Source organism: Ruminiclostridium cellobioparum DSM 1351 = ATCC 15832 (genome assembly GCF_000621505.1).
GTDB lineage: Bacteria > Bacillota > Clostridia > Acetivibrionales > DSM-1351 > Ruminiclostridium > Ruminiclostridium cellobioparum.
This window is the reverse complement of the sequence record NZ_JHYD01000032.1, coordinates 1-57,671: the sequence shown is the minus strand read 5'-3', so window position 1 is coordinate 57,671 and position 57,671 is coordinate 1. Positions and strand designations below refer to the sequence as shown.

The 57,671-nt window shown below is 42.1% G+C and carries 51 protein-coding genes and 1 pseudogene (1 of these 52 running past the window's edge); 46 read left to right on the top strand and 6 right to left on the bottom strand.

Annotated elements, in window-relative coordinates; all coding sequences use genetic code 11:
- The 24 genes from T344_RS0112990 to T344_RS0112865 form a co-directional block, all read left to right on the top strand.
- Positions 1-2,384, top strand: partial view of an FtsK/SpoIIIE family DNA translocase gene (locus T344_RS0112990; protein ID WP_027629075.1) — the 3' portion only. 202 nt of this gene lie to the left of the window's left edge; 2,384 of the gene's 2,586 nt are visible here — the last part of the coding sequence; the start codon falls outside the window, past its left edge; its stop codon occupies positions 2,382-2,384.
- A 164-nt stretch (positions 2,385-2,548) separates the two neighbouring features.
- Entirely contained in the window at positions 2,549-4,333 is a 1,785-nt protein-coding gene (locus T344_RS0112985) for a tetratricopeptide repeat protein (protein ID WP_027629074.1), read from the top strand.
- Positions 4,334-4,442: 109 nt separating this feature from the next.
- Positions 4,443-5,069, top strand: coding sequence for a coiled-coil domain-containing protein (locus tag T344_RS28200; RefSeq protein ID WP_051571846.1), 627 nt, complete (start codon positions 4,443-4,445; stop codon positions 5,067-5,069).
- Between the two features lie 217 nt (positions 5,070-5,286).
- Positions 5,287-7,380, top strand: coding sequence for a YgiQ family radical SAM protein (locus tag T344_RS0112975; protein ID WP_027629073.1), 2,094 nt, complete (start codon positions 5,287-5,289; stop codon positions 7,378-7,380).
- Between the two features lie 130 nt (positions 7,381-7,510).
- The gene (folD, locus tag T344_RS0112970; RefSeq protein ID WP_027629072.1) at positions 7,511-8,368 is read left to right on the top strand and encodes a bifunctional methylenetetrahydrofolate dehydrogenase/methenyltetrahydrofolate cyclohydrolase FolD; all 858 of its coding nucleotides are present in this window, start codon (positions 7,511-7,513) and stop codon (positions 8,366-8,368) included.
- Positions 8,369-8,955: 587 nt separating this feature from the next.
- Positions 8,956-10,491 (top strand): ribonuclease Y, encoded by a 1,536-nt coding sequence (gene rny, locus T344_RS0112960; RefSeq protein ID WP_479692231.1) that lies wholly within the window; start codon positions 8,956-8,958, stop codon positions 10,489-10,491.
- A 309-nt stretch (positions 10,492-10,800) separates the two neighbouring features.
- Positions 10,801-11,595, top strand: coding sequence for a TIGR00282 family metallophosphoesterase (locus T344_RS0112955; RefSeq protein ID WP_004625838.1), 795 nt, complete (start codon positions 10,801-10,803; stop codon positions 11,593-11,595).
- 28 nt (positions 11,596-11,623) lie between these two features.
- Positions 11,624-12,460, top strand: coding sequence for a peptidoglycan editing factor PgeF (gene pgeF / locus T344_RS0112950; protein ID WP_034861396.1), 837 nt, complete (start codon positions 11,624-11,626; stop codon positions 12,458-12,460).
- Positions 12,461-12,517: 57 nt separating this feature from the next.
- Positions 12,518-14,224 (top strand): ABC transporter substrate-binding protein, encoded by a 1,707-nt coding sequence (locus tag T344_RS0112945; RefSeq protein ID WP_207641833.1) that lies wholly within the window; start codon positions 12,518-12,520, stop codon positions 14,222-14,224.
- Positions 14,225-14,268: 44 nt separating this feature from the next.
- Positions 14,269-14,775, top strand: coding sequence for a signal peptidase II (lspA, locus tag T344_RS0112940; RefSeq protein ID WP_027629068.1), 507 nt, complete (start codon positions 14,269-14,271; stop codon positions 14,773-14,775).
- Between the two features lie 85 nt (positions 14,776-14,860).
- Complete coding sequence (locus tag T344_RS0112935; RefSeq protein WP_027629067.1) at positions 14,861-15,775, top strand: RluA family pseudouridine synthase; 915 nt, start codon at positions 14,861-14,863, stop codon at positions 15,773-15,775.
- A 395-nt stretch (positions 15,776-16,170) separates the two neighbouring features.
- The gene (gene pyrR, locus T344_RS0112930; RefSeq protein ID WP_027629066.1) at positions 16,171-16,707 is read left to right on the top strand and encodes a bifunctional pyr operon transcriptional regulator/uracil phosphoribosyltransferase PyrR; all 537 of its coding nucleotides are present in this window, start codon (positions 16,171-16,173) and stop codon (positions 16,705-16,707) included.
- A gap of 21 nt (positions 16,708-16,728) precedes the next feature.
- A complete protein-coding gene (locus tag T344_RS0112925) occupies positions 16,729-17,670 on the top strand; it encodes an aspartate carbamoyltransferase catalytic subunit (protein ID WP_027629065.1) in 942 nt (313 codons plus the stop codon).
- Positions 17,654-18,940 carry a dihydroorotase gene (locus tag T344_RS0112920; RefSeq protein ID WP_027629064.1) on the top strand — a complete coding sequence of 429 codons (1,287 nt, stop codon included), beginning with the start codon at positions 17,654-17,656 and terminating at the stop codon, positions 18,938-18,940. Before T344_RS0112925 ends, T344_RS0112920 begins: the two co-directional genes overlap by 17 nt.
- An 82-nt stretch (positions 18,941-19,022) precedes the next feature.
- Complete coding sequence (pyrF, locus tag T344_RS0112915; RefSeq protein WP_027629063.1) at positions 19,023-19,967, top strand: orotidine-5'-phosphate decarboxylase; 945 nt, start codon at positions 19,023-19,025, stop codon at positions 19,965-19,967.
- A 73-nt stretch (positions 19,968-20,040) separates the two neighbouring features.
- Entirely contained in the window at positions 20,041-21,126 is a 1,086-nt protein-coding gene (locus tag T344_RS0112910; protein WP_027629062.1) for a carbamoyl phosphate synthase small subunit, read from the top strand.
- 62 nt (positions 21,127-21,188) lie between these two features.
- Positions 21,189-24,401 carry a carbamoyl-phosphate synthase large subunit gene (carB, locus tag T344_RS0112905; RefSeq protein ID WP_027629061.1) on the top strand — a complete coding sequence of 1,071 codons (3,213 nt, stop codon included), beginning with the start codon at positions 21,189-21,191 and terminating at the stop codon, positions 24,399-24,401.
- Between the two features lie 14 nt (positions 24,402-24,415).
- On the top strand, positions 24,416-25,213 hold the full coding sequence (locus tag T344_RS0112900) for a dihydroorotate dehydrogenase electron transfer subunit (protein ID WP_027629060.1): 798 nt from the start codon (positions 24,416-24,418) through the stop codon (positions 25,211-25,213).
- 132 nt (positions 25,214-25,345) lie between these two features.
- Entirely contained in the window at positions 25,346-26,266 is a 921-nt protein-coding gene (locus T344_RS0112895; protein ID WP_027629059.1) for a dihydroorotate dehydrogenase, read from the top strand.
- Between the two features lie 455 nt (positions 26,267-26,721).
- Positions 26,722-27,417: a histidine phosphatase family protein gene (locus T344_RS0112885; protein ID WP_027629058.1), complete on the top strand. Its 696-nt coding sequence runs from the start codon at positions 26,722-26,724 to the stop codon at positions 27,415-27,417.
- A gap of 92 nt (positions 27,418-27,509) precedes the next feature.
- Positions 27,510-28,367 (top strand): orotate phosphoribosyltransferase, encoded by an 858-nt coding sequence (locus T344_RS0112880; RefSeq protein ID WP_027629057.1) that lies wholly within the window; start codon positions 27,510-27,512, stop codon positions 28,365-28,367.
- 73 nt (positions 28,368-28,440) lie between these two features.
- The gene (locus T344_RS0112875) at positions 28,441-29,172 is read left to right on the top strand and encodes a DUF1287 domain-containing protein (protein WP_084331216.1); all 732 of its coding nucleotides are present in this window, start codon (positions 28,441-28,443) and stop codon (positions 29,170-29,172) included.
- A gap of 68 nt (positions 29,173-29,240) precedes the next feature.
- Positions 29,241-29,717, top strand: a complete 477-nt coding sequence (gene ybaK, locus T344_RS0112870; protein WP_027629055.1) for a Cys-tRNA(Pro) deacylase — start codon at positions 29,241-29,243, stop codon at positions 29,715-29,717.
- A gap of 57 nt (positions 29,718-29,774) precedes the next feature.
- Positions 29,775-30,068, top strand: a complete 294-nt coding sequence (locus T344_RS0112865; protein WP_051571844.1) for a hypothetical protein — start codon at positions 29,775-29,777, stop codon at positions 30,066-30,068.
- 232 nt (positions 30,069-30,300) lie between these two features.
- Here the strand turns inward: T344_RS0112865 and splB are convergent, their stop codons facing one another.
- The 5 genes from splB to T344_RS0112840 all read right to left on the bottom strand — a co-directional run bounded on the left by splB (position 30,301) and on the right by T344_RS0112840 (position 35,051).
- Positions 30,301-31,320 (bottom strand): spore photoproduct lyase, encoded by a 1,020-nt coding sequence (gene splB / locus T344_RS0112860; RefSeq protein ID WP_027629053.1) that lies wholly within the window; start codon positions 31,318-31,320, stop codon positions 30,301-30,303.
- Positions 31,321-31,402: 82 nt separating this feature from the next.
- Complete coding sequence (locus T344_RS28195; protein WP_034861391.1) at positions 31,403-32,644, bottom strand: YibE/F family protein; 1,242 nt, start codon at positions 32,642-32,644, stop codon at positions 31,403-31,405.
- Between the two features lie 89 nt (positions 32,645-32,733).
- A complete protein-coding gene (locus T344_RS0112850) occupies positions 32,734-33,828 on the bottom strand; it encodes a response regulator transcription factor (protein WP_027629052.1) in 1,095 nt (364 codons plus the stop codon).
- A gap of 33 nt (positions 33,829-33,861) precedes the next feature.
- Positions 33,862-34,641: a sensor histidine kinase gene (locus T344_RS0112845; RefSeq protein WP_027629051.1), complete on the bottom strand. Its 780-nt coding sequence runs from the start codon at positions 34,639-34,641 to the stop codon at positions 33,862-33,864.
- Positions 34,638-35,051, bottom strand: a complete 414-nt coding sequence (locus T344_RS0112840; protein WP_027629050.1) for a M67 family metallopeptidase — start codon at positions 35,049-35,051, stop codon at positions 34,638-34,640. Before T344_RS0112840 ends, T344_RS0112845 begins: the two co-directional genes overlap by 4 nt.
- Before the next feature lie 315 nt (positions 35,052-35,366).
- Between T344_RS0112840 and T344_RS0112835 the strand changes: the two genes are divergently transcribed.
- From T344_RS0112835 to T344_RS28180, 22 genes are all read left to right on the top strand, one after another.
- Entirely contained in the window at positions 35,367-35,741 is a 375-nt protein-coding gene (locus tag T344_RS0112835; protein WP_004625853.1) for a DNA-binding transcriptional response regulator, read from the top strand.
- A gap of 119 nt (positions 35,742-35,860) precedes the next feature.
- Positions 35,861-36,067: a sulfur carrier protein ThiS gene (thiS, locus tag T344_RS0112830; protein ID WP_027629049.1), complete on the top strand. Its 207-nt coding sequence runs from the start codon at positions 35,861-35,863 to the stop codon at positions 36,065-36,067.
- 246 nt (positions 36,068-36,313) lie between these two features.
- A complete protein-coding gene (metK, locus tag T344_RS0112825) occupies positions 36,314-37,492 on the top strand; it encodes a methionine adenosyltransferase (protein WP_027629048.1) in 1,179 nt (392 codons plus the stop codon).
- A 69-nt stretch (positions 37,493-37,561) separates the two neighbouring features.
- The gene (locus tag T344_RS0112820) at positions 37,562-38,821 is read left to right on the top strand and encodes a radical SAM protein (protein WP_027629047.1); all 1,260 of its coding nucleotides are present in this window, start codon (positions 37,562-37,564) and stop codon (positions 38,819-38,821) included.
- A gap of 17 nt (positions 38,822-38,838) precedes the next feature.
- A complete protein-coding gene (locus T344_RS0112815) occupies positions 38,839-39,303 on the top strand; it encodes a pyridoxamine 5'-phosphate oxidase family protein (RefSeq protein WP_027629046.1) in 465 nt (154 codons plus the stop codon).
- A 35-nt stretch (positions 39,304-39,338) separates the two neighbouring features.
- Positions 39,339-40,445: an ABC transporter substrate-binding protein gene (locus T344_RS0112810; protein WP_051571841.1), complete on the top strand. Its 1,107-nt coding sequence runs from the start codon at positions 39,339-39,341 to the stop codon at positions 40,443-40,445.
- Positions 40,446-40,569: 124 nt separating this feature from the next.
- Positions 40,570-41,364 carry an ABC transporter permease gene (locus T344_RS0112805; protein ID WP_340140760.1) on the top strand — a complete coding sequence of 265 codons (795 nt, stop codon included), beginning with the start codon at positions 40,570-40,572 and terminating at the stop codon, positions 41,362-41,364.
- Between the two features lie 54 nt (positions 41,365-41,418).
- On the top strand, positions 41,419-42,222 hold the full coding sequence (locus T344_RS0112800; protein WP_027629043.1) for an ABC transporter ATP-binding protein: 804 nt from the start codon (positions 41,419-41,421) through the stop codon (positions 42,220-42,222).
- Between the two features lie 88 nt (positions 42,223-42,310).
- Positions 42,311-43,633, top strand: a complete 1,323-nt coding sequence (locus tag T344_RS0112795) for a pyridoxal phosphate-dependent decarboxylase family protein (RefSeq protein ID WP_027629042.1) — start codon at positions 42,311-42,313, stop codon at positions 43,631-43,633.
- 103 nt (positions 43,634-43,736) lie between these two features.
- Positions 43,737-44,279, top strand: coding sequence for a GNAT family N-acetyltransferase (locus T344_RS28190; RefSeq protein WP_051571838.1), 543 nt, complete (start codon positions 43,737-43,739; stop codon positions 44,277-44,279).
- Positions 44,280-44,601: 322 nt separating this feature from the next.
- The gene (locus T344_RS0112785) at positions 44,602-45,672 is read left to right on the top strand and encodes an ABC transporter substrate-binding protein (protein WP_027629041.1); all 1,071 of its coding nucleotides are present in this window, start codon (positions 44,602-44,604) and stop codon (positions 45,670-45,672) included.
- Between the two features lie 59 nt (positions 45,673-45,731).
- Positions 45,732-46,523 carry an ABC transporter ATP-binding protein gene (locus tag T344_RS0112780; RefSeq protein WP_027629040.1) on the top strand — a complete coding sequence of 264 codons (792 nt, stop codon included), beginning with the start codon at positions 45,732-45,734 and terminating at the stop codon, positions 46,521-46,523.
- Between the two features lie 45 nt (positions 46,524-46,568).
- Positions 46,569-47,465 carry an ABC transporter permease gene (locus tag T344_RS0112775; protein ID WP_084331215.1) on the top strand — a complete coding sequence of 299 codons (897 nt, stop codon included), beginning with the start codon at positions 46,569-46,571 and terminating at the stop codon, positions 47,463-47,465.
- A 38-nt stretch (positions 47,466-47,503) separates the two neighbouring features.
- Positions 47,504-48,700, top strand: coding sequence for a radical SAM protein (locus T344_RS0112770; RefSeq protein WP_027629038.1), 1,197 nt, complete (start codon positions 47,504-47,506; stop codon positions 48,698-48,700).
- An 82-nt stretch (positions 48,701-48,782) separates the two neighbouring features.
- Entirely contained in the window at positions 48,783-49,994 is a 1,212-nt protein-coding gene (locus T344_RS0112765; RefSeq protein ID WP_027629037.1) for a radical SAM protein, read from the top strand.
- A gap of 41 nt (positions 49,995-50,035) precedes the next feature.
- Complete coding sequence (locus tag T344_RS0112760; protein ID WP_027629036.1) at positions 50,036-50,470, top strand: pyridoxamine 5'-phosphate oxidase family protein; 435 nt, start codon at positions 50,036-50,038, stop codon at positions 50,468-50,470.
- A gap of 316 nt (positions 50,471-50,786) precedes the next feature.
- A complete protein-coding gene (locus tag T344_RS0112755; RefSeq protein WP_027629035.1) occupies positions 50,787-51,548 on the top strand; it encodes an ABC transporter permease in 762 nt (253 codons plus the stop codon).
- 38 nt (positions 51,549-51,586) lie between these two features.
- Complete coding sequence (locus T344_RS0112750) at positions 51,587-52,360, top strand: ABC transporter ATP-binding protein (RefSeq protein WP_027629034.1); 774 nt, start codon at positions 51,587-51,589, stop codon at positions 52,358-52,360.
- Positions 52,361-52,404: 44 nt separating this feature from the next.
- Positions 52,405-53,520 (top strand): ABC transporter substrate-binding protein, encoded by a 1,116-nt coding sequence (locus tag T344_RS28185; RefSeq protein WP_051571836.1) that lies wholly within the window; start codon positions 52,405-52,407, stop codon positions 53,518-53,520.
- Positions 53,521-53,585: 65 nt separating this feature from the next.
- Positions 53,586-54,461: a nucleotide-binding protein gene (locus T344_RS0112740; RefSeq protein WP_027629033.1), complete on the top strand. Its 876-nt coding sequence runs from the start codon at positions 53,586-53,588 to the stop codon at positions 54,459-54,461.
- Positions 54,462-54,514: 53 nt separating this feature from the next.
- Entirely contained in the window at positions 54,515-55,930 is a 1,416-nt protein-coding gene (locus T344_RS0112735) for a nitrogenase component 1 (protein ID WP_027629032.1), read from the top strand.
- Entirely contained in the window at positions 55,930-57,204 is a 1,275-nt protein-coding gene (locus tag T344_RS28180) for a nitrogenase component 1 (RefSeq protein ID WP_034861385.1), read from the top strand. The genes T344_RS0112735 and T344_RS28180 overlap by 1 nt, the downstream gene beginning before the upstream one ends.
- A 241-nt stretch (positions 57,205-57,445) precedes the next feature.
- Here the strand turns inward: T344_RS28180 and T344_RS28175 are convergent.
- Positions 57,446-57,671, bottom strand: a pseudogene (locus tag T344_RS28175) (IS110 family RNA-guided transposase); the annotation flags it as partial.

Here is a 57,671-nt window from a genome sequence, read left to right as displayed (position 1 = left end):
TTGCAGTTCCGGTAATTCTTATCGTTTACGGAGCTGCCATGATTTTTAAGAAAGACTCCCATATCTTTAAGCTTAGGGTTATTTATCTGAGCATTTTTATTGTACTTTTGTCGTCGTATATCCAGGTGGCCGGGTTCGAATATGATGAGTATGCCGGCAGGTCTTTTTACGCCAGCCTTAAGGAGTTCTACACCCAGGGTACTAAAATAAGCGGCGGAGGACTTCTGGGAGGACTTGTCACACTGCCGTTTCTGATGACTTTTCAGATATTGGGGACCATTATCATTCTCACAACAATATCCGTAATAGATATAATCCTTCTAACAAATGTTTCAATGGCGGCATTTCTTGGAAACCTCTCGGCTTTTTTATCAAAAAGGTTCAAAGCTGCAAATGAAACAAGAAAAATAAAGAAGGCTGAGAGACAGAAGGAAAGGGAAGCCGCACTTGAAAACGGAGAAGCAGAGGCGGATGATGAGGCGTCGGAAGGCGGGAAGCGTAAAATAATCAACTTTAAAATCGAGAGAGAGAACAGGGCAAACAAAGCTCCCAAAAAGCTGGGCAGGAGCGGGGAGGATGAAGCTGCGGCAGCGGCTGATCCGGAAGATACGGCCAATGCAGCCGTTGTGCCGGAAGAGGATTTCACTGTGGGGCTTACCGGTTTCAATGACGATATTGCTGAAGATTTGGTGGTAGCTGATATAAAAGGCCTGGGGATTTCACCCGAGGGTCTGGCTGAAGCTGAACAGGACCTTGGCATAGTAAATTCAGGAGTATCGGAAAATCAATCGGCCGGACATGGCAATATGAATGGAACCCAGGGAGCAAAACGGGATGCTGCCAACTCCGGAACCGGCAGCAACCCTGATGACGGCGGGGATATAGTCATACCGCAGCAGGAGCAGACTAAACCGCTTATTTACAATTATCCGTCACTGGACCTTCTGGATGAGAGCAAGGACGACGCCACCAATGTAAAGGCATTGAAAAACACTGCCCTAGAAGGTGCGAAAAAGCTTGAGGATACCTTGAAAAGTTTCGGTGTCGAGGCAAGGGTGATCAACATCAGCCGCGGTCCGGCTGTCACCAGGTATGAAATCCAGCCAAGCCCCGGAGTCAAGGTCAGTAAAATAGTGAACTTGTCGGATGACATAGCACTGAATCTGGCGGCAGCCGGGGTCAGGATCGAGGCACCTATTCCGGGAAAGGCGGCAGTGGGGATAGAAGTTCCCAACAAGGAAATGTCTGCGGTATTGTTAAAGGACATTCTGGAATCGAAGGAGTTTGCAAACCATTCGTCAAAACTGGCCTTTTCGGTGGGTAAGGATATCTCGGGAGAAACAGTTGTGGCCGACATCGGCAAAATGCCTCACCTGCTTGTTGCAGGAGCTACCGGTTCGGGTAAGAGTGTATGTATAAACAGCCTTATAATGAGTATTTTATTTAAAGCTTCACCTGAAGAGGTAAAGCTGCTTATGGTTGACCCAAAGGTAGTTGAGCTGGGAATTTACAATGGTATCCCCCATTTGCTGATACCTGTCGTCACTGACCCCAAAAAGGCCGCTGGGGCCTTGAACTGGGCGGTACAGGAAATGGTCAACAGATATAAGCTCTTTGCCGACAAGGGTGTCAGGGATTTAAAGGGTTATAATGCCATGCTGAAAGCAAACGATGAGCCCGGCATATTGCCTCAGATAGTAATTATTGTTGATGAGCTTGCAGACCTTATGATGGTTGCTCCCAACGACGTGGAGGATGCAATATGCCGTTTGGCACAGATGGCCAGGGCAGCAGGCATGCACCTTGTTATAGCGACGCAGAGGCCGTCTGTGGATGTCATAACAGGAGTAATAAAGGCCAATATACCGTCCAGAATATCCTTTGCGGTGTCGTCGCAGGTGGATTCCAGAACCATACTGGATATGAGCGGAGCCGAGAAGCTGCTTGGCAGAGGGGATATGCTGTTTTATCCGGTTGGGGAGCCAAAACCTCTGCGTGTTAAGGGTTCCTTCGTCTCGGACAGTGAGGTTGAAAAGGTGGTTGAGTTCATAAAGACCCAGGGCTATTCAAACTATGACGAGAATATTATTGAAAAAATAAATGACCACAGCGCAGGAAATGAAGACAGTTCAGGCGACAATGACGAATTGCTGAATCAGGCCATCGATATGGTGGTTGATGCAGGACAGGCTTCTGTTTCACTGGTGCAGAGAAAGTTCAAGGTGGGTTATTCCAGAGCTGCCAGAATCGTAGACCAGATGGAAGCGAGAAACATCGTCGGCCGGTTTGAAGGCAGCAAGCCAAGGCAGGTTCTCATTTCAAAACAGCAGTGGATGGAGATGCAGATGAATGAAAAAGACAAACAGAATGCCAAGCAGCAATAATTATATTTCCCTGGGTTAATAATTGTCTGGACTATTTAATATAATACAAAAAAGGTATTAAATATTAATTTGCAAAAGATTCGGATTGGGGTACAGGTGAAAATATAGGGCTGCTTTGCCTGTTTTCAGCAATGACCCGGCCGGAAATACGCGGGGGTGCATGTATGTTTCTTTTAACTGCATTTAACATGGTTATTTTAGTTGTGCTGCTGGTTTATGTTTTTTACAGGCTTCTCAAAACAAAAAGCCTTGTTACTCTTGTTTCCTTTACACTTCAGCTTTCTGCTCTGACAATAGTTGTACTGTCCCTGATCAATCAGGTTCAAACCAGCAATAATGTTGAACTGTTTTATCTGTTTTGCGGAGTGGTTTTGCCCTGTTTATTAATTGCATCCGATTATCGTTCAATGATAAGGAAAATTAAAGAAAAGGGAAGCTTTGAGGGCTTTATCACAGTGGATCAGAACACGGCCGATAGAAATGAAGATGCTGCCGAGATTATGAGTGTGATCAGTGACGAAACCTTTGTAAACGACACAATTTCCGAACTGGGGTTCATTAAGGAAGAACTTTTCAAGGGCATCAGGAAAAAGCTTGTACAGGCCGAGCACTTGTACAGCGACGGCAATTTTGACGATGCCTGTGAGCTTTACGGCAATTTGATAGCTTTAGTGGGTTCTTCATCAAATCTCTACTTCAGTTATGCCAATGCAACTTTTAAAAAAGGTATGTACAGTGAGGCACAGGGCTACTACAGAAAAGTGCTTGAACTTAACGGACAGCTTATCGAACAGTTGAAAAAGGCAGCGCATAATTCTTCCAATTCCGAAGTTATCAGTAAAATTCAATCAAAACAATATCTGGTTTATTACAATATCGGTGTAACTTATCTGAACATGGGAAAGCTTGATTTTGCCCTTGAAAATTTCCAAAAGGCTCTTGAAATAAACCCGGGCTTCAATATAGCAAAAGAGGGTATAGGAAGGATATTCTCAGAGAGGGGCAACAAAATCGAGGCCGTTAAGTATTATGAAGATATTCTTGAAAAAGACGGCAATAACTACGTTATTTCTCTGCTGTTGGGAAAATTGTTCATGGAGTTGGAGGATATGGGTCAGGCAGAGACCTGCTTCAGAAAATGCATTAAGCTTTCCCCCGAAAAATCCGAGGGATATGCCGAACTCGGCAAACTCTTGATGGCCCGGAAGAACTATGAGCAGGCTGCTAAGGTATATAAAAGCTATATAGCCATTAATGAAACGGATTATTCGGGACATTACAATCTGGCCGGCTGCTATTTCAGGTTAAAGGAGCCTGACAGGGCTGTTCTTGAGTATAAAAGAGCGCTGGAGCTGAATCCTGACAGCCATAACTGCCTTTTTAACCTGGCTTTGGTGTATGAGGATATGGGAGAGTATGATAAGGCCATTGATCTATATAAAAGTGCAATTCTTATTAAAATAGACTTTGTTGATGCATATAATAATCTGGGAATATTGTTTTCAAAAATCCAGAGTCCAATGGAAGCTCTGGCCACCTATACAAATGGTATCAAAGCCTGTTCCGACAACGGCGGGTTATATTACAACATGGGTGTGGTACTGTTTGATCTGAGGAGATACCAGGATGCTGCAGATGTGTTCAGGCGTGCCATAGAAAAGAATCCGGGAGATACGGATGTTTATTATTATCTGGGTGCATCGCTTACCGAAGCAAAGAAATATGACGAAGCCATAAAAGCGTATGGCAGGGCTCTGGATCAGAATATGAGCGAAGCCGAGATTTATTATAATATAGCTGCAGTATACGCACTGATGAAAAAACAGGACATTGCCATGGATAATCTGAAAAAGGCAATAAGCATAAACCCTGACATCAAACAGCAGGTATATGTAAACAATGTTTTTGACTTCTTGCAGGGGCAGCTGCTGATGCTGGAAGAAAACTAGCGGATACCTGAAAAAATAGTCTGATTTTTACCATTTTCAAACAATAACTTTTATGTTATAATGAACCTGTTATATTTGTGTTGCTGCATCAGCGGGATGGGAGAGTTACATGGGTAATGACGAAATGTTACTGGCAATAAAAGATATGTTTGATCAAAGTATTGACAAGGTTGAAAAGAAATTTGATCAGAAAATTAATGAAGTAAAAGTTATTCTGGAAGATCTTGATAGTAAGATAAAGGTTGTTGCAGAAGGCCATGATGTTTTAAATAACAAGATGGACTCACTTGAAAAAAGGTTTGACAAACTTGAACAAAAGGTTGACACACTTGAAATCAAGTTTAGCATACTTGACAAGAAAGTTAGCTCAATGGATAAAAGGCTCGATGCCATGGACGGAAGATTTGACTCAATGGATAAAAGGCTCGATGCCATGGACGGAAGATTTGACTCAATGGATAAAAGGCTCGATGCCATGGACGGAAGATTTGACTCAATGGATAAAAGGCTCGATGCCATGGACGGAAGATTTGACTCAATGGATAAAAGGCTCGATGCCATGGACGGAAGATTTGACTCAATGGATAAAAGATTTGATGCCATGGATTACAAACTGGATTCCATTGACAGGAGGGTTGTAAACCTGGAAAAAGATATGGTTATTGTCAAAGGCTATGTAATTGGGGTTGATGCCAAGCTAAATGAGCATGATACAATACTTAAACGAGTAAAGTAATATAGTATAAATTGCAGTATTGAATAAAATTAAAAAAACTATAACGCCGGTTTCCCGAGCTCAGGTTATTAAGTCGGAAGCCGGTTTTTTGATGTTGTGAATCAACTTTGCGTTTAATGTAGTTTACTGCTTTCTTTTTTGTGCTAGAATAATACTGATTCATATTTGCTTTGTTCAGTATTTACTTCGGTTAAATTTTTTGAAAAGGACGATATAGATGGCTTTTTTACCTGTAAGCTTTGAGGATATGAATGAGAGAGGCTGGGAACAGCTGGATTTTTTATATATAAGCGGAGATGCATATGTTGATCATCCCAGCTTTGGTCATGCAATAATAATGAGAGTATTGGAAAGTGAGGGCTTTAAAGTTGGAATTATAGCACAGCCCGACTGGAAAAAGAGTGAGGACTTCAAGAGGTTAGGACGTCCTAAATACGGAGTTCTTATCTCATCAGGTGTTATAGATTCAATGGTCAATCACTATACCGCCGGTAAAAAGAAAAGATCCGGCGATCTGTACTCGCCGGGCGGGAAGGCCGGTTTCAGGCCGGATAGGGCTGTTATAGTTTATGCCAATAAAATCAAGGAAATCTTTAAGGATACGCCGGTTATAATAGGGGGAATTGAGGCCAGTCTCAGAAGATTTGCACATTATGACTACTGGGATGATAAGGTCAGAAGATCTATTCTGGTTGATTCCAAGGCAGACATTTTATCATATGGAATGGGCGAAAAACCAATTGTTGAAATTGCGAAACTTTTAAGGAAAGATGTTCCTGTCGCCAGTATAAAGCATACAAGGGGATGCTGCTACCTGGCCTCTTATGATGAACTGCCTGCCGAAATAAAAAATGCCCTGGATTCGAATGGTTCGAAGACAGTGGCAGTACTGCCTTCTTTTGAAGAGGCGGCAGAAGACAAGAAAACCTATGCCGAAGCATTCAAAATACAGTACAATGAGCAGGATGCCGTCAGCGGCAGGATTCTGGTTCAAATGCACGGAGACAGATACCTTGTGCAAAATCCTCCTTCTTTACCCATGTCTGTTTCAGAGCTGGACAGGGTATATGCGCTGCCCTACGAAAGAACCTATCATCCTGAATATAAAAAATTTGGGGGGATACCTGCCATATCCGAAGTTGAATTCAGCATAACCAGCCATAGGGGCTGTTATGGGGGCTGTTCCTTCTGTGCTCTTAATTTTCATCAGGGCAGAGTTATTCAAAAGCGCAGTCAGGCGTCGGTTATGAATGAGGCAAAAAAACTTATCTGGACCGAAGGCTTTAAGGGCTACATTCATGATGTGGGCGGACCGACGGCAAATTTCAGGAGCATAGCCTGTGAGAAGCAGGTTAAGCATGGAGTTTGCAAAGACAGGCAGTGTCTGCACCCGACTCCATGTAAAAATCTGATAGTGGATCATTCGGAGTATCTGGACCTGCTGAGAAAGCTGAGAGCACTTCCCGAAGTGAAAAAGGTATTTATTCGCTCAGGAATCAGGTATGATTATCTGATGCTGGATAAAAACGATGACTTTTTTACCGAGCTTTGCGAGCATCATGTCAGCGGGCAGCTGAAAGTTGCTCCGGAACACGTGGTTGACAGAGTCCTTGAAAAGATGGGCAAGCCTGACCGTCAGCTTTATGACAGGTTTGTAAAGAAATTTTACAATATCAACAGAAAAATAAATAAAGAGCAATACCTGGTCCCATACCTGATTTCAAGCCATCCCGGCAGTGATTTGAATGCTGCGGTTGAACTGGCGGAATATTTGAAGGAACATGGAATTAATCCCGAACAGGTGCAGGATTTTTATCCGACGCCGGGAACATTGTCCACCTGCATGTTCCATACAGGTTATGACCCAAGAAATATGAAAAAGGTATACGTTCCGAGAGCTCCAAAGGAAAAGGCCATGCAGAGGGCTTTGTTGCAGTACAGGAGAAAAGAAAATTATCACCTTGTTATTGAAGCTCTCAAAGAAGCCCATAGAGAGGATTTGATAGGCTTTGGGCCAAACTGTCTGGTTAAACCGCTGAAAGGTATGAAATTTGAAGCAGCAGATGGGAAACCTGCCGGTAAAAAGCCGTCATACAAGAGTTCATCGGGCAAAAAGTCATTTGAAAAAAAGCCATCCGGCAGAAGACCGGCAGCTGACACTCCCAAGTCGGGAGGCAATAAAGCGGCTTCCGGAAGTAAAAAGTTGTCGGCCGGCAATGAGAAGTCAATAAAAAACCGAAACCGGAATACTGACAGAAATCCCTCATCGCCCGGCCGAAAGACTGCTGACAAAAAGAGGAAGGGCCGATAATACAATTTTAAATAAATTGACAACTAAAAATCCTTAAAATAAAATATATAGAGGATCTGTTTGGATTATTCTGGCACTTTCCATTCAGATTGCATTCAGATTGTAAATTACAAAAGAGAGGAATATTTTTATGTCGGCAAAGGTATTAAATGGAACGGAACTCGCCGGAAAGGTTAAAGCTGAGCTTAAGGAAAAAGTTGAAGAGCTTAAGCAAAAGGGCATAAATACCGGACTTGCAGTAATAATAGTGGGGGATGATCCCGCCTCAAGAGTATATGTAAATCATAAAAAAAACGACTGTGCTGAGATCGGGATTAAATCCTTCGAATATGCACTTCCTGCATCGACTTCAGAGGATGAACTGCTGGAATTGATCGAAACCTTGAACAATGACTATAGTGTTAACGGTATACTGGTTCAGCTGCCCATACCCAAACATATTAACGAGGATAGAGTTATTGCGGCAATTAATCCTCTTAAGGATGCAGATTGCTTTCACCCTGTAAATGTGGGCAATCTGATGATTGGCAGGCCGCAGTTCCTGCCGTGTACTCCTGCCGGAGTTGTGGAACTGCTGGAGGCGAATGGTATTCAAATCGCCGGAAAGAATTGTGTTGTGGTGGGAAGAAGTAATATTGTCGGAAAGCCGCAGGCTATTTTACTTCTTGCAAAAAATGCCACGGTGACCATATGCCATTCAAAAACTGCCAATATTTCCGATGTTTGCAAGAGTGCGGACATTCTGGTTGTTGCTGTCGGAAGGGCCGAATTTGTAAAGCCCGAATATGTCAAACCGGGTGCGGTTGTAATTGACGTAGGAGTATCAAGAGGGGCAGACGGCAAGCTGGTAGGGGATGTGCAGTTTCAGACGGTTTCCGAAATTGCATCTGCAATAACAAAAGTTACCGGAGGAGTAGGTCCCATGACCAGGGCTATGCTGATGAAAAATACGGTAAAAGCTACTTTGCTTCAAAACAATTTATATTAAGGTTTTGTTAAGTGCTTTGTTAAGTGTTTGGTTGTGCATTGGTTTTGCTTAAGTTTTACGTATTATTTTGGATTTTTAATTTATAATTTTAGTGAAATGTCACAAAAAAACACGGCAATAATCCATGAAATTTTTAATTCTTGACATAAAAATTAAAAAAGATTAAAATTAACTTGATTATGGCAAGTAAGTTGGTTGTATTGTAGAAGGTAATTAATATCAGAAAACACATTTGTCAGATTAATGACTTATTGAATATAAGCTTGTTTTAGGCTAATTTATATATGCAGGTTTGTTTTACATCTCATATCGAATTTGTGTACATTTTTTAATGTACAAATATAGCCATAGGCATAAATGCTTGTTTTTTGATCATACTGTCTGCAATGCAGTAAGGATTTTCCAGTTTCCTATCCGACTTGTTTCCAGTCATATAAGTCAATTTCCTATGATACTTTGAACATCAAAGTTTATAATTGACTAACTATTTTGAATATGAATTTTGAAATTTGAGCATTGAAAACTGAATAAGGAGGAGGTGTGTAACAATCGAACTTACAAGCATTTTAATTGGAGTCGGTGGTGGATTGGTTATCGCAGTAATTGCTTCATTTATATCTTACAAAGTCTCTTTTAACAAAGGATTTGAGGCCAGAAAGAAAGAAGCTGAGGCCGCAATCGGAAGTGCCGAGCAGGAAGCTCAAAGAATAGTCGGAGAAGCTTTAAAGCAAGGTGAAGGTAAGAAGAGAGAAGCACTTCTTGAAGCTAAGGAAGAAATTCACAAGAGCAGAATTGAACTCGACAGAGATATCAAGGAAAGACGTAATGAATTTCAGAGGCAGGAAAGAAGATTGGTTCAGAAAGAAGAAACCCTTGACAAAAAGGTTGAAGCCCTTGAACATAAGGACGAGGCTTTAAACAAAAAAATCAAGGATATAGAGGTTTTACAGGAGCGTTCAGAAGAGCTTGTTAAAAAGCAGACTGAGGAACTTGAAAGAATCTCCGGTTTATCTGTAGAAGATGCAAAAGAGTACCTTCTCAGAAATATTGAAAATGAAGTTAAACATGAGGCGGCAGCTCTTATTAAGGAAATTGAGGCCAACGCGAAGCAGGAAGCAGACAGAAAGGCCAAGGACATTCTGGCCACTGCTATTCAGAAGTGCGCTGCCGATCACGTATCTGAAGCTACAGTTTCTGTAGTACCTTTACCGAATGATGAGATGAAGGGAAGAATAATTGGCCGTGAGGGAAGAAATATCAGAACTCTCGAGACATTAACAGGAATTGACCTGATTATTGATGATACACCGGAAGCGGTAATATTGTCCGGGTTTGACCCGATACGCAGAGAGGTTGCAAGATTGACACTGGAAAAGCTTATACTTGACGGTAGAATTCATCCTGCAAGGATTGAAGAAATGGTTGAAAAGGCCAAAAAGGAAGTTGACAACACTATTCGTCAGGAGGGTGACAACGCCGCATTTGAAACTGGTGTTCACGGTTTGCATCCTGAGCTTATAAGATTACTGGGTAAATTGAAATTCAGAACTAGTTATGGACAAAACGTACTTAACCATTCAATAGAGGTATCTCACTTGGCCGGAATAATGGCGGCTGAACTGGGAGTTGATGTTCCTCTTGCAAAGAGAGCCGGTTTGCTTCATGACATTGGTAAGGCTATCGACCATGAGGTTGAAGGCTCACACGTTACAATCGGTGCCGATGTAGCCAAGAAATATAAAGAGGGCGCTGATGTTGTAAATGCTATCCTTTCCCATCACGGCGATGTTGAGGCTACAAGTATAGTTTCGGTGCTGGTGCAGGCTGCGGATTCAATTTCTGCTGCAAGACCCGGTGCCAGAAGAGAAACTCTTGAATCCTACATCAAACGTCTTGAGAAGCTTGAAGAAATTGCAAATTCTTTTGAAGGAGTTGAAAAGTGTTTTGCAATTCAGGCGGGTAGAGAGATAAGAATCATGGTAAAACCTGAAGTTGTAAATGATGCAGATATCGTACTCAAAGCCAGAGAAATAGTTAAAAAGATAGAAGACGAACTTGAATATCCCGGACAGATAAAGGTTACTCTGCTCAGGGAAACAAGAGCTATTGAATATGCTAAGTAATTTATACGGACCTTTAGGTTGGTTATAACAGAAAAAGCGTGGGGGGAAACCTCCACGCTTTTTGTGCGACAGGCTATAGCGTATTAAACTGGCTTTTGAAAGTTTTCCATCAACTTCCAATATCAATATCAGCATCTTCAGGCATACTGTACAGTGAGAAAATATGAAACCCAAAGAGGCGAGGGACATCTATTGCCTCGTTATAAATGTTAATGGTATAATAATATATTGGCGGACCAGTTAAAGTGTCCGGTTCTATTTGTGATTACTGTACGGAATAACCTATCTAATAGTTTTGGAGGAAATGCTTTGAAGATACTTTTTATTGGGGATATTTATGGAAACCCGGGAAGAAAGGCTGTAAAGGAATGTGTACCGCAACTGAGAAAGGAACTTGACATAGATTTTTGTATTGCGAACGGTGAGAACTGTGCCGCTGGCAGTGGAATAACATATATTATAGCACAGGAGCTGTATAAGGCCGGAGTGGACTGCATTACAATGGGCAATCACACCTGGTCCAAAAAAGAGATTCTGAATTTTATTGATTCGGATGATAAAATAATCAGACCTGCAAATTTCCCGGATAATGTACCGGGAAGGGGACATACAATACTGAAATCAAATGGCAGGGAACTGGCGGTACTGAATCTGATGGGAAGAGTGTATATGGATAGCATTGACTGTCCTTTCCTCACAGCCGACAGAGAATTGCAGATAATAAAATCAAAAACAAAGGTTGTCTTTGTTGACATGCATGCCGAAGCAACTTCGGAGAAATGCGCGCTGGCCTGGTATCTGGACGGAAAGGTCTGTTGTGTGGCCGGTACCCACACGCATGTCCAGACGGCAGATGAAAGGATTCTGCCCTTTGGAACGGCAATCATATCCGATGTGGGAATGACCGGTCCATACGACGGAGTTATCGGAGTTGATAAGGAATTGATAATTGAAAGATTCATTACCAGAATGCCGCAAAAATTTGAGGTCGCCAAGGGACGGGTACAATTTTGCGCCATTTATCTGGAAGTTGATGATAAAACCGGTAAGGCCGTTAAAATAGAGCGGATCAGCAGGCTTTTTGACGATCAGCAGCTGGCTTAGTTAAAATTGCACGCATATGGAGGCGTATATGGTAGAAAGTAATGACAGAATTATCGTGCAAAAGAAATCCGATTTGAAATTTTTAGAGTTCAGAAATCTGAAAACCTACCAGGACATATTGGCCCATTGTTTTACAACAAGGCTTGGAGGGGTCAGTTCAGGTGAATGTACCTCACTTAATCTCAGTTTTAACAGAAATGACAGCAGGGAAAATGTATTGGCAAATTACCGTATAATTGCCGGGGCAATGGGAGTAGATTTTGATAGAATGGTGCTTTCCCATCAGGTGCATGGCAATAAAATAAGATATGTGGGTCCGGAGGATGCCGGAAAGGGTCTGGCAAGAGAAAGTGATATCATAGGCTGCGATGGGCTTACCACCGATGTGCCGGGTATACCTCTGGTAACATTTTATGCCGACTGTGTACCTGTACTGATGCTGGATCCTGTAAAAAAAGCCATCACGGCAGTACATTCAGGATGGAAGGGCACTTTGGCAAATATATCCCTGGAAGCACTGAGGCTTATGGAGGAAAGATATAAAAGCAATATTGAGGACCTGCAGGTTGCTGTCGGGCCCTCAATATGTAAAAACTGCTTTGAAGTCGGAGCAGAAGTGTATGAGCTTTTTATAAACAAATATCCCTGGTGTGATATATACATAGACAGGTGTAATGAAAAGTATCATATGGATCTGCAGCAGATAATCAAACGGGTGCTGACGGATTATGGGGTACAGGAAAAAAACATACTGTTAAGCAATACCTGTACGAAATGCAACAGTGATGTGTTTTTTTCCTACAGGGGAGATCTGGGAAAGACCGGAAGCCTTGCTGCCATAATGATGCTCAGGGAAACAATTTGAGAAACTGGAAGCTATGGGGAAATGCTTGCAGGAAAAGACTAAAGTACGGAGAAGATTATGAAAACAATCAGTAAATTATCAATATTATTTATCATAAGCATACTCCTGGGTGCCTGTACGGTAAATCTGGAGAGGAACAAGCCTGTAGAGGACGATGTATATGAAGATAAATACGATGTTATAGATAGAGGACCTGTTAAAGGGGGCTCAATCAGACTTTTTACAACTCCGGTGGACACCCTTAACCCTGTTCTTACAAATAACGTACATGTCCAGGATTTCCTGGGACTGGTATTTGAAGGGCTTTATGCTCTGGACAGCAGTCAGCGGCCTGTTCCGGTACTGGCCAAAAGTTCCTCGCTGTCAGCCGATGGCCTGACCCTGACAATTAACCTGAGGGAAAATATAAAGTGGCACGACAAAATGCCGTTTAAAGCAGAGGATGTTGTATTTACCATCAATACATTACTGGACACAAAGATTAACAGTGTGTATTCAGTCAATGTAAAACACATTGAATCGGCAGCGGCAAGCGGGAACAGTGTTATTATAAAGCTGAAACAGCCATATTCTTTAATTAGAAATGAACTGACTTTTCCTGTTATTCCGGCACATCACTTTGTAAATGAAAAGCTGACCGATAAAAATTCAAAGGCAAATCTCACACCTGTGGGAACAGGCCCATATAGCTTCAATTCCTATAATGCCAAGACGGGAGTTAAATTGAGGCTCAATGAAAACTGGTGGAATGCTGAAGCCTCAACAAGTGAGGCCTCAAACAATTCATCGGCCAAAGGTGCTGAAAATTTAAATTCCGATGTAAAAAAAGCTCCGTTGAAGCTGCCCTATCTGTCCAATATCGAGATAAAGGTTTTTAACAACATCAACAGTGCAAACGCAGGCTTTCAGGCCAGGGATATTGATGTACTTCCGGCTCAGTACGGCGAGTATAGAAAGTATATTGGCCGTACCGATATGAATTTGAAACGGTTTGAGAGTAGAAATTATGAATTCTTGACCTTAAATATCAAGAAAGGACTCTTAACAGATAAGCGCCTCAGAAATGCTCTTAATTATTTAATAAATAAAAAGAAACTGGTAGATGAGGCGGCGACAGGAATAGCCGTACCGGCAGAATTACCTGTGGTTCCTAATTCCTGGGTTTATCAGCTTGTGGACTTTAATGAGAAGGACGCCTTGGGCAAGGCTAAGGAATTTTTGAATCAGAGCGGATATGTGCTGGATTCTAAAAATAAGTATGTCAATAAGACAAGCAGAAAGGCACTGACATTAAAGCTGATAGTAAACCAGGAAAATTCCTTAAGATTTAACACCGCTTCGGAAATAGCTTCACAGCTTGGAAAAAGCGGTATAACGGTTCAGGTGGTTAAACTTTCCTGGGATGCCTATAAAAATGCATTAAAAACCGGTGCATATGATCTGGCATTATCGGGATATAGAATTACATCAGTACCGGATTTGTCTTTTGCGTATTCCACCCAAGAAATTCAATCGGGCCTTAATGTGGCGGGATACAGCAATCCGGAAGTTGACGGGTACCTGCAGCAGATATTGACCGAGAACAATCCGGATGTACAAAAAAATATATTTACGAAATTATTGAATACCGTACTTGATGACAGGCCATATATAGGTTTGTACTTCCTCAATGACGGTATGATGTACAGCAAGAACATCAAGGGTACGGTCAATCCTTATGTATGGAACAAGTATAATGACATTACAAAATGGTATTTACCATAATTTAACTATTTATGTGGCTGCAAGGCAGCGGGACAGGAGACTATATGATTTGGGCATTAATAATCATTGCAGGATTTGTGCTGGACAGGCTGACAAAGATTTGGGTTGTGGATTCAATTGTAGGCAATCCCATAACAGTAATCAATAATTTCTTTTATATCAGGCATTTGGAAAACGAAGGTGCAGCCTTCAGCATTTTAGAGGGAAAAACCGTATTGCTGGCCGTTATGGTATCTGTTGTGGCTCTTGTGATTTTTGGGGTAATCATAAAAAATAAGAACAAGTTCCTTCGGACAACCCTTTCAATAATACTTGCAGGTGCACTGGGAAACCTGTATGATAGAATCTTCAATGATGGAAAGGTAGTTGATTTCCTGGAGTTCCATTTCGGAAGCTATACATTTCCAACCTTTAATCTGGCAGACTGCCTTGTTGTGGTAGGAACCATATTGCTGGCAATCTATATACTGTTTATATATAAGGAGGCCAAGCCTGAAGCCGGGTCGGTGGAAAAATCCGAAGCCCCGGGTACAGACGAGGATAAAAAATAATAATTATTATGAGTCTTGTTTAAAACATCTGTTAAAAAATTATGATTAATAAAAATGTAAGTAATATTTTATAGCGGAGGCAAATTTGAAAGAAATCATACTGGAATGCGATGAAAACTCAGCGCGTATAGATGCATGGCTGGCAGGGAAACTGGAGGAATACTCCAGATCATATATCCAGAAGCTATGCCAGGACGGACATATTACAGTCGATGGTGTGGGGGTAAAATCCAACTACAAGCTTAAGACGGGTGAAAGGATAACTGCCCTGATTCCTGAGGCGGAAGTACTGCAGGTAACAGCAGAAGAAATTCCGCTGGATATAGTCTATGAGGATGAACATATTATTGTCATAAACAAACCCAAGGGGATGGTAGTGCATCCCGCGGCCGGAAACTATACGGGAACCCTTGTCAATGCATTAATGAAACACTGCGGTGAAAGCCTGTCCGATATTAACGGAATTATCAGACCGGGAATTGTGCACAGGATTGACAAGGATACTTCAGGTCTGCTGGTTGTAGCAAAGAATAATCATGCCCATGAATTCCTTTCAAAAAAGTTAAAGACTCACGATATCAAAAGAGAGTATATTGCTTTGGTTGAAGGTATTATATATGAAAGCACAGGCAAAATAGATGCGCCTATAGGCAGACATCCTGTTGAAAGAAAGAAAATGAGCGTTAACGTGAAGTCGGGGCGGAATGCTGTAACCCACTTCAAGGTGCTGGAGAGGTTTCCTGCTGCAACCTATCTGGAGCTAAAGCTGGAAACCGGCAGGACTCACCAGATAAGAGTACACATGGCATATATAAATCACCCTGTCATCGGAGATGAAGTATACGGCAGGAAAAAGCAGAGATTTGATACCCGGGGACAGGTGCTGCACGCCAGGAGACTCACCCTTGAGCATCCTGCAACCGGAGAGCTGATGGAATTTGAAGCACCTGTGCCGGATTATTTCACCCGGCTTATACAGGAGTTGAAGGAAGTAAGGTAATAGTGCATTAAACTCCCGTTAGTCAGGCAGGATTTTTGTTAAAAAAGTTATGGACAACATTAACTTGTTATGTTATGATTTTAAGAAATAAATGGTTTGCCTTTAAATTAGTCCAGAGAGGCTATAAGGTGAGAGATATTAAACTTAACATGAATTTTTTATAGTCAATGCTGATTCGGATAAGGTATACCTGTTCAGCATCCGGATTATATTTGATATGTTTAAGCTTCTTGCCTATGGCGGGAAGCTTTTTTGGTTTATGTTAAATTAAATCAACCGGCTGGATTTTAGCAGAAAATAATGCAATGAAAGAAATAAGACTTTTAAGAAATTGAAAATAGCTAATATTAAATAATTAAGATGGATTTTTAGCATAAAAAGAGAGGATGATCAGGATGCAAAAAACAGAAATAATGGATGAAAGCGCAGTAAGCAGGGCTATTACAAGGATTTCCCATGAGATCATTGAAAAAAACAAGGGAATTGAAAATCTTGTGCTGATTGGAATTCAGAGAAGAGGAGTACCGCTGGCCAAGAGAATAGCAGACAAGATCAAAAGTGTTGAGAACAGTGAAATTCCGGTAGGTATACTGGACATAACACTCTACCGTGATGACCTGAGTTTGTTGAATGAGCATCCTGTAATTAACGGAACTGAAATTAATTTTGATATTGCCAGCAAGAAGGTGGTTCTGGTAGATGATGTCATATATACCGGGAGAACAGTCAGAGCCGCAATTGATGCCATAATGGACATAAACAGGCCGCAGATGATCCAGCTTGCGGTACTCATCGACAGGGGCCACCGTGAATTGCCCATAAGAGCCGATTATGTGGGCAAAAATGTGCCTACCTCAAGAAGTGAGATAGTTCATGTAAATGTGCTTGAGATTGACGGGGAGAACAGTGTAACCATATCAAACAAGGAATAAGAAAGGCTTATGGAGGTTACTATGAATCTTAAATCCAAAGATTTGCTTGGACTTAGAGATATTACGGCAGAAGAGATAGAATATATCCTTAATACTGCAAAAACAATGAAATACATCATTACCACAAACAATAAGAAAACTGCTCATCTCCAGGGGAAATCGGTAATTACGCTGTTCTATGAAAACAGTACCAGAACCAGGCTTTCCTTTGAACTGGCATCGAAATACATGGGGGCCAACGCTGCCAATATTTCAGCTTCCGGCAGCAGTGTCCAAAAGGGTGAAAGTCTCATAGACACAGGAAAAACCATAGACAGCATGGGCTCGGATGTCATAATAATAAGACACCCCATGTCAGGGGCACCCCATCTGTTGGCCCAAAACGTAAAATCCTCGGTAATAAATGCCGGGGATGGTATGAATGAACATCCTACACAGGCATTGCTGGACATGTTCACAATGGTTGAAAAAAAAGGAAGCCTGAAGGGCTTAAAGGTTGCTATCGTCGGGGACATTCTTCACAGCAGAGTGGCGAGAAGCAATATCTGGGGACTCACCAAAATGGGTGCCGAAGTAAATGTAGCCGGACCGGCAACACTGATACCGCCCGGCATAGAAAAACTCGGAGTCAACGTTTTCAGCACAGTCCAGGAGGCATTACTGGATGCCGATGTGGTAATGGGTTTAAGGATACAGCTGGAACGTCAAAAAAAAGGCTTATTCCCATCAATCAGAGAATATTCAAGATTCTTTGGTCTGGATGACAAGCGTCTGAAACTGGCCAGGGAGGATGCCATAGTTATGCACCCCGGCCCTGTTAACAGGGGAGTGGAGCTTTCATCAATGGTTATGGACGGAGATCAGTCCACCATAAATGAGCAGGTCACAAACGGTGTTGCAATAAGGATGGCTTTACTATATCTATTGACCAGGAGGGGAACAGCAAATGAAGTTATTGATTAAAAATGGACATGTTATTGATGCTAAAAGCGGCTTGGACAAGGTTACCGATATACTGGCGGACGAGGGCCTTATAGCGGAAATCGGGGAAGATATAGATCCGACAGGCTGTGAAATCATTGAAGCAGACGGAATGTACGTTATACCCGGGCTTGTTGATGCTCACTGCCATCTGAGGGATCCGGGCTTTGAATACAAGGAAGACATAGAGTCGGGAACCAGAAGTGCCGCAAAGGGCGGTTTTACTTCGGTAGCCTGCATGCCCAACACAAATCCCGTACTTGATAATGAAGCAATGATCAAATACGTCATAAATAAGGCAAAAGCGGAAGGGCTGGTAAATGTATACCCTATCGGCGCCGTATCGAAAGGACTTAAAGGAGAGGAATTAAGTGAAATAGGCGAACTGAAATTTGCGGGGGCGGTTGCTCTTTCCGATGACGGGAAACCTGTAAACAACTCTTCATTAATGAAAAAAGCAATGCAGTACGCATCTATGTTTGATATAACCATAATATCACACTGTGAGGATCTGGATCTGGTGGATGAAGGACTTATGAATGAAGGCTATTACTCATCGGTACTGGGGTTGAAGGGAAATCCCGCACCCGCCGAGGAAGTAATGATTGCAAGAGACCTTATACTTGCGGAATACACCAGGGCAGCAGTCCATATAGCCCATGTAAGCACCGGACTTGGAGTCGATCTCATCAGAAATGCAAAAAGACGCGGTGTCAATGTAACCGCAGAGACCTGTCCCCACTATTTTTCACTGACAGATCAGGCCTGTGAAGGCTTCAATACAAATGCAAAAGTAAATCCCCCCTTAAGGACTCAAAAGGATGTTGATGCAATTATTGAGGGCTTGAAGGACGGAACATTGGATATAATTTCAACCGATCACGCTCCTCATCACAGGGATGAAAAAAATGTTGAATTCAAACAGGCCGCAAACGGTCTGGTAGGCTTTGAAACGGCATTTCCTCTCGCAATAACCTGTCTTGTCAAACCGGGACATCTCACTTTAAAGCAATTGGTTCAAAAAATGTGTGCAAACCCCTCCAAAATGCTGGGCCTGAACAAGGGAACAATTGAAGTCGGATTCAGTGCAGACCTTATGATATTCAATATAAATGAACAATATACGGTTGACATCAACAAGCTGGAATCAAAGGGCAAAAATTCACCCTATAACGGCTATAAGCTCTTCGGACAGCCTCAATATACAATTGTTGGCGGCAATCCTGTAGTAAGGTCAGGACAGATAGTCTAGTACAATATTCTGCATATTGCCGGCATTTTTGCAAACTATTTATGCCGCTGACTGAAGCGGCGGAATGGAGAGAACGATTAATATGTTTATTGACAAACTCATTGAAAGTATCAAGGAAAAGAACAATCCAACGGTAGTGGGACTTGATCCCAAAATTGAATATGTACCTTCCTTCATTAAGGAAAAAGCTTTTAAAGAATTCGGGGTGACCTTAAAAGGTGCGGCACAGGCCATCATACAATTTAACAAACAGCTTGTGGATGCGGTTTATGACCAGGTACCTGCCGTAAAGCCGCAGCTTGCCTATTATGAAATGTATGGCATTGAGGGTATGATAGCCTTTGATGAGACCTGCAGGTATGCCGGGAGCAAAGGCCTTCTGGTCATAGCAGACGGGAAGAGGAATGATATCGGTACAACAGCCGAAGCCTATTCAAGGGCATTTCTGGGCGAAACGGTTCTGGCGGATGAGATAAAACAAAAGGCCTTTGATACGGATGCGCTCACTGTCAGCCCATATCTCGGCATAGACGGTATCAAACCCTTTATAGACGACTGTGATAAACATGAAAAGGGTATATTTGTACTGGTCAAAACCTCCAACAAATCCTCGGGGCAGCTTCAGGACCTGGTTACACAGGATTGCAGAAGCATTTATGAAATAATGGCTTCATATGTAAATGAATGGGGCAAAAATGTCAGGGGACAGTATGGCTACAGCAGCGTGGGAGCAGTTGTTGGGGCCACCTATCCAAACCAGGCAAAGCTGCTGCGTTCAATTATGAAACACGCATATATTCTTGTACCGGGCTACGGCGCACAGGGCGGAACTGCAAGGGACTGTGTCAACAACTTTAACAGCGACGGTCTGGGGGCCATAGTCAATGCCTCAAGGAGTATAATGTGCGCATATATGTCTGATAACTGGAAGAACCTGTACAGTGAAGATAAGTTTGCAGAAGCTGCGAGAGCTGAAGTAATCAGGATGAAGGAAGATTTAAACAGTGCTCTTGCCGGAGATAGATAAAAAGAAATAAAATTATTTTGTCCCGTATGACCGGTGGGACAGCCACCGGCACATGGGTGTCATGGAGGTTACAATGAAGGCATTTTTACTGCTTGAAGATGGAACGGTTTTTGAGGGGAACAGTTTTGGAAAGGAAGGAAAGGTAGTAGGTGAAGTAGTATTCAACACCGGCATGACAGGATATCAGGAAGTTCTGACCGATCCCTCCTACTGCGGACAGATTGTCTGCATGACTTACCCGCTGATAGGCAATTACGGAGTTAACCTTGATGATATTGAATCCGTAAAGCCCCAGGTAAAGGGGTTTATAGTAAGAGAACTTTGTAAGACGCCCAGCAACTGGAGATCCATAGAATCCCTCAATGAATATTTGAAGAGACATGGGATAATCGGGCTGGAAGGTATAGATACAAGAGCACTTACCATAATATTGAGAAACAGGGGAACAATGAAGGGGACCATAGTCACCTGTGAGACTCTTGAGGAAATTGAAGAAAAAATAGCTGAAGTTAAAGCCTATACCGTAAGCAATCCGGTTTTGCAGGTTACAACTCCCGAAATAAAACATTACAGCGGAGAAGGCTATAAAATTGCACTGCTGGATTACGGTCTCAAGAAAAACATCGTTAGATCACTGCAAAAAAGGAACTGTGAGGTATATGTATTCCCATGTACGGCCACTGCAGAGGAGGTTCTCACTGTTGAACCAGACGGAATAATGCTGTCAAACGGACCGGGAGATCCAAAGGATTGCAGGTTCCAGATAGATAATATTAAAAAGCTGATAGGTAAAAAACCTATTTTCGGAATATGCCTGGGACATCAGCTCACTGCACTTGCCAACGGAGCCGATACCGAAAAGCTCAAATACGGCCACAGAGGCTGCAACCATCCTGTCAAAGATATTGAAAAGGATATGACTTACATCACTTCTCAAAACCATGGGTATACCATCATAAAAGAATCACTTGATCCGGAAATAATGAAAATAAGCCATATAAATATGAATGACGGAACCATAGAAGGTCTTAAATATAAAAATGCCCCCATGTTTACGGTGCAATTCCATCCTGAAGCATCGCCGGGACCGGGGGATACGGCTTATCTCTTTGACGAGTTTATTAAAATGATTGATGAAGCCGGCAGCTCGAACAAATAGACAAAACACAAATGCTTTTCATTAGTTAATAACAGCCGCACAGCGGCAGATTGGAGAATAGAATGCCAAGACGTAATGATATTCACAAGGTATTGGTTATCGGGTCAGGCCCTATCATAATAGGCCAGGCAGCCGAGTTTGACTATGCAGGAACCCAGGCATGCCAGGCACTTAAGGAAGAAGGAATCGAAGTTGTACTTGTAAACAGCAATCCTGCTACAATTATGACTGATACAAATATAGCGGATAAGGTATATATTGAACCACTGAAAGCCGAGGTTGTAAAGAATATAATCATAAAGGAAAAGCCTGACAGCATACTGCCCACTCTGGGAGGCCAGACCGGACTTAATCTTGCAATGGAACTGGCTGAATCGGGTTTTCTGGAAGCAAAGGGCGTAAAGCTGCTTGGAACTGCAACCGAAGCAATTAAAATGGCTGAGGACAGGCAGGATTTCAAGGATACCATGGAACGCATAGGTGAACCCTGTATTGCCAGCAAGGTTGTCACTACCATAGAGGATGCCGTAGCTTTTGCAAAAGAAATTGAATACCCCGTCATTGTAAGACCGGCGTACACACTTGGCGGCACCGGCGGCGGAATTGTCAACAACGAAGAGGAACTGAGGGAAACTGGCGGTCACGGACTACGGCTCAGCCGCGTTCATCAGGTTTTGATTGAAAAATGTATTGCCGGCTGGAAGGAAATAGAGTATGAAGTAATGCGTGACAGCAAGGGAAATGTAATCACCGTATGCAATATGGAAAACATTGATCCCGTCGGTGTACATACGGGTGACAGCATAGTCGTGGCACCTTCGCAGACCCTGGCAGACAAGGAATATCAGATGCTGAGAACCTCTGCCCTGAAAATAATATCGGCGCTTGGAATACAGGGCGGCTGTAATGTTCAGTACGCACTGCACCCTACAAGCTTTGAGTACGCGGTTATCGAGGTTAACCCAAGAGTAAGCCGGTCTTCGGCTTTGGCTTCCAAGGCAACGGGTTACCCAATCGCAAAGGTTGCCTCAAAAATAGCCATCGGATACGGCCTGGATGAGATAAAAAATGCGGTTACCGGCAAGACCTATGCCTGCTTTGAGCCTACCCTGGACTATGTGGTGGTAAAGATACCCAAGTGGCCTTTTGACAAGTTTGTCAGGGCAAAAAGAACACTTGGGACACAGATGAAGGCAACCGGAGAGGTAATGTCCATCAGCAGCTCCTTTGAAGCGGCACTGATGAAAGCCATACGGTCACTGGAACTGGGTATATTCACACTTGAACAGGATATTTATAAAAAACTTGAAGGAAATGAGCTGGTAAGGAAGCTCTCAGATATAAATGACGAAAGAATTTTTGTAATAGCGGAGGCTATACGCCGCTCGGTCACCCTGGAAGAAATTCATGAAATAACAAAAATAGATTACTTCTTCCTATGCAAGATAAAGGAACTGGTGTTGATGGAAGAAAAGCTGAAGTCCTATACACCCGGCCAGCTGACAGGGGATATTTTAAGAAAAGCCAAGAAAATGGGCTTTACAGACAGAGTAATCGCCAAACTGACGGGGACAACAAAGGAGAATATAACAAACCTGAGAAAACAGCAGGGAATTGCGGCAGCCTACAAAATGGTCGACACCTGTGCGGCTGAATTTGAGGCGGCAACTCCGTATTACTATTCCACCTATGACAATAACTCCGAAGTCAAGCAGTCCTCCAGGGAAAAGGTTCTTGTGCTGGGATCGGGCCCTATCAGGATCGGGCAGGGAATAGAATTTGACTACTGTTCGGTTCACTCTGTCTGGGCACTCAAGGAAATGGGTTACGAAACCATAATAGCAAACAACAACCCCGAGACAGTAAGCACCGACTTTGATACTGCCGATAAGCTGTATTTTGAACCGCTTACACCCGAGGATGTGGAAAATATAGTTGAAGCAGAAAATCCCAAAGGAGCCATAGTACAGTTCGGAGGACAGACAGCCATAAAGCTGACAAAAGCGCTGGATGAGATGGGTGTAAGGATATTCGGAACAGAGCCTGAAAATGTAGACGCTGCCGAAGATAGGGAAAAGTTTGACGAAATACTGGAAAAGACAGGTATTCCGAGACCCCAGGGCAAGACAATATTTACACTTGAGGAGGCACTTGCCGCCGCAAACGAGCTGGGTTATCCCGTACTTGTAAGACCTTCCTACGTACTGGGCGGGCAGGGTATGGAAATTGCCTTTAACGACAGGGATGTAGCTGAATTTATGGAGATAATAAACAGAACCGTACAGGAGCACCCCATCCTCATTGATAAATACATGATGGGCAAGGAAATAGAAGTAGATGCCATCTGCGACGGAGAAAACATATTGATACCAGGTATAATGGAGCACCTTGAAAGAGCAGGGGTACACTCTGGTGACAGCATTTCGGTATATCCCACCCAGACGGTCAGTGACAAAATTAAAAAAGTCATTGTGGATTATACCGAAAGGCTTGCAAAGGCTCTCAATGTAATAGGACTTGTAAATATACAGTATGTTGTCTACAACAATGAAGTATACGTAATAGAAGTCAATCCAAGGTCAAGCCGTACAGTACCCTATATAAGCAAGGTTACGGGAATACCAATGGTAAATCTGGCAACCAGGTGCATGATGGGAATGAAGCTGGGGGATTTCAGATTTGGAACAGGACTTTATAAAGAACCTGAATATGTATCTGTTAAAGTACCGGTGTTCTCCTTTGAAAAGCTTCATGACGTGGATATCAGTCTGGGGCCTGAAATGAAATCCACCGGTGAGGTTCTGGGTATTGCCGATAATTTCCCCGAAGCGCTTTATAAGGGTATCATAGCATCGGGGATCAGGCTGCCTCAAAAAGGCGACGGAATATTGATGACGGTAAGGGATACCGACAAGCCCGAGCTTGTGGGAATAGCGGAAGAATTTGAAAAGCTGGGTTTTACCCTATATGCAACAGGCAAGACAGCTCACATGCTGAACCACAACGGTATTGCCACAAATGCGGTCAAGAAGCTGGATGAAGGTTCACCCAACATACTTGACCTGATACAGTCAGGCAAGCTGGGAATGATCATAAATACTCCTACAAAAGGCAGAAAGCCGGACAGGGATGGCTTCAAAATAAGAAGAAAAGCCGTTGAAATGTCAATTCCATGTCTGACATCACTTGATACGGCTTCTGCAATAATCAGATGTCTCAAGCTGGGCAAGACCGAAGGCCAGCTTGAAGTGCTGAACCTGAGTATATTTGAATAGAAATGGAGATAACCATGAAGAAAGTTCTTACTGAACAGATTGCGGACCTGGAAAAGCTCTGTGACGATGTGTACAAAATGACCATCAAGTCGGAGTATGTGGCCCAGAATGCTGCACCGGGCCAGTTTGTCAATGTGAAGTGCGGAGGCATAGAGGCTTTTCTCAGAAGACCTATAAGCATTTGCGACGTGGACAGGGCAAACAGCACCTTTGATATTGTTTTTCAGGTAAAGGGCAACGGGACCGAAAGGCTGAGCTGCAAATGCACAGGCGAGGTTGATATTATGGCTCCGTTGGGAAAGCCCTTTGAAATAGATGACAGGTATAAAAGCATTGTTGTTGTTGGAGGCGGAATAGGTACCTTTCCTCTGCTGTATCTTTTAAACAGCAGTAAAGCGGAAAAAAAGACAGCTTTGCTGGGTTTCAGGACAAAAACCTCCGTGGTGCTGGAAAACCGGTTCAGGGCCGCGGCACATCATGTGGAAATAGCGACCGATGACGGTACTTACGGAAAGCAGGCTTTTGTCACAGAACTGCTGGAGCAGCATATACTCGGGCAAAAGCCCGATATAGTGTATACCTGCGGCCCCGGCATCATGATGCGCAAGGCGGCGGCTATAGCAGAAAAAAACGGTATTCCCTGCCAGGTCTCAATGGAGCAGAGAATGGGCTGCGGAATAGGTGCCTGTCTGGTCTGTGCCTGCAAAACCAAAAAGGGAGAGGATGACTGGGGCTTCGCTCATGTTTGCAAGGACGGCCCGGTATTCTGGAGCACGGACATCTGCTGGGACCAATGCGAAGATAGCAGATAGTGCGTACATCACTTGCCTTCGCATATGAAAAACGCAGGCGTTTTTCCCCGGTGTAGTGCATAGAGGCATACGCCGGGGAGCTTGGCGCATTAAAAAGCCACTGACATTTAGATGTACAGATTGGAGAGTAATATGTCAAATAGCATTGATCTTAGTGTAAATATAGCAGGAATCAGTTTTAAAAATCCGGTCATCATGGCATCAGGCACCTACGGCTTTGGACATGAATACAGCGAATATATTGATTTGAATACTCTTGGAGGAATATCAGTGAAGGGACTTACCCTGAAAGAACGGAAAGGCAATCCTCCGCCCAGAATAGCCGAAACTCCGGCGGGCATACTCAACAGTGTGGGGCTTCAGAACCCGGGAGTTGAGGTGTTTAAAAAGCATGACCTGCCCTTTCTGAAACAATTCGATACAAGGGTAATCGCCAATATAGCCGGAAATACCATAGAAGAGTACTGTGAAATGGCCGAGATACTTGGAGATTCGGAAATTGACGCCATTGAGCTCAATGTTTCCTGCCCCAATGTAAAGGCCGGAGGACTGGCCTTCGGCACCGATCCGCTGCTTATTGAGGAAATAACGTCGGCTGTAAAGAGATACTGTAAGCAGCCTTTAATTGTAAAGCTCTCGCCAAATGTGGGAGACATAAAATCCATGGCCAGAGCGGCCGAAGCGGCCGGGGCGGATTGTGTATCACTTATAAATACAATACTGGGAATGGCAATTGATATCCATAGAAAAAAACCGGTGCTTGCAAATAATTTCGGAGGGCTTTCAGGGCCTGCCGTAAAGCCTGTAGCCGTAAGAATGGTGTATGAGGCCGCCCATGCGGTCAAAATACCTGTGATCGGCATGGGTGGCATAGCCTGCGGTGATGATGCGGTGGAGTTCCTGCTTGCGGGTGCGGCTGCGGTCATGGTCGGCACAGCCAACTTTATTAATCCTGCCATACCTTTGGACATTATTTCTGGACTGAAAGAATACATGAAGAAATACCGATACAGTAATTTAAAGGATATCACAGGCAAGCTGGAATTAAATTAACCTGTTGTGCTAATTGAAATTTTGTTTTTGCTTTACAGATAGATTTAATCAGAATCAACTGGTACGCGAGTACAACTTCATGAAATAAAATGCACAGTTAAAAACAATTGCGGTAAATTGTCGACGAAGGTAAAGTGGTTTTGCCGGCAAAGCAACAGGACGTTGCTTTGAGCTTCAAATCGAGACAGGAGGTCGAGTTTGAGCGACGGCAAAACCGCTTTAGATGAGGCGGTACAATTTTCGCAATTGTTTTGGGTGCGTTTTTATTTTATGAAGTTAGTACGGAAGGTACCAGTTGATATACAAAAATTACACAGGTAAAGTATAAATTAATTAGCACAACGCGTTAAATTAATGCGTTGTGTCAGTTAAATTTACTTTCAAGCCGGTTAATAATATTTGAAAAGTTTGGTATAATTAAACCGAAGGTAACAATTTTTGCGTTGGAGGATGAGATGATAACCAGACTTATTTTTGTAAGACACGCAGAGGCGGAGGGTAATATTAACAGACGTTTTCATGGATGGTTTGACAGCAGGATAACCGAAAAGGGCCACAAGCAGGCCTTGAAAGTTGCCGAAAGGCTGGCCTCCATGCCTATTGATATAATATATTCAAGCAGTTTGACCCGTACCTTGCAGACGGCACAGTATATTGCCGATGTAAAGCAGCTTCCCATAATCCGTACCGATAAGCTGAGGGAGATAAACGGAGGGGATTGGGAGGATATGCCTTTCGATCAGCTTCCGGTACTGTACCCCAAGGAAAATAAAACCTGGGAGGAAGAGCCGCATCTTCATCAAATGCCTAACGGGGAATGTGTTTCCGAGTTTTATGACAGGCTTATGGGGGAAGTAAAGCATATTATCGGCAACAACCCGGGAAAAAATATCTGCATTGTGACCCACGGGGCAGCAATACGCACCATGCTTTGCAGATTTTACGGACAGAAGCTTGAGTACATTAAAAATATATTCTGGCATGATAATACTTCGGTTACCGTAGTAGATTACGATGATAAAAAGGATGAATTTGAAGTGCTGATGGAAGGCGATACAGAACATCTTGGTTTTGAATTGAGCACAATAGAAAATCAGGAATGGTGGCAGGAATTTATGGAAGAAAAGCGCAAGCAAAATAAACTGAAATGAGAAATATAAACGGCAAGTGCTGTAAAGATGGATTTGTGCAATTTGCACATTGGCAGACTCATCTTTATTGTGCCAGCGGAAATGGAGCTTAAATGGAAAAAAATAAACTTATATCCTGGCTTTTCAAAACAAATGCAGTCAGAGTATGCCCTGAAAACAAGCCATTCTGGTATACATCATCCAAGATCGGCCCTTATTATATAAATACCCACTTCCTTTACGGCAGTGAGGAAAAGGCCAACAGCCTGCTGAAAGTGATTGATGTCTGCAAGGAAAACAAGCTTGGATGTTCTGAGATAGTTTTGCAGCTTGCCCGCAAAAATTTTGAAACCGATGAGATTTTCAGGGGTCTAATTTCTTCAATGTGTGAGTATATTAAAAGTAATTTCAATATGAAAAATATCGGTTACATATCAGGGGGAGAAAGAAGAGACTGGTTTTTTTCACTGATAATAGCGGATATGCTTAAAATTCCGCATATAACAATATTTAAGGACCTGACGGCTGTTTTGTTTCAGAAGGGTGTATCCTCTGAGGTTAAGGATATAAAAAACGAAAATGTCCTTCATATAGCTGATATAATAACCGAGGCTTCCAGCTACACCAGAGCCTGGATACCGGCTGTCCAGTCCCTGAACGGAAATTTGAAATACAGTCTGGTGGTTGTCGACAGACTCCAGGGCGGTGCAGAAAAGCTCAATGGTGCCGGAGTGGAATCACACGCTTTGATGAATGTTGACAAAGCCCTGTTCAACGGGGCCCTGGATGAAAATTACATTACCGGGCAACAGCATAAAATGCTTATGGATTATCTTGAAAGACCCACTGAAACTATGAGGGCTTTCCTTGCGGAACATCCGGAATTCATTCAAAATTCTCTGCAGGCTGATCCAAAGACTGCCGAAAGAGCAAGGATATGTATAGAACAGAATATATACGGATTGTCCTGATCGGCAGGTTAGGCTCAAGGAAGATTCCAATGACGGATAATCCGGTTATTTATAGCTGGAAACGGGGATCGGTATGAAAAATGGCTTTTTACGAAACATGAAAAACAGCGGCAGAAAAAATATTATTACAGCGTCCATAGTATTGGCATTGGGATTTGCAGCTCTATTGGGCTACAACAAAATTGTTTATCTGGATGCTTTTTTCTTTTTAAAAGGTAAGGTTACTGTTGAAAAGATAGTTTGTGAAGGGGATATGGATGGGGATGGTATCTCCGACATGGATGACATAGTCCAGGGTGCCAGGAAGGAGGTACTTAACCGGACAAAATACCAGAGTACCTATTATGAAGGAGGATACCCTCCCGAGTGGGAAGGAGTCTGCACCGATGTTATCTGGCGGGCGTTGAAAAATGCAGGGTATGATTTAAAAAGCAATATGGACAGGGATATTCTTGATAATACTGAAGATTATAAAAATGGTGTAAAGATACCCGATCCCAATATCGATTTCAGGCGTGTAAAAAACCAGATAGTATTCTTTGAAAAGTATGCCGAAAGCCTGACCTGGGAAGTTAAACCCTATGACAAAAAGAACCTTTACCAATGGCAGCCCGGCGATATAGTGGTATTGAACAGGTCCGACCATGTGGCCATAGTGTCTGATAAAAGGCGCAAGGACGGAGTGCCGTACATCATACACAATGCCAGTACCGTAGCGGTTGAGGAAGAAAATATATTGCTGAAGTGGAGCAAGAGCGGCCGGATTATCGGTCATTTCAGGTTTCCAGAGGAGCGGTTGGAATAAAAGTAAAAATGATATGGGTAAAGGGATTTTTTTGATATAATGATGCAATAACAGGAGGAAACATCAATATGGGAATTCAAAAGACGAATGTTATGAGAGTACTGGATAGTGCGCATATTCCGTATAATACATATACCTATGAAAACAGGGATGGGGCTATAGATGGGATTTCTGTGGCCAATAAGATCGGACAGCCTGCGGAAAAGGTATATAAAACTCTTGTTACAAGAGGTGCCAGCAAGAATTTCTTCATTTTTGTCATTCCTGTGGGTAAGGAACTGAATCTTAAGGCCGCGGCAAAATCGGTGGGCGAAAAGTCCGTCGAGATGATCAGAATGGATGAAATAAACAGGGTAACCGGCTATATCAGAGGAGGCTGCTCGCCCATAGGAATGAAAAAGGATTACACGACGGTTGTGGACAGCTCCTGTGGAAATATTGACTCAATAATATTCAGTGCAGGAAAAATCGGCTTTCAGGTAGAGATAAAGCCCCAGGAGCTGGTTGATTTTATAAAAGCCGGCGTTGCACCTGTAATAGACTGATTATCCCTGACTTTATTTGGTAATGTATTATTATAAAGATATTAGAGGAGAATACTTATGCACATAGACCAGAATACGCTTATTGCCATAGCTGTTGTTGTAGTTGGATTTTTTACTTTTACATACGTCTCGATGCAGGAGATATTTAAGTTCAAGCTGAAAAAGGAGCAGATTAAGGTGGATGCCATGGTTAAAGCAGAAGAGATAAAGGCAAAAAACCAACTTGACATTGAAGCCTTAATACATAAGGATAGTGTTAATCAAAGCAAACAGGTAAAAGATAACCGGAGTCCGGTAAATGAGGAAGATTATCTTAGCGAGAGAAGGAATAAACTGGACGAACGGGCGTAGTAGTTATTGATTTTAATTACTATGGTCTAAACCCGGCCGAATAATTTGTAGCAAGTTAAATTAATTCGCTGTGCCAATTGATATTTTGTTTTGCTTTTTAGATAGGTTTAGTTAGAATCAACGGGGTAATTGTTTTGAGGGTGTCCTTATTTTATGAAGTTAGTACGGAAGTTACCAGTTGATTTAAAGAATTACACAGGTAAAGCAAAATTTAAATAATTAGCGCAACGCGTTAAATAATATACTTTATCTTCCCATTCTCAAAAAGCTCGGATATCTCCTTCTGAAAAAACTCTTTAATCTGAGACATGGTTTCCCTGGGATAGACATATTTGCCATAACCGAATTGTCCGTATTTAAACTGTCTGTTTCCGTTGTCCATGTCCAGGGTGGTTTCAGGAAAGATTTCAGTTATTTTATTTCTGGCTTTTGTGGTATACCTGTGGGAAATAACCTCAAAGGTCACAGGATTTGAGGCTGAGGCCGGAAATTCCTGCCGCAGTGCGGACAGAAGCTCTCTGTATTCCTTTTCCCAGCCCTCATAGATAAACACAGGTGCAATTATAAAGCCAACAGGATAGCCGGCTGAATATAATTTGGCACTTGCCTCAATACGTTTTTTTGCCGAAGCGGTTTTATGTTCGTACTTTTTTATTATGGACTCGGTATTCAAACTGAAGCGTATTTCTGTACGGTTTTTGTGTTCCAGGGTCAAGAGATCATCAATATCGGTATATTTGGTGACAAACCTGAAGCGGGCCTTTTCCTGGGCGGCAAAGTAGCGTATGGCCATTTTCAACGCCCCGGTATACGGTTCCACGGGAACAGGGTCGGAGGTTGCAGAACCTTCAAAGATAGTCTCCTCCGGTAATCTTTCACCAATATATTTATCGGCTTGCCGGAATATGTCTTCAAGATTTACATGAATTCTTATAAAAGGTTTGTCGCCCAATTGGGTATTGAGATAGCAGTATTCACACTGACCGATGCAGCCGCTTACCAGAGGCAGCTGGTAATGGGCCGAGGGCTTGCAGCTCTGAAAGCTCAAGCTCTTTTTTACACCCACAACAAGGGTGTTTTTTCCGCTTTGATACAAAGCAGCTGTTGTTTCTCCGGGAATATGACTTTTTACTTTATTCAATGAGCTTTCGATTATCTGAAGGTTGCCGGCTTTGAAGCTTTCATACAGCTGTCGTCCCAGGGGATAGTCCAGAGAGCCTGTTTCGAAAATTACTCTTTGCGGTACAAACATATATAACCTCTTCTACTGTTATTTTAATTTAGTTTGCACCAATCAGGCAAAATTCATAATAAAAATTTGGGAAAACCAGTTATTACTTCCAGCCGTCGGTGTAATCATCCTGAAATTCATCAGAAGAGGGAAGTTTATGGGCTTTGAATCCGGTTTTGACTCTTTCGGAAAACAAATAGGCGCATATGAGGGAGGTAACGGGAATGGTTACCAAAATACCGAAGCTGCCTATCAGTGCCTGAAGAATCTCAACCACGATCATCTCCTTGTTCATAAGCTCCAAAACAGAGCTGTTATAGGATACCAGCAGCAGAACCACAGAAAGTGAGCTTCCGATATAAGCCAGAATCAAGGTATTGGCCATAGTACCCATTATATCTCTTCCGATAGCCATTCCGGATTTAATAATAAGGCTGAAGGGGGTGTATTCGAGTTTTTCCTTGAATTCGGCAAGGGCGGCCGCTATGGACATTGATACGTCCATTATGGCTCCGATGGCTCCGATAAGTATAGCTGCAAATATTATTGCCCTGAGATCTATAGGATGATTGGGATTGACTCGGATTACATAAAGGGATTCCTCACTGACCAGACCGGTAAGCTTTAATACGTTGTCCATTATAAGGGTAAGAAAACCTGACACCAAAATACCGGCAAAGCAGCCTATTCCAGCCGAAAGGCTTTTCTTGTTGGCACCATAAATGATAAGGAAGGACATTGTTATTATAAAAATGCAGGTTATTATGGACCAGAAATATATATTGAAGCCCTGGAGTACGGCCGGAATAAATACAGCAAAAATTGCTGCACAGGTAAAGATAAGAGAAATAATTGTATTGAAGCCTTTAAAACGTCCGAAAATCACAAGAAATACAAAAAAAGCAATTCCCATTATCAAAAGCGAATCGGATCTCAGGTACTCGCCCAACACCCAGTCATTATCGGAACCTTCGTTATCCAGCCTGTAAAGTATTACCTTGTCCCCTGCCTGAACCTCTTTCAGAGAAGCTCCGGTAAAAGGGTCTATGGTTTGCAATGCCATAATCTCAGTACCCTTGTCATCACCGGATAAAACCCTGGCCTGAAATATGATTTCCTTGCCTGTATCGGGATTTTCGCCCCCCAGATCATATTCTGTCTTCTTTGTACTGACAACTTTTATGACCTGTGCCTTTTCAGCGGTAACTCCTTCTGCTCCGCTCAGCATGTTCAGGTTTTTTGTGGTCATTTTGTTGCCGGCTACCAGAATGACTACTGAAAAGATTATTGCTAGAAGATATACCAGGGTTTCTCTATTTAAAAATGATTTAACTTTTATTGACATGTTTCCTCCGGATACTGAAATAATCAATTGCATTATTTAATGATAGCACAGTAAATTTTTCAGTACAATAGGAGCAGCGGAGGAGAAAATCAAATTTGATAATCGGTATAGTCGGTATTCCGGAATTCCGAAGGACTTAATCCGTATATCTTTTTAAACTGCTTCATAAAATAGTTCAAGTCACGGTAGCCTATCTGAAAGCCTATTTCATAGGTTTTCAAGTTTGTACTTTTAAAAAGATACTCTGCACGGGTCATCTTGACCATGGTGACATAATCGTTGAAATGAATACCTGTTTTGGCCGGAAAGGAATTACTCAAATACGTATTGTTAATGAAGAATTTTTCGGCTATTACTTTCAGTTTCAGATCATCTTCAGGATTATTCAATATGTATTCGCAGATATGCCGGATATTATCATCCTGAGTATCGGGCTGAAACTTTACAATAAACCTGATTAAATAATTTAATTTTCTCATATAAAACTCTTTAAAGGTATCAGTATCGCCGTCGTGTAAAAAATCCACTTCTTCAAAATAATTGATCCCGATAAAATTTCCAAGCCACTTAAATTCTTCATAAACTGCTTTTATAAGATTGTGATACAGCTTTTTGATAATGATATCTGCTTTAATAATGTTGTCGGATAAGGCCAGATATAAATTTTCTGCAGTTGAACCAAACAATTGAACGGCCGAGAAGTCCCTGTTTTTAATATAATTAAAAATATTTTTCTCCTCAGCTGCCGGATATATCCAGTCATTGTTTTCGGAAACATAGCCTGAGGTCAGTTTCTGGTTTTGGGTTTCCTTTAAAAAGTTCCCTGCTCTTTGCAGAACCTGCAGCAAACTTTCCTCGGCAGCAGGTTTTACGAGATAGTCAAATGCTCCTAAAACTATACCCTGCCTGGCATAGTTAAATTCACTGTATTCACTGATAATAACAACACAGGAACATAGATTATCCTTTTTAATTTCCCTTAAAAGCTGAAGCCCATCAATTATGGGCATTCTAATATCTGTCAATACCAGATCGTATTCGTTATTTTTGAGTAAATCAATAGCCTGACTGCCGTTACTGGCTTTTCCGGCAACTTCAAAACCTGATATTTCGCCCCATACCTTAAGGCGCTCCAATTCAATAAGAAAAATATCCCTGTCGTCAACAATTAATGTTTTGTACATTTTTGATTCACCTCGGTTCTATAATGCCTGCAGTTATTTCAATATATTTTCCTGGCTGATAGTAAAGTAAACACAGGCGCCTATTCCAACCTCACCTGTTATCCAGACTCTGCCTCCGGATTTTTCTATTATTTTTTTCACAATTGCAAGGCCGACTCCGCTGCCTTCAAAATCATTTATTGAATGCATACGCTGAAACATACCGAAAAGATTCTCTGAAAACTTCATATCGAAACCGACACCGTTATCCCTTATGTAAAAACGGTTTTCATTATTGACAAACAGGTATCCTACTGTAATGATCCCAATATCCACATTCCTGGTAAACTTCAAGGAATTTGAAATTATATTTGTAATTACCTGTTTCATCAGCACTTTGTCTGCCAAAATAAAAGGCATATCATCTTCAAACCTTAAAATTATTTTCTGATTTTTTGAAAAACCTATTACAAGCTCATCGAAAACAGCCGTAACCATTTCCTTCAGATCCAATGCCTCCAGGATGGGGTCAAAATCCGTAAACCTGGTATACTCCAAAAGCTTGTTTATCAAAATCAAGGTATCACTGCATATGCCTCTGATGTTCTGAATAAGCTCGATACCTTCTGGGGCAACGGTATTTTTGTAATCCTCAATGAAAATTCTGGCATAACCGTCTATAGCCCGGACCGGAGCTTTAATTTCATGAGATATGGTATAATTAAAGGCTTGCAGCTCATTATTAGAAATCTGAAGCCTGCTTGCTATTTCCTGAAAGTCTAAATTATTTGAATTTTTTATATCAGCATCATCTTTGTTATTTATAGAAATCACTCCAAAACGATTAATTCTTCAAGGTTCACGTTTTTATCAGCTATTATAAAACTTTTTAAAACAGGACTTCTACAGTTTTCAAGAGATAAAATCAAATAACTGATACCAGGGTCAAAAGCCAGTCGTATATCCTCTTCGGAAGGTCTTGCAGGAGAAGCGGGATGACTGTGAAAATTTGCTAAAAGCTGCCAACGGTTTTTGCGTATATCAGATATTACTTTAAATTGTTCCTGAGTATCCATGGAAAAATGTTCGGGACTCTGATCAATATTTTTTAAGGGATAAACCTTTTGAACAATTTTTTTATCTCCGTCAATAATTCCGCCCAAAAGACCACAGCTTTCATTTGGCAAGCCCTTAATCGAATGATTGAGTATATCATTGAAATGCCGTCTTTCCAATATAAACATAGCTAACCTCCTAAAAACTTATTTATCTATATCTTAAAAAAAACATACTATAAATATATGTATAATATATAATTTTAAGTATTATTTGTCAATTGTAATACATACTAAAAATATTTGTTTAATAAGTATACTAGCACATTACTTTTCAAAGTCAATTTCAAAAAAGAATACCTAAATATAAACCACTTAAATTCTAAATTTAGTCTTGTTGCCAGTCAAAACCAGAAAAACTATAATTTATAAATGAAGAATTATCTGCAATGCGGCTTTTCATAATATTTCTGTCGCTGCATGGCAGCGGGATGAGGGGTTTATATGCAGAAAATAAAAGTTTTAATAATTGAAGAGTTTAAATATATTGCCGATTTAAATGTCCTTGAGCTCAAAAGAGGCGGATTTGAGGTGGAAAGTCTGTATGTGTGCAGTGAGGATGCCATGAGACAGGCTTTAAGCTTTAGCAGTTATGATATTATTTTATCCGATAATTCAACACCCCACTTTAATGCAATCCAGGCCCTGTTTACCAGGAATGAACTGGCGCCGAAAACGCCATTCATAATAGTTTCTGAGGATGTATCGCCTGAAAGCATAAAATTTGCCATGAAAAACAGCTGTTGTGCGTATCTGCTGAAGGAAAATCTTCATCAGCTTGCCATTCTTGTTAAAAATATAGTGAACCGTACTATATAATGTCGGCCTGGTGATGCAGCTCATACATGATAATAGGAGATGAGTTAATGGGATTTATCGGAAAAATTATATCATGTTTAAACGTATGCGGTTAAAATTTTAAAAAGGAGAGTTGTATTATGCGGATTACTGTAAATGGAAAGGAAACGGAGCTTGAAAGGGAAGTAAACATTGCCGGACTGCTTGAGCAGGGATATGTTGAAATGCAGGAATATGTGACAGTTCAGGTCAATGATATCATAGTTCAGAAAAATGAATACGATGGATTCATTATAAAAGAAGGAGATATAATTGAATTCCTATACTATATGGGTGGGGGGAACTGACTATAAAAGCTGCCGAAATAGAAGGAATAAATCTAAATTTAGTCTACTATTTATCAAAATTTACTCCATTGTAATGAAAAATACATAATATTAAAATAAACATATCGGAATGGTATATATTTAATTGCGGCATGAGAGCAAGGTGATCGGCAGAGCATTTGGAATGGAGCTGCAGCAAAGACGGAATTGATCAGAAAAATTGATTCTGCCTTATTAATAAAAATTAATATAAAAGGAGAAGTATTTATGGCTAGATTATTTACATCAGAATCAGTAACGGAAGGACATCCGGATAAAATATGCGATCAAATATCAGATGCAATACTCGATGCATTAATCGAACAGGATCCTTATTCAAGAGTTGCCGCTGAAACAACAGTAGCAACCGGTCTGGCTTTAGTGGTAGGTGAGATATCCACCAAGGCGTATATTGACATCCCCAAAATCATAAGAAATACAATCAGAGAAATCGGTTATACAAAAAATGCCGATGGCTTTGAGGCCGATTCCATCGCTGTTCTTACCTCAATAGATGAACAGTCTGCGGATATCGCACTGGGTGTAGACAGGGCATATGAATCAAAGACAGGTGATTCAAAGGAGGACTTTGGAACAGGTGCCGGAGATCAGGGAATGATGTTCGGTTATGCAACAAATGAAACCCCGGAATATCTCCCCATTACAATTTCATTTGCACACCGCCTGACCAGAAGGCTTACAGAAGTAAGAAAGAACGGAACTCTCACATATCTGAGACCTGACGGAAAATCCCAGGTGACTGTGGAATTTGATGATGCCGGCAATGCTAAAAGAATAGATACAGTTGTCATCTCTACACAGCATAGTGAAGAGGCGGCATTGCAGCAAATTAGAGAAGATATTATAAAGCATGTAATCAAAGAAGTAATTCCTGCTGATTTGCTTGATGAAAACACCAAATATTTCGTTAATCCTACCGGCAGATTTGTGATAGGAGGTCCTCAGGGAGACGCCGGCCTTACAGGCAGGAAAATAATTGTTGATACATATGGCGGAGTCGGAAGACACGGGGGCGGAGCTTTTTCCGGCAAGGATCCTACAAAGGTTGACAGGTCGGCGGCCTATGCGGTCAGATGGGTTGCAAAAAATCTTGTAGCTGCCGGGGTTGCAGACAAGCTGGAAATTGAAGTTGCATATGCAATAGGTGTTGCCAAACCTGTTTCCATATCGGTTGATACCTTTGGCACAGGGAAGATCCCGGATGAAAAAATTGTTGATATCATCAGCAGGGAATTTGATTTGAGACCGGCCGCAATAATTGACTCGCTGGACTTAAGAAAACCCATATACAAACAAACCGCAGCATATGGCCACTTTGGAAGAACCGATATTGATCTGCCCTGGGAAAGGCTTGACAGAGTTGATGCAATTAAAAAACACCTCTAAAACAAGATTAAAATTTATTAAGTAGCTGTATAGTTTTTTTAAATCGGACTAAAAGGAGATCGGTATCTAATGGCAGTTGAATTATTGAATAAAAAGCAAACTGAACTGACTCTGAAGGAGGTAATTGAAAAATACAGCGATATATCTCCATACGCAATAATTAAAGCAGATGTTCAGCGAAGGACGGTGGTATATAGTGAAAGGGCATTGGAAGCTGCCGATAAGAACATTCATCAGGTCCAGGCCAGAGGGATTTTTGCTTCTGTGGGTGAAAAGCATGACTATATGCCGGTATCCTTGATACTGAGGGACGGTCTTTCCATACTTACGGGACCTGTTACTACCTTGAGAAATGCTCCCTATGTAGTGGATAAAATTGATGGAAAATTGTATCTCACCGATAGCGGAGAGCTTGTTGAAGAGGTTGAATATTGGTATAAGCCTGATTTTCAGGATAAACTCACCTCTTCGGGAAAGCCAATGTGGCAGATAGCCACCGCAAGGCCTCAGAGGCTGGATATTGACCCCTACAGCTACTGCCATTTCTGGGATAAGGGCGATGGCTGCAGATTCTGTAACATGGGGGCTAATTTCAACAGGAGCAAACGTGAATTTAACAAGCCGGCCAGGCTGGATGCGGAGGATGTTTATGAAACAGTCCGTGAAGCATTAAAACAGCCTGGAAGGTTCACAAACATAAAAATGACGGCGGGCTCGATTTTGAGCGGTGAGGAGATTTTTGACGATGAGGTGGAAATGTATATTGAAATTCTCCAGGCCGTGGGCCGGAATTTCAAAACAAAGAGGTTTCCCAGCCAGATAATAGCTTCAGCGTTTTCTGAAAAGCAGCTGGCAAGGATATATGAAAATACGGGGGTAATGTCCTTCACTTCCGATATGGAAGTATTGAATGAAAAGCTTTTTGCCTCGGTCTGTCCCGGTAAAAGCAAGCTTGTCGGCTATAAGGAATGGAAGCGGCGCATATTTGCAGCGGTGGATATATTCGGAAGAGGCTTTGTAAATACCGGAATCGTAGGCGGGGTTGAAACGGCGCAGCCCGGAGGCTTCACCACAGAAGAGGATGCTCTGAAGGCTACGCTGGAAGAGGCTGAAGACTTCGCTCAGCATGGTGTAAGTACGGTGCATTGTGTATGGGTTCCATACCCCGGGTCGGTGTTCCAGAATCAGAACAATCCTTCCCTTGAGTATTATGTCAGGTTAAGCAAGGGGCTTTATGAACTCCGAAAAAAGTATGACCTTTCAATCGATATGGATAATTACAGACGCTGCGGAAACCATCCCGACTCGGATCTGGACCGGGTACTGTAGAGAGGAGAAAAAATAATATGGCTATACGACTTGAAAAAGATATCATTGAGCTGGTGGAAGAGGACAAAGCCGTCAAGGTGCTTGCAACCACTGATAAAGACGGTGTGCCCCACGTAGTTTTTAAAGGCTCCCTCAATATTGACCGGGATGGAAATCTTATTTATCTTGAGCTCCTGGAATCCTCCAGAACCAACAGCAACCTTGTAAACAGTATCTGGTTTAATAAAAAGGTTGCGGTATCTGTAAAATCAGAAGATGGCAGAAGTGTACAAATAAAGGGTATTCCGGTCAAGTGCCATATAACCGGCCCTGTTTTTGAACACTATTACAAAATAATCAGCCGGAGGATTCAGGATGCCGATCTGGCTGCGGTATGGGTAATAGAACCCGAGGAAATACGGGAAGAAACCTATAAAATAAGAAAAGCGGAAGAGGAAAAAAACCATCCTCTTTTACTGCACCTGGATAGATTGGCAAAATAAAATTTAAAACCCAAAAATGAAGAGGAGGCATTTCCATGCTAAAAAATAAAATTATAAAAAGAATATTATCAACATCTTTATCTTTATTACTCATTACAGCAACAGCGGGATGCGGTAATACCTCCGGTGATACAAAGTCGGCAGCAACGACACAAAGCTCTGCCGTTTCAACGACTCAGGCAGGTGCATCACAGTCTCCGGCTGCCGGTGCCTCTGCACAGAGCAGTGAACAGGGAACCTCTGCAGATAAAAATATAGTTGTTAAATACGGTTATCAGCCGGGACATTCACAGGTTGTAATAGCAGATAAAAAAGGTTTCTTCAAGGAAGAATTTGAAAAGGACAATATTACTTTTCAATTCAGCAAATTTCAGTCAGGTCCTGCGCTGATCACCTCTCTGACGGCAGGGGAGCTGGATTTCGGCCAAACAGGCGACATACCTGCGCTTTCGGCAAGGGCAAATAATGTAGATATTAAAATAGTGGGAAAATATATCAGTTCCGATCAGGTTAACAGCCTGCTTGTAACCAAAGATTCAGGAATAAAAACCATAGCGGAGCTAAAAGGCAAAAAGATTGGTGTTACTATAGGTTCAACCTGCCATCAGTTGCTGTACATATATCTGGAATCAGCAGGTCTTAAGCCGGCAGACATTCAGCAGGTAAATCTGATGCCCGGTGACATAGTCTCAAGTCTGGTGTCGGGAAATGTTGACGCGGCGGTTACCTGGGAACCCTATGCCAGCATGACTCTTGCAAAGGGAGTTACAGATAAATTGGCCGACGGCGTGGGTTATAAAAAGGAAGTTGATGTTATTATTGCAAATAACCCGTTTTTGCAGCAGCATCCTGATGTAACTGCCAGAATTCTGAAGGTGCTTGACAAGGCCGGAAAATGGGTTGCGCAAAATCAGGAGGAGGCACTTAAGATAGTCGGTACCGATGCCGGTGTTGACCCGAGTGTTTTAGCACCCATGTTTTCAAAAGTGGTTGTGGATGATATAGGCTTAAATGCCGAAGATATTGATTCAATAAAGAAATCCCAGGAATTCTTGAGAAAATATCAGATTATCAAGAAAGATGTGGACGTGGATGCACTTATTGATACCCAATATTTAAAATTGGCAGGCATTCAGAAGTAGGCTCTATATTAATTCTGAAAAAATCACTACATGGTTTCAGCCGTAATTAAATCTATAGAAATACCGCCTGAGCAGGGTGAATATGTATTCATCCTGCCTGCGCTATTTAAGGGGTGAAATGTATATGAGTTTCAAAATGAACACTAAAATAAGCCACTTTGATAAACGCCTGAATATTTTATTGATGTTTCTGACACCTGTGGTGATAGTGGCAGCCTGGCAAATAGCCAGTGAAAACGGCAAAATTAATGCGTCTGTATTGCCTTCACCTTTTACCATAGGCGGAACACTGGCTTCTATGGCACAGAGCGGAGAATTGTTTCAGCATTTGAGCGTAAGTCTGCTTCGGGTAATAAAAGGATATCTGGTGGGATGCTTACTGGGTATAACTGCAGGAACACTTATGGGTCTCATAAGAAAATTTGAAAGTGCCATGACTCTGGTTTTTGGAATAATCAGACCCATTCCAATAATTGCATGGGTTCCCATATTAATTCTCTGGATGGGGATTGACGAATCATCCAAAGTAACGGTGATAGCTTTCGGTACGTTTTTTCCTGTAATGCTTAATACTGTTTACGGTATCCAAAGCACCGACAAAAAATATCTCGAGGTGGCATATTCTTTAGAAAAAAGTCCTGCCAGGATCCTGCTTAGAGTTATTTTTCCATCTGCTCTTCCTGCCATATTTACAGGAATACGTATAGGTCTGGGAATAGCCTGGATGAGTGTTGTTGGCGCCGAGTTGATAGCTGCTTCCTCAGGCATAGGTTATCTTATTTCGTATGCGGGACAGTTATCCCAGCCTGATGTAATGCTGGCAGGAGTTATTTCAATAGGAATTGTGGGACTGCTGCTTGATATACTGCTCAGGGCGGTTGAAAGGCTGGTTTTGAAATGGAATATAACAAGCAAATAAATATTCACCGTCTGTGTGTTATAAATATCAATCGGTAAAACGGAGGTTAACCTGATGACTGATGCAAATAAAGAAATTCTTGAAATAAAAAATTTGAATATCAATTTTACAATTGATTCGGGTATGCTTCAGGTTTTGAACAATATAAACCTTACCATTTCAAAAGGCGAATTCATATGTATTGTCGGAGCCAGCGGCTGCGGGAAAAGTACTCTGCTTCGGATAATCGGAGGCCTGGAGCAGGACTATACGGGCAGTTGCCTGTTTAAGGGACAGGAAGTAAGAAAGCCGTCGGTAGACCGCGGCTTCGTATTTCAGGAATCGAGGCTCTTTCCATGGCTGACAGTTGAGAAAAATGTGGAATTTGGCCTTAGAGATGCTTCGGAAGAAAAACAAAATAATAATTTAAAAAGCAAAAGAAAAACGGTGCGGCAGCATCTGGAATTAGTCGGGCTTGAGAACTTCGGCAAGGCATATCCCAATCAGCTTTCGGGCGGAATGCAGCAGCGTGCCAGCATAGCCAGAGCATTGGTGAACAATCCCGACATGCTTCTGCTGGATGAACCCTTCGGTGCATTGGATGCTTTTACCAGGATAAATATGCAGCAGGAAATACTTAAAATCTGGCATAAGGAAAAGACCACAATGATCCTGGTCACCCACGACATTGACGAGGCTGTTTATCTGGCCGACAGGGTTGTTCTGATGTCCCAGAGGCCCGGAACCATAAAGAGGATTGTCAAGAATGATGTTCCCAGGCCCAGAAACCGGAAAAATCCCGAGTATACAAAAATAAGGAATGAGATATTTGAAGAGTTTTTTTCAGAATTTGAGACTGATATTGAGTATTTTATTTAACGGGAGTAACAGGACTTTGTTAAAATTTTATTATTTGATAGCCGCTATACCGGCTCAAAGCCATAACACGGCTCATGGAGGTTAACTTATGCTTAAATTTCCCAATGAGGGTTCGGATTTGAAGACAATTTATTCAAATATGGATGAACTCAAAATAAAAGATGGAAACTGGAAGGAAGGAAAGACCTGGAGTCTTGTATATTATGCAGGCGAAGAAATAACCAAAGTCGCCGAAGAGGCCTACTTGAAATTTTTCCATGCCAATGCCTTAAATCCTACGGTCTTCAACAGTCTGCGCCAGTTTGAAAATCATATTCTGTCCATGGCTGCCGACCTGTTTCACGGCGGTGAGGAGACTGCCGGAAGTCTGACCAGCGGAGGCAGCGAAAGTATTCTTATGGCTGTTAAGACATATAGGGATGAGGCCCGGGCTCTTCATCCGGAAATCAGGGAGCCCGAAATGATTTTACCTGTGTCGGCCCATGCTTCCTTTGAAAAAGCAGCTCATTATTTTGGTGTCAAGGCGGTGCATATACCGCTGACTGATGAGTATAAAGCTGATCTAAAGGCAATTGAGCAGGCAATCACACCCAATACAATACTTATAGTGGGGTCAGCTCCGGCGTATCCACAGGGGATTGTCGACCCAATAGCTCAAATGGGTCAGCTTGCACTTAAATATGGACTGAGGTTTCATGTGGACGCCTGCCTGGGAGGATTTATCCTGCCCTTTATAAAGGATATCGGTTACCGGGTTCCGGACTTTGATTTTTCTGTTCCGGGTGTAAGTTCTATTTCGGCAGATCTGCATAAATATGGTTTTGCAGCAAAGGGAGTGTCTGTCATACTTTACCGGAACAGCACCTTGAGGAGATACCAGTATTTTGCCTATGCCGACTGGCCGGGCGGCCTGTTCGTATCACCGTCGGCCACGGGTACCAGGCCGGGCGGTGCAATAGCATCCGCCTATGCGGTTCTGAACTATTTGGGCCGGCAGGGCTATCAGAAGCTGGCCCGCACAGTTATGGACATAACCGGACAGCTGCAGAAGGGTATAACGGAAATTCCCGGACTGTTTATACTCGGGAAACCTGAAGCCGGCGTCTTTGCTTTTGGTTCAGACAGTATAAATATTCATGCCCTGGCAGATAAGCTGGAGGAGAAGGGCTGGGTAATAGATCAGCAGACAAATCCGGACTGTCTCCATTTTATGGTGACGCCGGCTCACGAGAATGCTGCCGAAAGTTTTCTGAAAGATTTAAAAACTGCTGCAGCAGAAGTAAAAAGCAATCCCGAAGCTTCGACGGGAAACAGTGCGGCGCTTTACGGCATGAAAGCGGCGCTGCCCCCGGGAAAGACCGAAGAATATCTGCTGGACAGCCTGAATAAGCTGATGGGCAGGAATGAGTAACAGTTTGCTAAAACGAAAAAATGAATGAATAGAATGAACTAATAGGACGAACGAACAGGATATTTTGATATGAATTATGTAAACTGGTTAGGGAGCTGCAAATATGAAATTTGAAAATGGAGACTTTTTAATAAAGGCAGCTGAGGAAAAGGACATTCCCGTAGTCTTGAATATGAGAAAGAAACTTTTCAGTGATACGGGTGTCCCGCGGGATGCGTTCAGGGACGATCTGGATTCCACTTTGCTGCAGGATTATACTGATGCATATAAAAGAAAGGATATGCTTCATTTCCTTGCCTGTGACAGGGAAAAGGACGGACAGCCTGCAGCAATTGCAGGATTGCTGCTGAAAAGGGATTTTCCCTACTATTTGTTTAAACCGGGTTATTACGGCTGGGTTATTGATGTTTACACCGAACCCGAATACCGCGGCAGGGGTCTGGCCACAAGGCTTCTGGAAAAGGTAAGGCTCTGGGGACAGGAAAAAGGGGTTGCCGAGCTGAAGCTTATTTCAGCAAGTCAAAATGCTCGTAAAATTTATGAAAAATTCGGATTCCGGCCTACTTCTGAGATGAGCATGAATATAGGAGGACAAAAAACCTATAACGAGCTTATCGATCTTGCAAATGAAAGCAATAAACCTTAGGAGTATATAGTAAACAGGCAGGACTACAGGTCTTAATCCAAATATAGTCAGTTAAATATCTAAATTTAATCTATTGTTGTATAACCTGATTGTAAATATAATAATAAATATAAACATACATAGAGGAATTATATGACATAATTCATTTATAACACTGGCGGCAAAAAGAATTGAATATTTTCAAAATCCAATATATCTGATTAGAAAACTAAAGGGTAATTGTAGTTAAATGCTGTGATTATTCTTTAGTTTTTTTAATTCCATAAAATAAAAAATAAATTTTTAAATTCAATACTAAAAGTAAAGAAAGCGAGGGTGTAACATGAAAAACAAAAAATTCAAGCTTCTAGTTGCAGCTTTAATGATTATCAGCCTTTTGTCGGGTGGAATTACAGGCTGCGGCAGCAACTCAAACAGTGATTCGAAGGCTGCGGCACAAAATACGGAATCAAATTCTACAACAAAAGCAGTATCAGGTTCGGAAGATAAAGATACCTTCAAAATCAATATTGCAGTAGATTCAGGTACTTTTGCATATCCATTCTGGGTTGCCAAAAACAAAGGCATCCTGAAAAAATACAATATCGAAGCAAACTATCAGACTTATGCATATGGAATTGATACTATAAATGCTGTTCAGCTTGACCAGGCAGATATTGGCGAAGCTATGGATTTTGCGGCGGTAAGCCGGCTGGGCGGAGCAAGCGAGCTGCAATTTATTTCTTTTATCGCCGGTAATAAATTAAGTGCAGCAAAATTATATGTTCTCAAAGACAATATTCAAAAAGTTGAAGAGCTGTCAGGTAAATCGGTAGTTGTACAAAAAGGAACCGTAAATGAATATGTCTGGGCACAGACTTATGCCAAATTCGGTATTGATCCCAAATCGGTAAATCCTCTTTATATCAGCAGCACTGCAGAGGGGCTTGCACTCGTGAAATCAGGGGATGCCGATGCAATCTGGGCAGGAGCGGATATCAGCAGCCAGGTTGAAGAACTGGGAGGCAGAAATCTTGGTGATTACAGTCTAATAGGATTTGCTCCGCAGGGATTTCTGATGCTCAAAAAAGGATATCTTGAAAAAAATAATGAAGGCGTACAGCGTCTTTTGAAAGCTTTAAAGGAAGCAGTTGATATAATCAACGCTGATCCGGAGGAAGCTGCCAATATTGTAAAAGATAACTTTAAAATACCTGTAGAGAATATAGCAAGAGTATTGGGAGATACAATTTTTGATATCAGACTGAGTCAACAGGATGTGGACCAGCTGGACAGTGTTACAAAATGGTCAATCCGGAATAAATTGATCAAATATGATTTCAGTGTCAGGGATTATATATATTTAGAGCCTCTTCAAGCGGTATTCCCGGATACAATTACCTATAAAAAATAGACAATCTCAAAAAATCAATCTGTCAAGTACCGATAATAAAAAGAAAGTATGGTGAGCAAATGAGTATCAGCAGTGGCACATGCATTAAAATAGATAATCTCTCAAAGGATTATACAAATGATTTCAGCATAAAAAAATCCGGCCGTAATGTAATCAAAGGTATCAATCTTGAAATAAAAAGCGGAGAATTTCATATTATACTTGGTCCGAGCGGATGCGGAAAATCGACACTGTTGAATATTATTGCCGGGTTTATTTCCAAATCTGAAGGCAGTGTCACACTGGACGGTGTTGAAATTAAAAAACCCGGACGGGATAGGGGTGTGGTATTTCAAAATGCGGATTCGGCAATATTTCCATGGCTGACTGTCAGGGGAAATGTGGAATACGGCTTAAAAATGAAGGGAATCAAGTCCAGGGAGCGCAGACAGATATCGTCCGAATATATTAAGCTGGTCGGCCTTGAAAACCACGAGGACAAATATCCGGGGGAGCTGTCGGGAGGAATGAAGCAGAGAGTTCAAATGGCAAGAAGCCTCTCCAATGATTCTGAAATCTTAATTATGGATGAACCCTTCGGAGCATTGGATGCGCATACAAGAAGGATCATGCAGATTGAACTTGTAAAGATCTGGCAGAAAACCGGTAAAACTATTATTTTTGTAACGCACGATATAACCGAAGCCATACTTTTAGGACAGAGAATAAGCATTATGTCCAAATCACCCGATGCAACCATTTATAAAATATATGATAATGATTTGTCCTATCACAGAAACATAACGTCTCCCGAATTCGTAAAGTTGTTCAAACAGATACAGGGACACTTTGATTTTGGGGAAAATATTTAAAATTTGTGTCTGACTTGTACAGTACACAGGAAAGGAGAATCGAAGGTGGAGAGAGCAATAGAAATAACTGAGCCGGATATTATATCAAATGAAGTGAAGCACCCGGAAGATGCCTATACATTAGTAAATAAAGAACCAGAAGCTCTTTACAGTACAGGGAATAACGTTAAAAGAACCGTCTGGTTTTTAGCGGAGAAAGGCATTTTGACCTGGTTGCTGTTATTCAGTATCTGGGGTATCGCCTCACTGGCGTATACAGTCGACTTTTTACCCAGTCCTTTTGAAACAATAGCAGGAGCAAAGGAAATAATACTTGACGGAACCTTGATAAAGTTTATTTTAATAAGCTCCCAAAGAGTATTGTCAGGATGGGGACTGGGCATTTTATTTGCCATACCCGTGGGTCTGATAATTGGTCGAATTGAGCTGTTGCGCAGGATATTCGAACCCTTTATTGATTTTCTCAGATTTATTCCCGCAATAGGTTTTTTGACATTATTCCTGATGTGGTTCGGAGCGGGTGAAAAATCCAAGATCATACTTATTTTTTATGCTACCGTATTTGTAATTCTGATAAATACAATCGTTGGTGTTCTCAGTATTGACAAGAACAGGCTGCAGGCTGCCAGGTCGCTTGGTGCCTCGGAATTCCAGATTATTTATTCTGTTTTGATCCCGTCTGCACTTCCTCATATATTTACCGGGATCAGGCTTGGGCTTGGAGGGGCATTTACCTCCATCGTTGCAGCTGAGATGCTTGCAGCCAAGGAAGGCATCGGGTTTCTGATATATACCTCAAGGCTGTATTTCAGGACCGACTGGATATTTGTCGGTCTGCTGACACTTGGCTTGATGGGGTACATATCGGACCGGCTCATAAGATTATTCGGAAAGATAGTTCTGGGCCGCTATGGAATTAATGATACCAAGAAATTTGACTAAAAGACTGATATTTTTTTAATGTAAAGGAGCTGCTGAAAATGAGTTTAAAATGCAAACTGTATGAGGAAGTAAGACTGAAAAATGAAGTTACCGTAGAGGGAATAAATATAACTGACGAAGTTGATTTACTGCTGAGAAATCTGGATCTGGGAGGAAAATATCAGGAAGAGGTTCACGGCATGTTTGAATATGACAGAGAGCCTCATGCAGGTATTGCCCATCCGGTAGGCTTCCGGTCTCCAAACGGGTTTTTGTTCCCTTTCAATTCGTACAGGAAATCCAGATTTTCCATTGGCTATGACAAGGGCTCATATATTCTCACAGAAAACGGGAATAAGGTTTTTGATATTGACTTTCTGGAGAGGCCGGAATATTACCGTCATACTACCAGTGACGGAGTTCAGATGAAGAATATAGCGGTATATAATCACGAGGGGGTTGTATTTGTTACATACAGCAATGAATGCCATTTGAAGGAAAAAGGTCTGGACTGCCTTTACTGCAATATTAATGCCACAAAGAATACATATGCCGATGTGGAGGGTATCAAGTGGAAATATCCGAAGCAGATAGCCGAAACAGTAAAGCTGGCATATGAAGAACCCGGCAGACATCATGTTACTTTGACTGGAGGTTTTGTTCCGGAGCATCGTGAAATGGATTACTATTTTGATGTTGCCGAGGCTATTCAGAATGAAACCGGTTTGAATGATTTCAATGGAACGGCAGTAATCGGTGCGCCGGAGGACCATGGCATCATAGACAGGTACAAAGAGGCAGGCTACCGCACACTGGCCATAAATATCGAATTGTGGGATAAAAACATTTTCAAAGCTATCTGCCCCGGAAAGGAACAGCTGAGCGGAGGCTGGGAAAACTGGAAATCCTCTCTTGAACATGCCGCAAAAGTATTTGGCCACGGAAGAGTACGTTCCAATATTGTGGCAGGTTTGGAGCCAAAGCGTTCAACACTGGAGGGAGTGGAATATCTGGCCTCAAAAGGTATAGTTTGTTTCGCAGGGGCCTGGTGCCCGAATCCGGGTTCCGAACTGGAGAACCATAGAAGTCCTGAACCTGAATGGCATTGGGATCTGATTATGAAAATGTCCGAAATATTCCGCAGAAACGGATTTACATATGATCAGCTGTATGATTGCAGTGCTTCTGCCAATTCGTGCATACATGACATTTATAGAATTGAGCATGGACACTCTATTGTTTGCAAAAACGTATGATACTACAATTAATGTAACAGAAATGACAGTTGAAACCTAGTAAATATATATGTGAAATATAATAACTTGCAGGAGGGGTTGTATGGGAAGTCTTAAGGAAAAATTATACGAAGAGCTAAAGCTGAAATTAACGTTGTTTATTGAAGGGGTAAGCTATGAAGAGGGAATTTTCGACAAACTCATAAATAATGACAGAACTTTGAAGAAACAGGAATATTGTACCTGGGATAAGGAGCTTGTTACAAAGAAGAACTTTAACCTGCCATATACATTTACTCTGGAAAATGGATCAGGCGTACCAATTGTAGTTGATAGAAATTCCCCGTATAAAATCGAGGAAAACGAAGGAGTATTCGGTCTTTCATACAAAAATAAAAAGATATCGGATATAGCTTTTCCAAAGGCGCCGGAGTTTTACTCAAAGTTCACAAAAGATGGAGCCAGTATGAGAAACATTGCCAGTGAAAGCTCATTCGGAAGTGAAGACAAAAGTATTATTGTTTCTTACAGCACCGAATGTTCGGTAAAGGATAAAGGTCAGACCTGTCTCTTTTGTACCATGAACGGGACAAAAGGACTGGAAAAGGGAGAGGAAAGGCCTCCATGGAAATATCCCAATCAGATAGGAGAGACAGTAAAAGCCGCCTACGATGAAGGCTTCAGTCATTTGACAATTACCGGGGGCTTTGTGCCTGAACGGCGTGAAATGGAATACTATCTGGATGTGGCCGACAGCATCAAGGAGGCACTGGGCAGAGAGGAGTTCAACGGTACTGCATGCATCGGAGCCCCTCTTGATTTTTCGGTGATTGATAAATACAAGGAGGCAGGCTTCAGTACTATCGCGTTTAATACCGAAGTCTGGGGCAAAAACTACTTTGATATTATTTGTCCGGGAAAAGTGGAAGAATGCGGAGGCTTTGACAATTGGATAAAAGCAATAGAATATGCCGTACAGGTATTTGGCAGGGGAAAGGTAAGAAGTAACTTTGTATGTGGTTTGCAGCCCAAGGAAGTATTGTTCGAGGGACTTGAATATCTTGCTTCAATCGGAGTAGTTACTGTGGCATCCAGCTGGATTCCCGGCATAGGTTCTCCGCTTGAGGGTCACAGGTCACCTACAGTGGACTGGCATTGGGATGTACAGCTGAAGCATGCGGATATACTCAGAAAATATGGACGTACATATGAAGAAATTTTCAATGCCACACCCAATAGAAATTTTGCACATGAAATTTATCAGATAGAGGATGAGACCCTGCCAATATTTAAAAAGCAGGGATACACTCAGTAAAACAGCTATTCAAACAAAGTTAAGAAAGAGGAGATAATATTATGTCAATTAATAACGAGGAAATAACAGCTTATTTAAAAAATAGCAAGAGTCTGGTGCTGGCAACTGTGAATGAGGCGGGAGAGCCCGATATAAGAACTCTTGGCGGATACGGGGTATCGGAACTGGAAATTTATTTTGCCACAGCCAAAGAAAGCAGCAAAGCCAAGCAGTTGAAGGATAAAAATGACGTTGCTGTTTTATTCCAGCACGAAAATCAGGTAATACCTGATTTTGTGAATATTACATTATACGGTAAAGCTGTCCTTACCGGTGGTGAAGAGTTCAATACGGGAAAGCAGCTTATATTAAACCGGAGGCCCCAGCTGTCGGCAGGAATTGATAATCTGAATATTTACCGGGTAAAGGCTGAAAGGATAAAGGTTTTGGATTTCAAGGCTTCCAATCCCGCTGAGAGAGTACGTACCCTCTATTGACAATGTACAACACGCCTCACACCGGCTATTTTGCCACTTTTCTTTGTTGTCGTCCTTGCCTTGCGACAGCAAGGCTGCGTCCATCCTCCTCGAAAATTGCCAAAATATTTCGGCGTGAGGTCGGTGATTTTTGAACGAGAGAATTTGGCTTGCGACAAGGCAAAGACGCGCAGAAAGGCTTTGTGCCTTGCAAGCGGCTTCAACGCCGCCGCAGGGCAAATTCACCGTTCAAAAACGTATTGTACCATTGTTAATAGAGGGTACCATTACTTTATAGCACACAGCCCGGCAAAATTAGTTAGGGGGACTTCAGATAATGAAAAAAATAAAAGTTATTCTACTCAGCCTCATCATACCTGTAACCGTGATTATAGTCTGGAGTATTGCAACAGCCAGGGGAGTTGCGCCCGAAGCCATATTGCCCAGCATAAAAAGTGTCTTGAATGCATTCAGGGAAAATCTGGCTTCGGGACAGCTTGCGCAGGACCTGGGAATAAGCCTCTCAAGAGTGGTAAAGGGGTATTTTGCAGCAGTACTGCTGGGAGTGACACTTGGAACGGTAATGGGTATGTCAAATAACGTCAACCACATACTTTCCCTTACACTTAATGCAATACGCCAGATTCCGATGATGGCATGGATTCCGTTAATCATTCTATGGTTCGGTATAGATGAACTTTCAAAGATAGTTGTAATTATTCTGGGAGCCTTCTTCCCGATAATGGTCAATACTTTCAGCGGCATCAGAGGAACCCCTCCCGGTTACATAGAAGTTGCAAGGCTGTATAAATTGAGCCGTTGGAATACCTTTAGAAAAGTATATCTTCCATCTGCAATACCACAAATATTTGTGGGTTTGAAACTTGGACTGGGAATTTCATGGATGGCGGTGGTCGCGGCGGAATTAATAGCATCCACCGAAGGAATTGGTTTCAGGATCAGTGATGCCAGGAGCATGATGAAGCCTGATATAGTGATTATGGGAATGGTTGTTATCGGCATGGTGGGAATAGTGATGGATAAATTATTGACTTTTGTTTCGAAGAAATCCACTCCCTGGATAGGAAACAAGGGATAGGGCACATGGAGGTTAAAAAAATGAACGGGGGCGGATGTATGCCGGAACACGTTTTAAGAATTAAAGACCTATATAAATCCTTTAAGGTTGGCAGGGAAGATATCCCGGTTTTGCAAAATATCAATCTGGAGTTCCGCAAAGGTGAATTTATTACAATCGTAGGGCATAGCGGATGCGGAAAGAGTACTTTGCTGAAAATCATAGCGGGGCTGGTGGAATATGAGACAGGAGAGGTATCCTACTCGGGTAAAAGGATAGTTGAACCTGGAACCGACAGGGGAATGGTATTTCAGGAGCATAGACTGCTGCCCTGGCTGACTATTTCAGAAAATATAGGCTTTGGACTATTTAATTTGCCTAAGGAAGAAAAAGAAGAATCAATTTCGAAGCATATTGAATTAGTTCAGCTCAATGGCTTTGAAAAAGCATATCCCAATCAGCTTTCAGGGGGAATGGCTCAGAGAGCGGCAATAGCAAGAGGGCTGGCAAGCAATCCGGAAATACTGCTGCTGGATGAACCCTTCGGAGCCCTTGATGCACTTACCAGAATTCAGATGCAGAAAGAAATCCTCAGGATATGGAAAGAGGAAAAAACAACTATGATTATGGTTACCCACGATATTGATGAGGCAATCTATCTGGGACAGAAAGTGGTGGTAATGTCTGCCAGACCGGGTGAAATTAAAGAAATAATCAATGTTGACACCTCCTCTCTAAAAGACAGAGGCAGTACTGAATTTGCACATATAAAGAAAAAAATATACAACCACTTCTTTCAGGATGAAAATATTGAAATCGAATATACCATCTGACTTAAAATCCAATTATTCAAACAGTTGCATAGGAGGTAATTTTCATGAAAAAACTTACATTGAGGTTATTGTCATTAATTATAATAGTAGTATTTATAGCCGGGGGCTGCGGAGTAAATTCACAATCCGGAAGTGCTTCAAATTCGGCTGCAAGTCAGAGCCAGGCAGCACAAAGTACAGCGCAGCAAAGTACTTCACAGCAAAATACACCTGCCGGTTCAGGTTCAAAGACTGAAAAGAAAACCGTAACGCTGGCAGTTGCACAGGAATCCAATGAACTGTCAGGAATATGGGGTGTAGCCGATAAACAGAAATATATAGAGGAAGAGCTTGATAAAGTGGGCTATCAGCTCAAGGTTCTGGGCTTTGCTGCGGCAGGGCCGGCAGTAAACGAAGCTTTTGTATCAGGAAAGATCGATCTGGCATACTACGGCAATCTTCCTCCTGTGGTTTTAAAGTCAAAAGGTATTGATGTATCCATCGTTTCTATTGTTGATTCCCAATATAATTTTTCGGTAATTGTGCCGGCCGGTTCGGCAGTTAAGACGCCGAAGGATCTGGAGGGCAAGAGGGTTATAGTCGGGAAAGGTACGATTATTGATGAATATTGGGGCAATCTTGTAAAAGCCTATGGGATCGATGCAGGGAAGGTCAAAGTGATAAACGACGTGGCAAATGCGAACTCCACCTTTATCAGCGGTAACGCCGACGCTTTGATTTCAGCTGACTTTGCCGCCCATCTTATCAATAAGCAGTTCCCCATAAAGGTAATTGAAACAACCTCCGCAAGTCACCCTGAATTTGCAAGCCAGCTGGTTGTAGCTGCTTCGGGGAAATTCTCAAAGGAGCATCCCGAGGTTGTTACCGCATTGCTGAAGGCATATATCCGCGGCTATGACTATTCCCTGCAGCACAGGGATGAGGCATTGAAGGCTTTTGCCACAAACAGTATCCCTCTGGATGTAGTTGAAAAAGTATATTCCAACGGAGACAAAACCTTTGTAAATCTGGACGGAGGAATTGAACAGGCAGATAAGGAACGGTTAAAGAAATTGAATGATTTTCTGCTTGAGTATAAATACATAGAAAAAAGCGCAGAGGTAAACAGTCTTGTGGACACCGGATTTTTTGAAAAGGCACAAAAGGAATTGGGGAAATAGCATCGGTCTGACCGGACAGGTTTGATGAATCAAGCATAATATATAAAACAAAAAGGATGATGTAAATGAGTAAAAAAATCAAACATATTGCCATATACGGAAAAGGCGGCATAGGAAAATCCACAACCACCTCCAATATCAGCGCGGCGCTTGCAGAAGCGGGTTACAGGGTTATACAGATCGGCTGCGATCCCAAAAGTGATTCCACAAATACACTGAGGGGCGGAAATTATCTGCCGACTGTTCTTGACAGCCTGCGGGACAGCAGCAATGTAAAAATAGAGGATATATCGGTTGTAGGGTTCAAAGGGGTTTTATGTATTGAAGCCGGAGGTCCTGTTCCGGGAGTGGGTTGTGCGGGGAGAGGAATAAATGCCGCAATCACTCTGCTGCAGGAATTGGACCTGTTTGAAAAGTTCAAGCCGGATGTGGTGCTGTATGACGTATTGGGGGATGTTGTGTGCGGCGGTTTTGCAGTTCCCATAAGAGAAGGGATAACCGACAAGGTATATGTTGTGAGCTCCTCTGATTTTATGGCCGTATATGCAGCCAATAACCTGTTCAAGGCAATCAGTAAATATGCACCTACGGGAGGAGCTCAACTGGGAGGCATTATTGCCAACAGCGTGCTCACTCCATATGCAAAACCGCTGATAAACGATTTTGCTTCCAGGACAGGAACAAAAGTAGTCCAGTATGTCCCCAGGTCATCAATTGTTGCACAGAGTGAACTGCACGGAAAAACAGTCATAGAGGCAAATCCCGATTCGGAGCAGGCCGACGTGTACAGAGCTCTTGCAAAATATATAATTGAGGACCAGGAGGCAGCGGTACCCAATCCTTTAAGTGTCACCGAGCTCAGAGACTGGGCAAAGGATTGGGGAGACAGGATTTTAAAGATCGAGGCCGATACGGCAAGTGATCTTAATGCCAATATTTAATCAATATACGACTAATATTCCAGTTATGGCCGCAGGCGGAGAATGGAGGCAATATGGATGTTTTGAAAGGAAAGGCACCGGTAATCAGGGAAAAAAGACTATCTGCCATCGGAGCTTATTATGGAACAGTAGAGGCTATATTAAGAGAATTTTATGACGGTAATCTGAAGCAGCGTGTCAGAACCTTTTCTCAGGATACAAATTCGGATATCCTCTATGCTTTACAGGTAATAAATACCATTGAGGATGCAGGAATAATCATACATGGGCCAAGGGGCTGCGGAATAATTCAAAACCATTTCAATAACATAAACTCGCTGGATACCATGTGGGCAGTGACCAATATCGATGAGGAAGACTCTATCTTGGGCAGTGATATCAAGTTGAGAAGAACCGTAAAAAGTATTTATGAGGAAAATCATCCCGGGGTAATTTTTGTACTGACAACGTCGGTAGTTGCTATCAACAATGACGATGTGGCCTCTGTTATCCGGGATTTGACCGAAGAGCTGGGTGTTCCTGTTGTTCCGGTATATACTGACGGGTTTAAATCAAAAATGGGTGTAACAGGCTATGATGTGGCCATTCATTCAATAGTGAAGTACTTACTTCCCAATAAAGCTGAAAAACAAAATTTTATAAATGTTATTTCTCTGAATGAAAACAGGGAGAGTCTTGAGGAAATTGGCCGGCTTTTGGAGGCTCTGGAGGTTGAAACCAATATGTTCCCTGGATTTTCAAGGCTTGAGAATCTGACAAGGGCGGGCAGTGCATTGTTCAACCTGGTAATCAAGAAAGGTGAGGGAGCTTACTTTTCAAAGGTATTAAAGGATATATATGATATTCCTGAAATTGAGGTAAATACACCTATAGGAATCAAAGCCACCAATAAATGGCTTGCCGGGATAGGTGAGCAGCTGGGAAAGGAACGGCAGGCAAGGGAACTGATTGAAAAAGAAAGTCTGTACACCGCAAATATCCTTGAAAAGTATAAATTGGACCGGACGAGGGTTTTTTTAAGCTGTGAGCCTGAATATGCCAATTCCGTAATCAGCCTGCTGGAGGATCTGAATGCCGAGATAACCGGTATAAAGGTACCCTATCTTGATATTACACATCTCAAGCATATGGAGAAGCTTTACAGAAAAAATCCGGAATTATCTTTGCTGATTGGAGAGGGACAGCCTTATGAGCAAATAAATATTTTGAAGAAAACCGGAGCCGAAATATTTGTAGGAAACGATCTGGCTGCCGACGCAATAGCTGTTGAAGGTATTCCGGTTTTAAATATTGAGAATATCAATATTCTGGGCTACAGGGGCAGTATAGTTTTTGCGGAAAAATTGTATAAGCTGGTAAAATACCATGGTTTTGCAGATAATTTCAAATATTCTTCAAACCGTCCCATTTATCAAGCCGGGTGGCTGAAGAAAAATACAAACTGGTATATCAAGCAGGAGGTGAAGTAATGGCAGATTACATTGAATTTAACAGGAATGGCTGCCTGCTGCAGGGAGCCGTGAGTGTTTTAAAGGCAATCGGCGGCGTTGTACCCATTATTCATTCGACGGCAGGCTGTGCAGTTCAGGAAAAATATATATCAAACGCTGCAAATGGATATGCTGCCGACAACTACACTCTGGCTTGTACAAATGTTATGGAAAAGCAAATAATTTTCGGTGGAAGTGCCAGACTGAGGGAACAGATCAAAAATACCGTAAAGGTACTGGAAGGTGAACTTTATGTGGTAGTCAGCGGCTGTGCCTCGGAAATTGTGGGAGACGACATGGGGGCAATGACGAAGGAAGCGGCGGAGCAGGGGTATCCAGTTATAAATATCAGCACTCCCGGATTTAAAGGCCACAGCTTTGATGCCTACGTAAAAGTAACCAGAGGGATAATAGAAGGTCTTTCCAAAAGCTATAACTCTGAATCGGCCGTAGACAGGGAGTTAATCAATATATTCGGCATTGCTCCCAATCTTGATCCCTATTGGGAGGGCAATCTGGAGGAGTTGTATACCTTGCTTGAAGAGGCGGGGTTCAGGGCAAATCCGCTGTTTGGTTACAGAAGCACCGTGGAAAACTGGAAGCAGATAAGAAATGCAGGCTTGAATGTGGTGTTTACGGGCTGGGGACTTGAAATAGCCCGTTATCTGGAAGAAAGGTTCGGCACTCCCTATATTTATATAGATGAAGTTCCTTTCGGAATTGAAGGTATTGAAGAAATACTGGAAAGACTGGCCGGTGTATACGTAGGCAAAAAGGAGCTGCTTGACGGGATAAGGCGGCAGGTAAGGGATAAGTATCTTTATTTTCTGTCAAAATTAGCTTCCGGCTACTACAGACATCATATTCAAAAAGAGGCTGTACTGGTTGGGCCTTCTTACATAGCCGCCCCGCTGGCAAAATTCCTTGAGAACGGCTTTGGACAAATCATCAGGTCGGTAATCATCACAAATAATATACCGCGACACGAGAAAGAGAAGCTTTTAAAAAAATTTGAAAATATTGAAATTGTTTTTTCAGAGGATGGCAGAAGGATAGAAGATAAAATCAGGGCCATAAGGCCTGAAATTATTCTTGGAAGCCAGCTGGAAACAAGCATAGCAGAGGAGCTTGACATTCCTATACTGTATATTTCTCTGCCCACAGAGGGGAGAATCATTTTGAACAAAAGCCTGCTGGGCGTGAGTGGAAGTCTTGCATTGCTTGAGGCATACAGCAATGCTTTTACCAAATAAAAAAGTATTGAAAATACTTTTTGTCGTGCCAAAGGCTTTAAAAAGAGCTCAATTCATTTGGCACATGGCCAATTAACTTCCTTTATTCGCCACATTGCGATAAAGGATATAAGTTTTCATTACATTTTGTGGCCACAAATGTGGCTCATGGAGGTTAGCGTGAAAAAGTCTATCCGTAGCAGTAAAAAGGGCAAACTTAACTAAGACCCTTATGGATCCTCGAAAATTTAATAATAATTGTTTAAGCCAGGGAAATATCGCGAGTTTTAATTACGCCATTGGAAACAAGGAGTTTTATAGCCTGTTTAATGGCTTTCTCCTTCTGTTTTTCCAGGATTTCCTGTGGCATATCAATTTTGTACAAATCGCTCGGATTCCATTCTTCACCGGTAACAAACATGTTGTAAACAGCGGTGAGTATCATTCTGGCGATAGCGATAATGGCTCTTTTTTTGCCCCTCCTTTTG

Coding starts and splice junctions, on each gene's coding strand:
- T344_RS28200 (WP_051571846.1), top strand. CDS start 4,443: ATGGGTAATGACGAAATGTTACTGGCAATAAAAGATATGTTTGATCAA.
- T344_RS0112820 (WP_027629047.1), top strand. CDS start 37,562: ATGGCAGTTGAATTATTGAATAAAAAGCAAACTGAACTGACTCTGAAG.
- T344_RS0112910 (WP_027629062.1), top strand. CDS start 20,041: ATGAAGGCATTTTTACTGCTTGAAGATGGAACGGTTTTTGAGGGGAAC.
- pyrF (WP_027629063.1), top strand. CDS start 19,023: ATGTTTATTGACAAACTCATTGAAAGTATCAAGGAAAAGAACAATCCA.
- T344_RS0112945 (WP_207641833.1), top strand. CDS start 12,518: ATGAAAACAATCAGTAAATTATCAATATTATTTATCATAAGCATACTC.
- T344_RS0112865 (WP_051571844.1), top strand. CDS start 29,775: ATGCACATAGACCAGAATACGCTTATTGCCATAGCTGTTGTTGTAGTT.
- T344_RS0112765 (WP_027629037.1), top strand. CDS start 48,783: ATGGGAAGTCTTAAGGAAAAATTATACGAAGAGCTAAAGCTGAAATTA.
- T344_RS0112770 (WP_027629038.1), top strand. CDS start 47,504: ATGAGTTTAAAATGCAAACTGTATGAGGAAGTAAGACTGAAAAATGAA.
- T344_RS0112760 (WP_027629036.1), top strand. CDS start 50,036: ATGTCAATTAATAACGAGGAAATAACAGCTTATTTAAAAAATAGCAAG.
- T344_RS0112750 (WP_027629034.1), top strand. CDS start 51,587: ATGCCGGAACACGTTTTAAGAATTAAAGACCTATATAAATCCTTTAAG.
- T344_RS0112895 (WP_027629059.1), top strand. CDS start 25,346: ATGTCAAATAGCATTGATCTTAGTGTAAATATAGCAGGAATCAGTTTT.
- T344_RS0112975 (WP_027629073.1), top strand. CDS start 5,287: ATGGCTTTTTTACCTGTAAGCTTTGAGGATATGAATGAGAGAGGCTGG.
- T344_RS0112735 (WP_027629032.1), top strand. CDS start 54,515: ATGGATGTTTTGAAAGGAAAGGCACCGGTAATCAGGGAAAAAAGACTA.
- pyrR (WP_027629066.1), top strand. CDS start 16,171: ATGCAAAAAACAGAAATAATGGATGAAAGCGCAGTAAGCAGGGCTATT.
- T344_RS0112850 (WP_027629052.1), bottom strand. CDS start 33,828: ATGTACAAAACATTAATTGTTGACGACAGGGATATTTTTCTTATTGAA.
- T344_RS0112800 (WP_027629043.1), top strand. CDS start 41,419: ATGACTGATGCAAATAAAGAAATTCTTGAAATAAAAAATTTGAATATC.
- T344_RS28195 (WP_034861391.1), bottom strand. CDS start 32,644: ATGTCAATAAAAGTTAAATCATTTTTAAATAGAGAAACCCTGGTATAT.
- T344_RS0112785 (WP_027629041.1), top strand. CDS start 44,602: ATGAAAAACAAAAAATTCAAGCTTCTAGTTGCAGCTTTAATGATTATC.
- T344_RS28190 (WP_051571838.1), top strand. CDS start 43,737: ATGAAATTTGAAAATGGAGACTTTTTAATAAAGGCAGCTGAGGAAAAG.
- splB (WP_027629053.1), bottom strand. CDS start 31,320: ATGTTTGTACCGCAAAGAGTAATTTTCGAAACAGGCTCTCTGGACTAT.
- T344_RS0112900 (WP_027629060.1), top strand. CDS start 24,416: ATGAAGAAAGTTCTTACTGAACAGATTGCGGACCTGGAAAAGCTCTGT.
- T344_RS0112840 (WP_027629050.1), bottom strand. CDS start 35,051: ATGTTTATATTGGAAAGACGGCATTTCAATGATATACTCAATCATTCG.
- T344_RS0112740 (WP_027629033.1), top strand. CDS start 53,586: ATGAGTAAAAAAATCAAACATATTGCCATATACGGAAAAGGCGGCATA.
- ybaK (WP_027629055.1), top strand. CDS start 29,241: ATGGGAATTCAAAAGACGAATGTTATGAGAGTACTGGATAGTGCGCAT.
- T344_RS0112835 (WP_004625853.1), top strand. CDS start 35,367: ATGCAGAAAATAAAAGTTTTAATAATTGAAGAGTTTAAATATATTGCC.
- T344_RS28185 (WP_051571836.1), top strand. CDS start 52,405: ATGAAAAAACTTACATTGAGGTTATTGTCATTAATTATAATAGTAGTA.
- metK (WP_027629048.1), top strand. CDS start 36,314: ATGGCTAGATTATTTACATCAGAATCAGTAACGGAAGGACATCCGGAT.
- T344_RS0112985 (WP_027629074.1), top strand. CDS start 2,549: ATGTTTCTTTTAACTGCATTTAACATGGTTATTTTAGTTGTGCTGCTG.
- T344_RS0112810 (WP_051571841.1), top strand. CDS start 39,339: ATGCTAAAAAATAAAATTATAAAAAGAATATTATCAACATCTTTATCT.
- T344_RS0112880 (WP_027629057.1), top strand. CDS start 27,510: ATGGAAAAAAATAAACTTATATCCTGGCTTTTCAAAACAAATGCAGTC.
- T344_RS0112875 (WP_084331216.1), top strand. CDS start 28,441: ATGAAAAATGGCTTTTTACGAAACATGAAAAACAGCGGCAGAAAAAAT.
- T344_RS0112805 (WP_340140760.1), top strand. CDS start 40,570: ATGAGTTTCAAAATGAACACTAAAATAAGCCACTTTGATAAACGCCTG.
- T344_RS28180 (WP_034861385.1), top strand. CDS start 55,930: ATGGCAGATTACATTGAATTTAACAGGAATGGCTGCCTGCTGCAGGGA.
- carB (WP_027629061.1), top strand. CDS start 21,189: ATGCCAAGACGTAATGATATTCACAAGGTATTGGTTATCGGGTCAGGC.
- T344_RS0112925 (WP_027629065.1), top strand. CDS start 16,729: ATGAATCTTAAATCCAAAGATTTGCTTGGACTTAGAGATATTACGGCA.
- T344_RS0112795 (WP_027629042.1), top strand. CDS start 42,311: ATGCTTAAATTTCCCAATGAGGGTTCGGATTTGAAGACAATTTATTCA.
- T344_RS0112755 (WP_027629035.1), top strand. CDS start 50,787: ATGAAAAAAATAAAAGTTATTCTACTCAGCCTCATCATACCTGTAACC.
- T344_RS0112815 (WP_027629046.1), top strand. CDS start 38,839: ATGGCTATACGACTTGAAAAAGATATCATTGAGCTGGTGGAAGAGGAC.
- T344_RS0112920 (WP_027629064.1), top strand. CDS start 17,654: ATGAAGTTATTGATTAAAAATGGACATGTTATTGATGCTAAAAGCGGC.
- T344_RS0112780 (WP_027629040.1), top strand. CDS start 45,732: ATGAGTATCAGCAGTGGCACATGCATTAAAATAGATAATCTCTCAAAG.
- pgeF (WP_034861396.1), top strand. CDS start 11,624: ATGGTAGAAAGTAATGACAGAATTATCGTGCAAAAGAAATCCGATTTG.
- folD (WP_027629072.1), top strand. CDS start 7,511: ATGTCGGCAAAGGTATTAAATGGAACGGAACTCGCCGGAAAGGTTAAA.
- lspA (WP_027629068.1), top strand. CDS start 14,269: ATGATTTGGGCATTAATAATCATTGCAGGATTTGTGCTGGACAGGCTG.
- T344_RS0112885 (WP_027629058.1), top strand. CDS start 26,722: ATGATAACCAGACTTATTTTTGTAAGACACGCAGAGGCGGAGGGTAAT.
- thiS (WP_027629049.1), top strand. CDS start 35,861: ATGCGGATTACTGTAAATGGAAAGGAAACGGAGCTTGAAAGGGAAGTA.